This is a genomic window from Peribacillus sp. YIM B13482, from assembly GCF_042787975.1.
GTDB classification, from domain to species: Bacteria; Bacillota; Bacilli; order Bacillales; family DSM-1321; genus Peribacillus; species Peribacillus simplex_A.
Window position 1 is genome coordinate 57,516 of the sequence record NZ_JBHZPF010000005.1, and the last position, 57,671, is coordinate 115,186.

General features: G+C 38.1%; 46 protein-coding genes (2 of these 46 cut by a window edge). 34 read left to right on the forward strand and 12 right to left on the reverse strand.

Annotated features, from left to right (window positions below):
• Positions 1-203, forward strand: the final stretch of a protein-coding gene (locus ACFX4L_RS04850) for a glycosyl hydrolase family 18 protein (protein WP_377404074.1). 1,060 nt of this gene lie to the left of the window's left edge; the window shows 203 of its 1,263 coding nt (coding positions 1,061-1,263); the start codon falls outside the window, past its left edge; the stop codon is at positions 201-203.
• 935 nt (positions 204-1,138) lie between these two features.
• Here ACFX4L_RS04850 and ACFX4L_RS04855 read toward each other — a convergent pair.
• Positions 1,139-2,341 (reverse strand): MFS transporter, encoded by a 1,203-nt coding sequence (locus ACFX4L_RS04855; protein WP_289337473.1) that lies wholly within the window; start codon positions 2,339-2,341, stop codon positions 1,139-1,141.
• Between the two features lie 205 nt (positions 2,342-2,546).
• Here ACFX4L_RS04855 and ACFX4L_RS04860 point away from each other — a divergent pair, with 205 nt between their 5' ends.
• The 4 genes from ACFX4L_RS04860 to ACFX4L_RS04875 all read left to right on the forward strand — a co-directional run bounded on the left by ACFX4L_RS04860 (position 2,547) and on the right by ACFX4L_RS04875 (position 7,414).
• On the forward strand, positions 2,547-4,118 hold the full coding sequence (locus ACFX4L_RS04860) for an ABC transporter ATP-binding protein (RefSeq protein WP_377404077.1): 1,572 nt from the start codon (positions 2,547-2,549) through the stop codon (positions 4,116-4,118).
• A gap of 375 nt (positions 4,119-4,493) precedes the next feature.
• The gene (gene wecB, locus ACFX4L_RS04865; protein WP_377382862.1) at positions 4,494-5,585 is read left to right on the forward strand and encodes a non-hydrolyzing UDP-N-acetylglucosamine 2-epimerase; all 1,092 of its coding nucleotides are present in this window, start codon (positions 4,494-4,496) and stop codon (positions 5,583-5,585) included.
• Entirely contained in the window at positions 5,572-6,564 is a 993-nt protein-coding gene (locus ACFX4L_RS04870) for a polysaccharide biosynthesis protein (RefSeq protein WP_377382860.1), read from the forward strand. The genes wecB and ACFX4L_RS04870 overlap by 14 nt, the downstream gene beginning before the upstream one ends.
• Before the next feature lies 1 nt (position 6,565).
• Entirely contained in the window at positions 6,566-7,414 is an 849-nt protein-coding gene (locus ACFX4L_RS04875) for a dTDP-4-dehydrorhamnose reductase family protein (protein WP_377382858.1), read from the forward strand.
• 653 nt (positions 7,415-8,067) lie between these two features.
• Here ACFX4L_RS04875 and ACFX4L_RS04880 read toward each other — a convergent pair.
• The 4 genes from ACFX4L_RS04880 to ACFX4L_RS04895 form a co-directional block, all read right to left on the reverse strand.
• The gene (locus ACFX4L_RS04880; protein ID WP_377382857.1) at positions 8,068-8,700 is read right to left on the reverse strand and encodes a DUF1796 family putative cysteine peptidase; all 633 of its coding nucleotides are present in this window, start codon (positions 8,698-8,700) and stop codon (positions 8,068-8,070) included.
• 289 nt (positions 8,701-8,989) lie between these two features.
• A complete protein-coding gene (locus tag ACFX4L_RS04885) occupies positions 8,990-9,907 on the reverse strand; it encodes an NAD-dependent epimerase/dehydratase family protein (protein ID WP_289337479.1) in 918 nt (305 codons plus the stop codon).
• Between the two features lie 145 nt (positions 9,908-10,052).
• The gene (locus tag ACFX4L_RS04890; protein WP_377404080.1) at positions 10,053-11,282 is read right to left on the reverse strand and encodes a glycosyltransferase family 4 protein; all 1,230 of its coding nucleotides are present in this window, start codon (positions 11,280-11,282) and stop codon (positions 10,053-10,055) included.
• A gap of 396 nt (positions 11,283-11,678) precedes the next feature.
• Positions 11,679-12,119 (reverse strand): hypothetical protein, encoded by a 441-nt coding sequence (locus tag ACFX4L_RS04895; RefSeq protein WP_377382853.1) that lies wholly within the window; start codon positions 12,117-12,119, stop codon positions 11,679-11,681.
• A 430-nt stretch (positions 12,120-12,549) separates the two neighbouring features.
• Here ACFX4L_RS04895 and ACFX4L_RS04900 point away from each other — a divergent pair, with 430 nt between their 5' ends.
• Genes ACFX4L_RS04900 through ACFX4L_RS04910 form a run of 3 tightly spaced genes read left to right on the forward strand, consistent with a single transcriptional unit; the run spans position 12,550 to position 14,996 of the window.
• A complete protein-coding gene (locus ACFX4L_RS04900; protein ID WP_377382851.1) occupies positions 12,550-13,458 on the forward strand; it encodes an NAD-dependent epimerase/dehydratase family protein in 909 nt (302 codons plus the stop codon).
• Positions 13,459-13,518: 60 nt separating this feature from the next.
• Positions 13,519-14,232 carry a glycosyltransferase family 2 protein gene (locus ACFX4L_RS04905; RefSeq protein ID WP_377404083.1) on the forward strand — a complete coding sequence of 238 codons (714 nt, stop codon included), beginning with the start codon at positions 13,519-13,521 and terminating at the stop codon, positions 14,230-14,232.
• A 38-nt stretch (positions 14,233-14,270) separates the two neighbouring features.
• Entirely contained in the window at positions 14,271-14,996 is a 726-nt protein-coding gene (locus ACFX4L_RS04910; RefSeq protein ID WP_289337483.1) for a sulfotransferase family 2 domain-containing protein, read from the forward strand.
• A 70-nt stretch (positions 14,997-15,066) separates the two neighbouring features.
• On the opposite strand, the gene ACFX4L_RS04915 is transcribed toward ACFX4L_RS04910, so the two are convergent.
• On the reverse strand, positions 15,067-16,143 hold the full coding sequence (locus ACFX4L_RS04915; RefSeq protein ID WP_377382847.1) for a glycosyltransferase family 4 protein: 1,077 nt from the start codon (positions 16,141-16,143) through the stop codon (positions 15,067-15,069).
• Between the two features lie 300 nt (positions 16,144-16,443).
• Here ACFX4L_RS04915 and ACFX4L_RS04920 point away from each other — a divergent pair, with 300 nt between their 5' ends.
• The 6 genes from ACFX4L_RS04920 to ACFX4L_RS04945 all read left to right on the forward strand — a co-directional run bounded on the left by ACFX4L_RS04920 (position 16,444) and on the right by ACFX4L_RS04945 (position 22,460).
• Entirely contained in the window at positions 16,444-17,160 is a 717-nt protein-coding gene (locus tag ACFX4L_RS04920) for a glycosyltransferase family 2 protein (RefSeq protein WP_377382845.1), read from the forward strand.
• Positions 17,161-17,485: 325 nt separating this feature from the next.
• Positions 17,486-18,358 (forward strand): sulfite exporter TauE/SafE family protein, encoded by an 873-nt coding sequence (locus ACFX4L_RS04925; RefSeq protein WP_377382844.1) that lies wholly within the window; start codon positions 17,486-17,488, stop codon positions 18,356-18,358.
• 12 nt (positions 18,359-18,370) lie between these two features.
• Positions 18,371-18,967, forward strand: coding sequence for an adenylyl-sulfate kinase (gene cysC, locus ACFX4L_RS04930; protein ID WP_377382842.1), 597 nt, complete (start codon positions 18,371-18,373; stop codon positions 18,965-18,967).
• 69 nt (positions 18,968-19,036) lie between these two features.
• Positions 19,037-20,215 (forward strand): sulfate adenylyltransferase, encoded by a 1,179-nt coding sequence (gene sat, locus ACFX4L_RS04935; protein ID WP_377382840.1) that lies wholly within the window; start codon positions 19,037-19,039, stop codon positions 20,213-20,215.
• 262 nt (positions 20,216-20,477) lie between these two features.
• A complete protein-coding gene (locus tag ACFX4L_RS04940; RefSeq protein ID WP_377382838.1) occupies positions 20,478-21,464 on the forward strand; it encodes an NAD(P)-dependent alcohol dehydrogenase in 987 nt (328 codons plus the stop codon).
• Positions 21,465-21,926: 462 nt separating this feature from the next.
• On the forward strand, positions 21,927-22,460 hold the full coding sequence (locus tag ACFX4L_RS04945) for a GNAT family N-acetyltransferase (RefSeq protein WP_377382836.1): 534 nt from the start codon (positions 21,927-21,929) through the stop codon (positions 22,458-22,460).
• 338 nt (positions 22,461-22,798) lie between these two features.
• Here the strand turns inward: ACFX4L_RS04945 and ACFX4L_RS04950 are convergent, their stop codons facing one another.
• Positions 22,799-23,716, reverse strand: a complete 918-nt coding sequence (locus tag ACFX4L_RS04950) for a DMT family transporter (RefSeq protein WP_377382834.1) — start codon at positions 23,714-23,716, stop codon at positions 22,799-22,801.
• 1,572 nt (positions 23,717-25,288) lie between these two features.
• On the opposite strand from ACFX4L_RS04950, the gene ACFX4L_RS04955 reads away from it, so the two are divergent.
• Positions 25,289-25,993 carry a TerC family protein gene (locus ACFX4L_RS04955; RefSeq protein WP_377382832.1) on the forward strand — a complete coding sequence of 235 codons (705 nt, stop codon included), beginning with the start codon at positions 25,289-25,291 and terminating at the stop codon, positions 25,991-25,993.
• A 261-nt stretch (positions 25,994-26,254) separates the two neighbouring features.
• Here ACFX4L_RS04955 and ACFX4L_RS04960 read toward each other — a convergent pair whose 3' ends face one another.
• Positions 26,255-27,736, reverse strand: a complete 1,482-nt coding sequence (locus tag ACFX4L_RS04960; RefSeq protein WP_377404086.1) for an aldehyde dehydrogenase family protein — start codon at positions 27,734-27,736, stop codon at positions 26,255-26,257.
• A 518-nt stretch (positions 27,737-28,254) separates the two neighbouring features.
• On the opposite strand from ACFX4L_RS04960, the gene ACFX4L_RS04965 reads away from it, so the two are divergent.
• From ACFX4L_RS04965 to ACFX4L_RS05005, 9 genes are all read left to right on the forward strand, one after another.
• The gene (locus tag ACFX4L_RS04965) at positions 28,255-30,081 is read left to right on the forward strand and encodes a sigma-54-dependent Fis family transcriptional regulator (protein ID WP_377382829.1); all 1,827 of its coding nucleotides are present in this window, start codon (positions 28,255-28,257) and stop codon (positions 30,079-30,081) included.
• Positions 30,082-30,308: 227 nt separating this feature from the next.
• Positions 30,309-31,439 (forward strand): histidine kinase N-terminal domain-containing protein, encoded by a 1,131-nt coding sequence (locus tag ACFX4L_RS04970; protein WP_377382828.1) that lies wholly within the window; start codon positions 30,309-30,311, stop codon positions 31,437-31,439.
• Between the two features lie 837 nt (positions 31,440-32,276).
• Positions 32,277-33,686 carry an amino acid permease gene (locus ACFX4L_RS04975; protein WP_377382826.1) on the forward strand — a complete coding sequence of 470 codons (1,410 nt, stop codon included), beginning with the start codon at positions 32,277-32,279 and terminating at the stop codon, positions 33,684-33,686.
• Positions 33,687-33,887: 201 nt separating this feature from the next.
• The gene (locus ACFX4L_RS04980; RefSeq protein ID WP_377382824.1) at positions 33,888-34,244 is read left to right on the forward strand and encodes a reverse transcriptase domain-containing protein; all 357 of its coding nucleotides are present in this window, start codon (positions 33,888-33,890) and stop codon (positions 34,242-34,244) included.
• Between the two features lie 773 nt (positions 34,245-35,017).
• Positions 35,018-35,776: a hypothetical protein gene (locus ACFX4L_RS04985; protein WP_155727324.1), complete on the forward strand. Its 759-nt coding sequence runs from the start codon at positions 35,018-35,020 to the stop codon at positions 35,774-35,776.
• Between the two features lie 265 nt (positions 35,777-36,041).
• A complete protein-coding gene (locus ACFX4L_RS04990; protein WP_377382822.1) occupies positions 36,042-37,022 on the forward strand; it encodes a cation diffusion facilitator family transporter in 981 nt (326 codons plus the stop codon).
• Positions 37,023-37,295: 273 nt separating this feature from the next.
• Positions 37,296-38,039, forward strand: coding sequence for a Cof-type HAD-IIB family hydrolase (locus ACFX4L_RS04995; RefSeq protein WP_377382820.1), 744 nt, complete (start codon positions 37,296-37,298; stop codon positions 38,037-38,039).
• Between the two features lie 206 nt (positions 38,040-38,245).
• Entirely contained in the window at positions 38,246-39,244 is a 999-nt protein-coding gene (locus ACFX4L_RS05000; protein WP_284470593.1) for an NAD(P)H-dependent flavin oxidoreductase, read from the forward strand.
• Positions 39,245-39,661: 417 nt separating this feature from the next.
• Positions 39,662-42,055 carry a YhgE/Pip family protein gene (locus ACFX4L_RS05005; RefSeq protein WP_377382818.1) on the forward strand — a complete coding sequence of 798 codons (2,394 nt, stop codon included), beginning with the start codon at positions 39,662-39,664 and terminating at the stop codon, positions 42,053-42,055.
• Between the two features lie 198 nt (positions 42,056-42,253).
• Here ACFX4L_RS05005 and ACFX4L_RS05010 read toward each other — a convergent pair whose 3' ends face one another.
• The 3 genes from ACFX4L_RS05010 to ACFX4L_RS05020 form a co-directional block, all read right to left on the reverse strand.
• Positions 42,254-42,853, reverse strand: a complete 600-nt coding sequence (locus ACFX4L_RS05010; protein WP_377382816.1) for an exonuclease domain-containing protein — start codon at positions 42,851-42,853, stop codon at positions 42,254-42,256.
• Between the two features lie 332 nt (positions 42,854-43,185).
• Positions 43,186-44,067, reverse strand: coding sequence for a tetratricopeptide repeat protein (locus ACFX4L_RS05015; protein ID WP_061463427.1), 882 nt, complete (start codon positions 44,065-44,067; stop codon positions 43,186-43,188).
• Between the two features lie 341 nt (positions 44,068-44,408).
• On the reverse strand, positions 44,409-45,035 hold the full coding sequence (locus tag ACFX4L_RS05020; RefSeq protein WP_284470596.1) for a CAP domain-containing protein: 627 nt from the start codon (positions 45,033-45,035) through the stop codon (positions 44,409-44,411).
• Positions 45,036-46,120: 1,085 nt separating this feature from the next.
• On the opposite strand from ACFX4L_RS05020, the gene ACFX4L_RS05025 reads away from it, so the two are divergent.
• From ACFX4L_RS05025 to ACFX4L_RS05060, 8 genes are all read left to right on the forward strand, one after another.
• Positions 46,121-46,681 (forward strand): GNAT family N-acetyltransferase, encoded by a 561-nt coding sequence (locus ACFX4L_RS05025; RefSeq protein WP_284470597.1) that lies wholly within the window; start codon positions 46,121-46,123, stop codon positions 46,679-46,681.
• A gap of 172 nt (positions 46,682-46,853) precedes the next feature.
• Positions 46,854-47,288, forward strand: coding sequence for a DMT family transporter (locus tag ACFX4L_RS05030; RefSeq protein WP_377382813.1), 435 nt, complete (start codon positions 46,854-46,856; stop codon positions 47,286-47,288).
• 702 nt (positions 47,289-47,990) lie between these two features.
• Complete coding sequence (locus tag ACFX4L_RS05035) at positions 47,991-49,625, forward strand: peptide ABC transporter substrate-binding protein (RefSeq protein WP_284470598.1); 1,635 nt, start codon at positions 47,991-47,993, stop codon at positions 49,623-49,625.
• Between the two features lie 133 nt (positions 49,626-49,758).
• Positions 49,759-50,688: an ABC transporter permease gene (locus tag ACFX4L_RS05040; protein WP_053346403.1), complete on the forward strand. Its 930-nt coding sequence runs from the start codon at positions 49,759-49,761 to the stop codon at positions 50,686-50,688.
• Positions 50,688-51,617, forward strand: a complete 930-nt coding sequence (locus ACFX4L_RS05045; protein WP_061463423.1) for an ABC transporter permease — start codon at positions 50,688-50,690, stop codon at positions 51,615-51,617. The genes ACFX4L_RS05040 and ACFX4L_RS05045 overlap by 1 nt, the downstream gene beginning before the upstream one ends.
• Before the next feature lie 49 nt (positions 51,618-51,666).
• A complete protein-coding gene (locus tag ACFX4L_RS05050; RefSeq protein ID WP_061463422.1) occupies positions 51,667-52,680 on the forward strand; it encodes an ABC transporter ATP-binding protein in 1,014 nt (337 codons plus the stop codon).
• Positions 52,681-52,693: 13 nt separating this feature from the next.
• Positions 52,694-53,686, forward strand: coding sequence for an ABC transporter ATP-binding protein (locus tag ACFX4L_RS05055; protein WP_061463421.1), 993 nt, complete (start codon positions 52,694-52,696; stop codon positions 53,684-53,686).
• A gap of 213 nt (positions 53,687-53,899) precedes the next feature.
• Positions 53,900-54,754 (forward strand): crotonase/enoyl-CoA hydratase family protein, encoded by an 855-nt coding sequence (locus ACFX4L_RS05060; protein ID WP_377386988.1) that lies wholly within the window; start codon positions 53,900-53,902, stop codon positions 54,752-54,754.
• Positions 54,755-54,966: 212 nt separating this feature from the next.
• On the opposite strand, the gene ACFX4L_RS05065 is transcribed toward ACFX4L_RS05060, so the two are convergent.
• The gene (locus ACFX4L_RS05065; protein ID WP_029714163.1) at positions 54,967-55,167 is read right to left on the reverse strand and encodes a cold-shock protein; all 201 of its coding nucleotides are present in this window, start codon (positions 55,165-55,167) and stop codon (positions 54,967-54,969) included.
• 1,026 nt (positions 55,168-56,193) lie between these two features.
• Here ACFX4L_RS05065 and ACFX4L_RS05070 point away from each other — a divergent pair.
• Positions 56,194-56,745, forward strand: coding sequence for a GNAT family N-acetyltransferase (locus ACFX4L_RS05070; protein WP_377386995.1), 552 nt, complete (start codon positions 56,194-56,196; stop codon positions 56,743-56,745).
• Between the two features lie 234 nt (positions 56,746-56,979).
• Positions 56,980-57,671, forward strand: the beginning of a protein-coding gene (locus tag ACFX4L_RS05075) for a CoA-acylating methylmalonate-semialdehyde dehydrogenase (RefSeq protein WP_284470600.1). The gene runs 766 nt beyond the window's last position; only the first 692 of its 1,458 coding nucleotides appear in the window; the start codon lies at positions 56,980-56,982; its stop codon lies beyond the right edge, outside the window.

A 57,671-nucleotide genomic window follows, 5' to 3' on the forward strand; every position in this document is an offset into this window, starting at 1 on the left:
ATACTTCCGCGGCATCACCTACCTATTCTTATAGAAGAGAGAATTCGAAACATGTCGTTTGGTTAGAAGATATTCGTTCGATAAGCGCTAAATATGCATTGATTGATGCATATGAACTGATAGGGGCTACTTATTGGCAGATTGGTTTGCAATTCCCTCAGAATTGGGCGTTTATGGAACAGAATATCTTGATAATAAAATAAAACGAATTTGGGAAAAGAGGAGGTGAATTTACTTTTTTGTCTGTTTGTTTGTGCGACTTTCATCAGGACCAAGGCAATCACACCGAGATTTTAAAGTGAGTCTATCGTGTTCGTGGCCTTCTAATCGCTAAAAAGAAAGGGAGCCATGGAAAATGAACGGCACCTCCAATTGTTAGATGTTGTCTAACAATTGGAGGTGCCATTTTTTTGACTAAATCTACGATAGACGAAAAAATACATGCAGTTTTAGCGTAACTGGAAGGGGAAAAATCCTATAAATCCATTGCATAAGAAAGAAATGTGGTTTATCCCCTCTGAAAGGATGGGTCGCTCGCTATCTTGAACATGTGATGGAAGGACTTGCTGCATCCTATACAAATTACACTCTGCCCTTTAAACTAGAGGTACTTAAATATATAAATGAATATGAGACATCGATCAGCGAGACCGTTGTACACTATAACCTTCCTTCGATTCTACAGGAAGGATGTATAGACGCCCTTAAATTTTTTTAAAAAAGGGCGTCTATCCATGAAAAAAAGAAACCAAGAAAACACCGCCATCTAAAGGCTCTCAAGAAGCACTTCTTGCCGAATGATAATACTTACGTACAGAGAATGACCATTTAAAAAAGTTGAATGCCTTAGTTCAAGAAAAGAAAACCCTACAAAGAAAGACAAAGCGAAAGTAGTCCATGAACTAAGGAAACAAATTGATTTAAATCTGCTTCAATCCATTTCTAACATGGCACGGGCAAACGCCTTCGGTCGTGAGGATAAATACACAGAAATTAAATCCCTGCCCTCAAGGCTGTCTAATTAAATAAAGTGTCAACTTTTTGGGTTTACTTCAAAAACCAAGGCTCCTTTTTCTTTAACGGTGAATCGAAAGGAATGAAGGATCGGCTAGGCATATTAGATCTAGACAGTGGTTGATCACGTTTCTTTCCCATGTAAGTCCTTCCTTTTAAAAATCGCATAAAGAAAGGCGAGGAAAATCATGGTGGAAGAAAATCGGAACGTTGTTTCGACACTATATGTTTCTGTTATATAGCCTAACAGCAAGACAGAACCGGCAAATGTAAGATTGATGACCGCTCCCCAAACTGCATAAATTTTCGCAAGCGTCTTTTCCGAAGCATGGTCTTGGAATAGCTTGGTGTAAATCACTTCCCGGATTTGTTCAGGGAGACCATACAAACATGCCAGCAGCAATGCGAATGCTGGAATACTGGTAGATCCAAAAAGCAGGATCAGCATTGCACTGAGAAATAGTCCGAAAATGATGAAGAATCCTATATGTTTTTCTAGTAACTTGGCAAAACGGATGACAATCAATCCACTGAAAATCATGCCGATAAAGTAGCTTGTGTTAATGTATCCCCACCACTCCTCACCTAATTGCAAGTTCTCATCAACATATACATAAATAACGGCAGCTACCCAAACGCTTGAAGCTAACGTTGTGATAAAATCAATGGAAATGAGTGTACGGATAGTTGGGAGATGGCGAATCGCTATCCATCCGGATTTAATCGAATCCCGGTTTGACGGACGAACGGTGTTCGTTGTTTGTTCTGAGACTTCAATTTTTACTGTATAGAGGGTTGAAACGGCAAACAGTATGACCGTAAGCCAGATAATGATACTGCTGTTGGTACTTATTAATAAGACGGAACCGAGAGGCCATCCTGCTACAAAGATGGTCTGGGTGATCATATTCAAGAAACCATTCGCCTTCATCCATTCTTCTTTTGGCACTAATTGAGGAACCAAAGCTGCGCTAACCGGGGCAGCGACTCCATCCAATAATGAAATCATGGCAATGAAGAATATGACGGCAACAGCAAAACCATGATTGAAATTTGTTATATAGATTCCTAAGACAACGAGTAAGATAGTCTTCCACCATTGAGATTGTACAAGTATTCCTTTTAAAGGAAACCTGTCGATGACAAGGGGGGCAAGCAGACTACTGATAAACCGAAAAATCGTTGTAGTGAAAGGGAGCAGACTCAAATAAAAGGCCGATCCCGTTAAGGTATATAATAGTGAAATCAACCCGACTACATAAAATATATCCCCTAGATTTGCAAACGCCTGACTGATCCAAAGGCATCGAAACGATTTGTTTTTCATGAGTACCATCCTTTTACGAGAATAAAGTCCATTGATAATTAGAATGGTTTTTTATTTACACTGGATTCACTCCTTCATTTAATAGATTGAAAGAGCCGGGTTGGGTGATTTTACCATAATATGAATATATAGGTTCTGAAATGCTTGCTGATTATTGAATATAGAATTATACTCCTTAATATATGTTAAAAAGGAGAAAAATTTGATGATTCGACGCTTTGCTACATATTACCTGCCACATAAGCGGTTATTCATTATTGACTTCTTCAGTGCAGTGGTCGTTGCGGTACTTGAACTTGCATTTCCGCTCGCAGTTCAGTGGTTTATCGATACACTGCTGCCTGGCGATGATTGGTCTGCAATTGTTTCAGTAAGTGCCGGTTTGTTCCTTCTCTATATCATGAGCCGTATAACCAATGATCTGTTCGATATTGGTGAACTTGCTCACCATGGTCCCGAAGATTTATTCATCGCCTTCATGACTTTTATAGGTGCATTTTGGATTATGCTGACAATCAATGTGAAACTGGCACTCATATCTGTATGTATATTACCGTTCCTCGTTTTATTGATTGTCATTAGTAATTTAAAGATGAATAAAGCCTGGAGAAAAATGTATACCGAAGTTGCTGATGTAAATGCCCGCGTAGAAGATAGCGTCTCAGGAGTGAGGGTTGTCCAATCTTTTACTAATGAAACATATGAAATGAATAGATTTTCTACTAATAATCGCAGATTCCGTAAAGCGAAACTTCTTGGATATAAGGTAATGTCCTTTAGCTTATCAGGCATTTACATGATGACGAGGTTTATGACCCTTGCCGTGTTGGTAATGGGAGCTTGGCTAACTTTTCATGGGCAGCTCTCTTATGGTGAACTGGTTGCATTCGTCTTATATGTAAACGTATTATTTAAGCCAATCGACAAAATCAGTGCGTTGATGGAACTCTATCCAAAAGGGATGGCCGGCTTTAAGCGTTTTACGGAACTTCTTGATGTCGCACCTGATGTCGTGGATAAAAAGGATGCAATAGCGGTTTCTTCCCTTTTGGGGAATATTTCCTTTAATGACGTTTCTTTCAACTATGAAGACAAAAAATCCGTTTTAAAAGGTATTGATCTTACTATTAAAGCGGGTGATACTATCGCTTTTGTCGGGCCATCTGGAGCAGGTAAAACTACAATATGTTCATTAATCCCACGATTTTATGATGTAAATGCCGGTTCGATTACCATTGATGGAATTGATATTCGTGAGATGCTGAAAAAGTCATTGCGGTCACAAATTGGCATTGTCCAGCAAGATGTTTTCCTATTTACAGGAACTGTTAAAGAAAACATTGCGTACGGAATGCTAAATGCATCAGATGAACAAATTATGGAAGCAGCAAGGAAGGCCCATTTAGAGACTTTCATTGAAGGACTTCCAAAAGGCTATGTGACTCAAATAGGTGAACGTGGTTTGAAATTATCGGGGGGACAGAAACAACGAATTGCAATAGCAAGGATGTTTTTGAAGAATCCGCCAATATTAATTCTCGATGAGGCAACCTCTGCACTCGATACTGAGACGGAACGAATAATTCAGGAGGCCCTTACTGAACTTGCCGAAAACAGAACTACGTTAATCATCGCACACCGATTGGCAACCATTCGTAATGCTGACAAAATCGTAGTTGTTACTGAAGAAGGAATTGTTGAAGAAGGCGGTCATGATGACTTACTTAAACAGGGGGGCATTTTTTCCAATCTGCATCAATTACAATACCAAAAATGATAAAAAGCTATATGTCCTTACGAGGATATATAGCTTTTTTAATAGAATGGAATGGAGTTCAATCAATCATGATTTCGATAAAACACAATATTAAATTGATATTACAAAAGGAATCCAACAAATTACAGCTCCCTTTTAATGAAGAAATCGAAAAATGGTAGAAACTTTGCCATTATTTAAATTTTCCCAAAAAAGAAAAATAGGAATTCGGTTTAGTCTTTTAACACTCTAGGTTGCGAGGGGGTGTTTAGTCGGTTAGACGTTCAAATTAAGGCGAAATCTAATAGGTCCGCCTATATCAATAGGATTGGCTGTGCATACAATAAAGGGTAGACGGAGAGGCCATAAACCAGAAAAGAGTAAGGAGTGAAAATCGTGAAAGTAATGACCATTTTAGGGACCCGACCTGAAATCATCAGATTAAGTCTTATTATAAAGAAGTTGGATCAGTATGCCGATTCACATATTCTAGTGCACACTGGACAAAATTTCACTACATCCTTAAGCGAAATATTCTTCCAGCAGTTACAGGTAAGGAAACCTGATTATGTCTTGCTGAGTCAACAGAAATCCCTCGGCGAACAGTTAGCGGCCATTTTTAAGAATTTAGAGACCATCCTATTAAATGAAAAACCAGACAAAGTATTAGTGTTGGGGGATACGAACTCCGGGCTCAGCTCCATCTTAGCAGAAAGACTGGGCATCCCGGTCATTCATATGGAAGCGGGTAACCGTTGCTTTGACCTGGAAGTGCCTGAAGAGAAAAATCGCCGGATCATTGATGCTGTTTCAAGCTTGAATTTACCTTATACACCTCAAAGTAAAGTGAATCTTTTGAATGAGGGTATTCCCAGTAAAAGAATCTTTTTATCGGGGAACCCCATTTTCGAAGTTTTGAACCATTACAACAATGAGATTGAGCAAAGTGTAATTTTGGACAAATTGAATCTGAATAAGGAGGATTATTTCCTCGTAACCGCCCATCGTGCCGAAAATGTTGACTATGAAGATCGATTGATCGAAATTATGAAGGGCATTAATATGGTCGCCGAAACCTATCAAAAAAGAATCATATGCAGTTTACATCCCCGGACAAAATCCCGCATAGAACTCAGCCCCAAATTAGAAGTGCACCCATTAATTGAATTCCATGAGCCATTTGGTTTCTTTGACTTCGTAAAGCTTGAAAAAAATGCTTTTTGTGTGCTGACCGATAGTGGCACCGTTCAAGAGGAATGCTGCTTGTTCCATGTACCGACCGTGACGATACGAAAAACAACGGAAAGGCCAGAAACCATTGAGTCGGGCAGCAATATGTTATCGGGAATTAACGCTAAACAAATCGTCAATTGCGTAAAGATTATGGTTAACCAGCAAAAAAACTGGACAATTCCAGAAGGCTACGACCATAAAAATGTTTCGGATAAAGTGCTTAAAATAATATTGGGAGGCCATGAAATTGATTAAGAATCGAAAAATCTTGGTAACAGGCGGTACAGGCTCATGGGGATATGAATTGGTAAGGCAGCTACTGGATTTTGAACCGAGTGAAATACGGATTTTTTCAAGGAATGAGTCTAATCAATTCACAATGAAACAAGAGTTTGATAACAATCCGAAATTGCATTTCATTATCGGAGACATAAAAGAGAAGGATGCGTTATTGGAAGCATGCCAAGGCGTTGATTATATCTTTCATTTGGCCGCATTAAAGCATGTTCCTGTATGTGAAGATCAACCCATAGAAGCATTAAAGACGAACGTAATTGGTACACAGAATGTTATAGAAGCAGCTATAAGCTGTAATGTGCATTCAGTTGTGAACATTTCTACAGACAAGGCTTCGAATCCATCCAATTTTTATGGTTTATCAAAAGCAATGGCCGAAAGGTTGATCATTCACGCTAATACATTAAACACAAAAACTAGATTTGTATGTATCCGCGGCGGAAATGTTTTGGGAACGAACGGAAGTGTCATCCACGTATTCAAAAAGCAAATCAAAGAAAAGGGAAAAATAGGTATCACGGATTTAAATATGACAAGGTTTTTTTTAACCATTGAAGAAGCGATTAAATTGGTATTTAAGGCAACCTTTGAAAGCATTGGCGGAGAAATATTCGTGATGAAAATGCCATCCTGTAAAATTATTGACCTCGCTGAAGTTTTAATACAAGCGTCCAATAAAGGAAATGTTGATGTGGAAGTCCTAGGTATCCGTCCTGGTGAAAAACTCCATGAGATCTTACTTTCAGAATATGAAAGCACGACGGCAATTACCTATGATGAAGAATATTATGTAATACTGCCAGCCATTCACATAGAGGGCATAAAGGAACATTACTCTAAATACCAGTCTGTTAGTTTAGAAGATTATAACTCTGGCACAGGACTAATGGGTAAAGCCCAGATTAAGGAAATGTTAAAGAAAGGTGGCTTCATTTAACATGAAGGTACTAGTCCTTGGTGGACAAGGAATGGCAGGCCATGTAATAAAAGATTATTTCACAGGGGACCCCAGATATCAGGTAACCTATACGTCAAGGGATCCGAATGATAAAAAGGGCTTATATCTGGATGTAACCGATTTAACGAGTCTAGAAGAAATTATGGATAAAGTAAAACCCGACATTACGATCAATTGTATTGGGATATTAAATGATCATGCAAGTGATAATACGAAACTCGCTTTTCAGGTTAATAGTGTGTTTCCCCATCAACTTGTCAAATTGAGCGAACGCAATAATGGGAAATTGATTCATATCAGTACAGATTGTGTATTTTCAGGTAGAAAAGGAGATTATACCGAGAACGATTTCCCTGATAGTACCACGATTTATGGTCAGTCTAAACACTTAGGAGAAATTATTAGCGAAAAACATTTGACGATACGGACCTCCATAATTGGCCCAGAACTAAAAAATGATGGAATTGGTTTATTCCTTTGGTTCATGAAACAAAAAGGTGAAATAAAAGGGTATGAAAAAGTGCTTTGGAATGGTGTAACAACACTTGAATTGGCTAGAGCGATAGACACGATGATCCAGAAGAATATTACTGGGTTATATCATTTAGGCTCGGAGGAAAAAGTCTCAAAGTTATCCTTATTGAAATTGATTGCAGAAGTCTTTGAGAAAAATGATGTAGAAATTATCCCGGATTCAAATATAGTTCTGGATCGCACCATAAAGAATGGTCGGTCCGATTTTAAATACCAAGTTCCAACCTATGAAAAGATGTTAGCAGATTTAAAAGATTGGATAAGAAAGCAAGAAACAAACAGACAAAATGGTTAATGTAAGTATTAACCACTTTTTAGTGCCTGAAAGGCTTAAACGGAAGAACCGAATGATTAAATAAATAATGTAGAGAATCTATTTATTTTGTCATAAGGTGATTTCTTTGAGGATATCTGAAAAAAAACAATATTAAATATTAATGGTCAAGAAAGAAAATATGCTTATGACCATTAGTATATTACATATATTAGTGATCAAATGCTAAAAAAATTACTTTAGGATGAAGTAAATGAAAGTTGTATGTAGAGTTAGGCGGGGACGTAAAAATATAGGTCTCAAAGATAAAACGAATATAAGAAGGAAAATTCGTTCTACCACGGGCGATATCTAGACTTTTAATAAATAGTTCGATTAGTTTCATTCCAATCTAAATAAAATTTTTGGTTTATGGGTGGAACAATAGAAAAAACCGCCTCCTAGTAAAGAAACGGCTTAAAACATATCTTGCTTTACTTTGTTTTTCAATCGTTACTAGAAGGGGATCTTAGTTAGAATAGAGTATTTAGGATTCTGAATTATAACCTGTCCAAACTTATTGTATGGGTACTATAACGTGATGGACAATCTTTCTTATCCATGAAAGGTTCTATGAAACCAATAATGAAATGTTGGTTCTTATTTTTATTTTATCTAAGCTGTGGTGTCATAAACTAAATATTGATGCTAATGCCACTCAGTATCGTTTTCCAATGATGATCATTCGAGTTCCAAATATCATGGTTAGGAAGTTCAATAACACAGACTTTCTCTAGGGGCCAATCGTTTTCAACAATGCCGTTTACATTCGTATGTTTGATAACGAGGATCCGAAAGTCATGCTTCACCAATCCGGATAAAATGGACTCGAGTTCCTTAACATCTTCGAATGAACCCTCCGTTCTTACAAAAAGGATTTTTTGACTCGTTGACATTTTTTCTAGGAATCTTTGAATTCTTCTGTCATATTTCTCTTTGACCTCAGGATAACCGCCTAAATGGGTCAGCGAATTCTTATCTGTTTTAAAGTCATGATTGAAGCCTATATTGTAATGCTCGTCTAATACGTAAAGGTCCAACTGCGAAAGGTATTTTATTGGTTTTAAATGACTGGGATCCAAGAAATCGGAAAACTGATTTTGCAGAAGAAGGTTCACTTTAGGTAAAGTGGGAGAACCCACCCAATCCAGCACTCCTGCATATGGTCTTAAATTGTTTTTTCTCAGCTGAATGGAGGCCAAACAAAGATCTCCCAAACTAAAGAAAGCATCGTAACTTCCGCTAATATCTTTTAAACTTAAACTCATTTTTTCATCTCCTTTTATGTTACAGGTTTCTTCCGAATTGTTTTATTTTCGGTAGAAAAGGAATGGAAGGATGTGGTTTTCTGCTAGAGTCGTGATGAAAAAAACCTTTATCCTTCTTCATCCCGGTTACTATATTAAATGTAGTAGCGATGTAATGTGAGACGGCAAAAATCAAAACACTATTGAAACTAAACAATTTTTATCGAATCACATGTAAATTAGTAAGGAAAGGTTAAGGATAATAGCATTATCCCGCCTCTTAAGTTAATAGGCTAAATTGAAACTGAAACTATTTCATACATGAAAATGTATAGGTTTCTGATAACCCATTAAAAATATCAGTCTTTGGATACCAATTCAGCGATTGCCGTGCTTTCCTGTTGTCAAGGCAGCTGTGTTTGATATCTCCAGTTCTTCCGGCTGAATGGACTGTATTCACTTTGGAGCCATGAATTTGTGTTAGCATTTTCAATAGTTGATTTACTGATGTTTTCTGTGCCGTGCTTACCTGGATCGTTTCTTGATTACCTCGATCCACCGAAGCGATGTTGGCATGTACTATATCTTTCACATATATAAAATCACGAGTTTGTTCGCCATCACCGTGAATGCTTAATGGCATCCCTTTTTTGAGTTTTTCTAAAAAGACTGCGACGACTCCGCCTTCTCCTTTTGCTGTTTGTCTGGGCCCATAAACGTTCCCATAACGGAGAATCGTATACGGGAGCCCATAAAGCTGATGAAATAATCGGATATATGCTTCGGCAGTCAGTTTTGATAATCCATAATAAGAAATCGGTCCTGTCAGATCATCCTCGGAAATCAAGTCTTTCTGTAAATTACCATAAACACCTGATGTAGAGGAAAAGATCAGTTTACTTACAGAAGAAGATTCATGACAGGCCTTAAGAATATTTATTGTTCCATTGATATTCACATCGGCATCATATTGGGGTTCAAGAATGGAACGACTCACATCCGCCTGTGCAGCCAAATGGAAAACGACATCTGGCTTTTCCCTCACAATGATTTGCCCAGCTACCTCGCTGCATATATCTACAGTATGGATGATGGCATTGGGATGTACATATTCTGTGTGTCCGGAAATCATGTTATCCAATACATGGACCTCGGCACCATTTAAGATAAGTTCTTCAACGAGATGGGAACCAATGAACCCAGCCCCTCCTGTCACGATAGCCTTCATACATCATACTCCTTTTATATGTTTTCAGTATTGTATGTTATACGGCCACTACTCGCTTAAACAGGTACCTAGCTTTATCTAAAAAAGAAAGGGAAAAGAAAAGATGCTGACGCAATCGGAGTGGTCAGCACCTTCTTAGTTGTCATTATTTATTCTTCCTTTTGGTAATTGCGCTTTCATATACACCTAGCACATTTTGAACACCTTTATCCAGAGACCAGTGATTGAGTCCCCATTTTTTGGCATTTTCTCCAAGGTTTTTCATATAGGGCTCATGCTCTAATAAATAATCTATATGGATGGTTAACATTTTTTCATCCCCTACAGGTGTTAATACACCTGTAATTCCATGTTCAATGATTTCAGGTACTCCTCCCACATCACTGGCGATTACAGCCTTTCCAGTAATTTGTGCTTCTATTACTGACAAAGGCTGGTTTTCCATCAAGGTTGGAAGAACGAAGATATCCGAAATGGATAACAAATAAGGAATATCATCCCGTCTCCCCAAGAAGATCACGTCAGTTTCCAAGCCCATGGCCTTGCTTTTAATTTTCAACTCCATTTCCTGGGGACCGTCCCCAACTATCCAACAAACCCAATCATTTCTGATTTCCTTTAATTGCATAAGTGCCCCTATTAAATGATGCACTCCTTTAAACTCATTCAATCGACCCGTATAAATAATCACTTTCCTATCGGCTGGACGTTTAATATCGGATTTTTCTTCCACTCGCTTCAGGAATGATTCGGTATCATATCCATAATGAAAAACACTAAGTTGTTCATCTGGAACTTTAAATTCATCCGTTAAAATATTTCTCATCCATTCATTGGCTACAATCGTATTATCAGCAGAAGTCGCACCATCATATTCAAATTGATTAAAATAATATTGCCCTTTTTTTACGCTGCTTTTATTTTCCGTTTTGGAGGTGTAATACGCGCTCTTAAGTTCGTGAGCAACACAACCATGGAGGGTGGCGACTAGAGCAGTTTTTTCGGATCTTATTCTGTTAATGCAGACGGTTGAAAATATATCTTGTGTATGAATGACATCATATTGTTCCAAACCTAAATGTTTTGCTCCTAACTGGAAAAAGTTACACCTTGTTTCATAATAATGGATCACTGGATCGCTATGAATGGGTGAATTATGTTGGTCCATCAATATCGAGATTTCTTCTGGCAGCAGTGCATCCCTATATATCCTGCGATTTTCATTGATAATGTGAACATAGTTATGGGCCTCACCATAGCTTAGTAAATCTACCTCATGTCCTAGAGATTCGAGCTTTTTTTTTAATTGTTGCATATAGTTCCAAACACCACCCACATGTGGTGCTACCCAAAAAGTGGCAAGCAGGATTTTCATGAATATTTCTCCCATCTCTTAGTACTTAGAAACTAATGATTTCATATTCGTTTTTATATAAGTATTCAGAAGATAAACTTGTGTTATAGATGGGTGTCATTATGAACAATTTTTCTGAAACCACTTTTAAAAAAATTAAAAAAAGAACTAACAATGAGTGACTGCTCTGCCATTCGATGTTAGTTCTGCAAGTTACAATATTTTTTTGAACAAAGCCTTTTTTTGCGCTTCCCAAGGGATTGAAATAATAAATTATTAAAACTAAAAATGATACAAAAAAACAAGCGAGCAAAACTGTTACACACTTGCTATAAAGTGGTTTGATATTACTCTATACATAAAAGGGTTCTAGGGTAAGACATCTTTTATGAGTTTAGTATTCCTCACTATTTATTACTAGCTGGAATATGCAGCTGCGTTAAGGCTTTCGGGGCCAGTCCGAGTTGGTGCGATTACTATTCCTCCTGGTATGCTAACGAACGCTTGATACACTAAAAATCCAGGGTTAGGTGGTGCATAGTCACAACCGGTTACAGTTATTATTCTTCTAGCAGCAACTTCTAATACACCGATAGCCGGTGAGGTTTCTACTGCTGAATAGACAAGGACCCGTCCAGGTCCTACACCTCTATAAATTTGGATGGTAATAGGTACGGCGACAGTTGCTATAGAGCTAATGGCGGTGGTTGCAGTGAATTGAATACGAAGATTCGGTCCAGCATTCGCTGTGTTAAGACCAAGTGTTGCAAAAAGTGCGGGCGTTGAGGAAAGCGGAATGGAAATTCCTCCACTAAAACTAATGTTTTGCGAAACTTGAGCGTCTAAAAATGTTCCCAATATATATCACCTCTTTTCTAAATGGTATATTCCAGTATATAAATAAGATTATATATTCGTGTGGACAAGTTACCTTTTCTAAAAAAATATTCTTTTAGAATTTCAAGAAAACAAAGATGTTAAATTCATCTTTATAATTAATGTTCCATTCGAAATGAAACGTTTGAGGTTCAGGAGTAATATTGAAAAACATAAGTTTTTGTCCATTTGTTCTTAAAATGGAGAGAGTAACCTATAGCAAATGAAGGATAAAGGCATAATGTAATAAGGAGTCTGTGTGAGCAATGAAATAGGTCTCATTAATCATGACTCTAAATGATGATTACTAAAATATAAATTATGAGTTTAATAAGGATTTCGAAAATAAACGAGACCATTAAGTTGGTAAAAGTGTGAATATTAACATCAATAGTGATTGGATGAGAAATCGATGAATCAACAAGGAAAATTAATAATCACAGGGGCTAATGGGTTTACAGGTCGGCATGCATGCGCACACTTCCTGAAATCAGGATTTGATATTACGGCGGTTTCAAGAAAAAAGCTGAATATCGAAGGTAAGATAACTGCAGAATGTTGTAATCTGACAAATGGAAACGATGTAAACAACCTCATCAAAAGGACCAAACCTCAGTACCTTCTCCATTTAGCTGGACAAAACCACGTTGGAGAATCATGGTTGGAACCCGTTTCAACTTTGGAGGCAAACACCATGTCCACTGCATATTTAATCGATGCCATTCGTAAACAAAGTCCAGCTTGTAAAATCGTGATAGTCGGCTCAGCTCTTCAAATTGATCCCATTTCCATTTCCTCTATTCCCCATCCTTATAGTTTAAGTAAAACACTTCAAGTACTTATAGCAAAATCATGGGCCGTTTTATATAACATGGATATCATCATTGCAAAACCATCCAATCTAATTGGACCTGGACTATCCAATGGGGTTTGTTCCATTTTCGCAAAAAAAATTGCAGAGATGGAAAAGATGGGAATGGAAAAGGTCCTTGAGGTCGATAATCCGAATGTTCAACGTGATTTCCTGGATGTAAGAGATGCAGTGAGAGCTTATGACCTTCTTTTGAGAAGGGGACAGTCTGGAGAAACATACGATGTTGTTTCAGGTACTAATCGTTCTTTAGAAGACATCATTGAAGGCTATAGGACGGTAACAACAGGTGAAATTAAGGTGAACTCCCAACGAAATGATTTAATCGAAAATAAAATGGCAATCAATCCTATTAAGCTCGTGAATTTGGGTTGGAAGCCAAGTATCCCACTTGAATTATCTTTAATGGACATTCTTGCCTTTCATCGCGAATTAAAGGAAAAGTGCTGAAATCAAATGGATGCAGTTAGAAAAATACTTTATATAAAATGTTTCTCAGGAGGGAAGGCAATGGAGCCGAAAGTATCAATCATTATTCCATTTTATAATTGTCCCTATATAGATCAAGCCATTCAAAGTGCGCTTGATCAAACCTATAAGAATATAGAGGTAATTGTCGTAGATGACGGTTCGACAATTTTTACTGAAAAAATCGAGCCGTTCTTGGAGAAGGTCCGTTACTTAAGAAAAGAGAACGGGGGAACTGCGACAGCTTTGAATCATGGGATAAGTGCTGCTACGGGAGAATATGTCGCTTGGTTAAGCTCGGATGATTATTTCTTGTCAGAAAAGGTGTCTTTGCAAATTTCGTTTATGCTCGAACATAACGCAGATGTGAGTTTTACGAATTTTGATTGTATTGATAAAAATGATGATGTCACTCTTCCTTGGACCGGAGAACGCTTTTCCGATATTGAAAACGGGGTGTACCATGCTTTTTTACTTCGTAATGCCGTGAATGGCTGTACAGTGGTTTTGAAGAAAGATGTATTCGATGTGGTTGGTTATTTCAATCCATATCATCGTTATACACATGATTATGAAATGTGGCTTCGTATATTGGTAAATGGTTTTAAAATGTATTATTTGGATGAAGTCTTAACAAAGTTCAGGATACATGAAGAATCGGGTACAAGCAGATTCCAACCTGAAATGTTAAAAGACATTATCACGATTGAAAGCCATTACCGGCCGATTCTTAAAAAAAATTTAAAGAATTTATAAGCAAACTTTTTTAATAACAAGAAATGGAGGAAATCATTATGTCTGAAGAACTTCTCGATATATTTATGCATGTCCCCAAAACAGGGGGAACGACCTTAAGTGAAATCTTGAGAAAACAATATGAAGTTAATGAAATATTCGATCATGATTCTTACGAATATAAGATTAAAAAAGTTGATCAATTAGAGGAAGAGGAAAAGAAAAAAATCAAAGCTGTAGCGGGGCATTACTATTATGGAATACATCAGCATTTTTCAAAACCCTCCAATTACTTTACGATGTTACGTGATCCAGTAGACCGTGTTATATCCTTATATTTCTTTTTGAAAAATCAACCAGGATATGAGAGAGTTAGAGAAATGACCCTAGAGGAATTTGTATTAAGGGATCCCGAAGCCCAAAATTTACAAACCATGTTAGTAAGTGGTGATCCAGATTATCCAGATATTAAAAAAGCCAAAGAAAATCTAAAGACATTTTCAGTGGTTGGTGTCACTGAGTTGTTCAATGAAACACTTTTTTGCCTAAAAAAGGAATATGCATGGGGAGATATCCATTACACTAGAAAAAATATTACAAAAAACCGTTTGGCAAAAGAGGAAGTGCCATCGGACATAATAAATTTGATTAAAAAATATAACGCAATGGATATGGAACTCTATAATCTTGCTAAGGAACTTCTTTATAAAAAACTTAAATCACTTACGGTAGATGAGCAAAAGCAATTAGAAAAGTTCAAACTAGAACAGAGCGCCTTAAACTAGGTTCCTAGGTGGACTATTCCCTATAAAATAAGAAACAGCCGGAATGAAAAATTCCGGCTGTTTCTTATCACTATGGGTTTATTCCTAAGGATTCCAGCATTTTGATGAAATTTTGAGCGTACAAATCAGGACTAAAATGGGTTTTGACGTGTTCTAGGGCATTTGACCGTATACTTTCCCTTATGGTCTGGTTATCCATTAATTCCTTTGCCTCTTTAATTGCATTATCAATGTTTCCTAAAGAGTAAAACTTTCCTGTTTGATTATGAATGATTGAGCTTCTTACACCGTCGGAATCCGTCGTCAGCACAGGGCATCTACAACTCATTGCTTCAAGAAGTGCGTAAGGGGCTCCTTCCACTTTTGAAGTAGAACATAAAAAGCCTCCGGAATCGCCAATTTCAGAGAAAAAACCGGCCATTTCGGAATTAGGGACATTTGAGTGCAGAGTGAGATTGGGACTTAAATTTAATCGATTTATTAATTTATTGAATTTAATTCTTTCTTTAGGGTCACTTAACGTGGGATCTTCGAACATAAGCAATTGTATATTCGGATTATAATTGTTAATTAGTTGATAACCTATCTTGAGAAATTCGCTCCAATTTTTATTATCTTCGACCCTTCCTATCCAGGCCACTTTTCTAAAGCCATCTAATGGTGAAGGTTTGTAAGAGAATTGACTTGTATCAAAACAATTATTAAAACTGAACTTTGGAAACGAAGGGTAAAGTTCATCCATTAATTGCATGATGTGAGGAGTCTTTGGGTTAAGGAATCCGTCGGCATGGGAATTGACAAGTGGGATTGCATTTGTTAGTGCCTCTCTTGCAACTTTTTTCGGTCCGTATCCCTGAATTTCTATAATCATCTTTCCTTTATAACCCATAGACCTGAATCTAGGTAAAGTTTTGAAGTCTGAAACGACAACAACCGCGGAATAATCTCCATCTTCCAATACTTTTTTGATTTCAGCATCATCGTTGGTAATAAATGTTGGGGCACTGTGGTCATTCAAGAAATTCCTTCTATTTTCATAATAAAGAAAATGAGCATCGATACCGTATTTTTTCAGAGCGGCAAATCGTTGTCGATTTAATGTCTCCACTCCACCACTTGGAACATAAAAAACAAACAATATATTCATTTTTCCCCTCCTCATTAATAATGGAGCAACAGGTCTCATATTTAGGCTCGACCCTACTTATCAAGGAAACAGTTACAATAGATCCTTCCATTTTGAATGGATGTGACAAATAGCCATGTAATATACGTATGACTAACTATTCGGATTTATAGCCGTTTTAATTTGTGATGACTTCATCGGGAATAGTACATTTCTTACTAGGTGTGAATAAATATAAGAATGAAAATGAATCATTATTTATAAACAGATAGTCCGGATGTTCATGAAATAAATGGTGATTATTTGAAAGGCGGTTCATAAATGTCTAAAGTGTCGATTGTTGTTCCATTTTATAATTGTCCATATATCGATAAAGCTTTGGAGAGTTTGGTCAATCAAACCTACAAAAATATTGAAATTATCGTAGTCAATGACGGCTCTACATTATATTCAGAAAAAATCGATCCGTTTCTAGATAAAATCATTTACATTAAAAAGGAAAATGGCGGGACGGCCAGTGCCTTGAATACCGGCATCGAAAAAGCAACAGGTGATTATTTATGCTGGCTTAGTTCTGATGACATCTTTTACCCAGAAAAAACGGAAGTCCAGTTGGATCTAATGAAAAGGAAGAATGCCTATTTTAGTTATACCAGTTATTACTGCATGGATGATGATGGAGAGATCATTTCTCCCATAATAGGGATATACCCGTCTAATCAACTTGAACTTTTTAAAGCAATGATCAGAGGAAACATTATTAACGGCTGCTCGGTCATGATTCACAGGAAGGTTTTCGAGCTCATCGGAGTTTTTGATGAAACGCTTCAATACACACATGATTATGATTTATGGTTGCGTATCTTGCAAAACTTCAAATTTCACTTTGTGCCTCAACCCCTATTACTTTATAGGATTCATACAGAAATGGGCTCTAAAAAACATGAAGGTAGCATCAAATTGGAAAATAGGCTTGTGGTTAATCGACATCATGCCAAAATGAAGCAATTATTGGTAAATGAACTTAGGAAACAATAGATGAACATGATGGATAGTGAAGGTCCTTGTTTATAAAACAGGGGCTTCTTAAGCTTGGATATCATCACCAGACCTCGAGAGTGCCCAAATTAATTTTCCAACTTCCTCTTAAGTCAATTAACATACATAAAGCTCTTTGCATATCTTATAGAAATCATTCATTTTTCCTTAATAATAGGGGATTGTCGCCATTTGGAAAAAGCTTTTGTTAGCAAGACTTAATACTGATAATCGACATTGGACGAGCGTAATTCATTGGTAAGTTACAGAAACTTGGCAACATGTAGGTTATAAAAATAAGGGAATGCTCATGTAGGAGGAGAAAATGAGAAAGCTCATTATATTCGCGTTTATCGGATTTCTGGCTCAGCTGATCGATGGGTCATTAGGTATGGCATATGGGGTTACATCCACATCATTGTTGCTGACATTCGGAATCGCACCGGCAGTGGCCTCGGCATCCGTTCATTTGGCAGAAGTCGTGACAACTGCGGCATCAGGCATTTCTCATTTGAAATTCGGAAATGTGGACCGTCAAGCCCTTTTCAAATTAATCATCCCAGGATCTGTTGGGGCATTTGCAGGAGCGTGTTTTTTAAGTAATTTACCAGGAGATGTGATAAAACCATACATTTCAATATTTTTGCTGTTTCTTGGCGTGTATGTACTTTTTCGCTTTTTAAAAACGTCTCAGAAAATAAATGAAAAGAAATCAATTAATCTATCCAGAAAAAAATCGATAGCATTAGGATTGATAGCCGGTTTCGCAGATGCAACCGGTGGGGGAGGTTGGGGTCCCATCACAACTCCTGTCCTATTATCCCAAGAAGGTGTTCCTGCCAGAAAAGTTGTTGGTACCGTTGACACAAGCGAGTTTGCTATTGCTGTTTCCGCAACCTTAGGGTTCCTCATTGCATTAGGTTGGCAGGAAGTCAACTGGTTTTGGGTAATCTCCCTGATGGTAGGCGGGATTATTGCTGCCCCGATTGCTGCATGGATCGTTACGAAATTGCCATCTTATTTATTGGGCGTCCTTGTTGGGGGTTTTATCATCTTGACGAATGCCCGGACGTTGATTGCCACTTGGACCAACCATGATCATTGGACACCCTATATATATATGATTATTTTAATTGCGTGGGCAGGTTCTTTAGTCTTTGTCATCAGGAACAACAAAAAGGGGTCCCATAAAGAATAAAGGGGAGATAGTGTGAGTCAACAAGAGAATATCCATCAACATCCTTTTTCCATTACGAAAGAGCTAAGGCAAACTCTGCACGGACATAAAAGCTATATTCTTTGGTTTACAGGGTTATCAGGGTCGGGTAAGTCTACCATCGCAAATATGGTTGAAGGAAGACTGTATGCGATGGGAATTTCGACATATATTTTAGATGGAGATAATCTACGCAATGGATTGAATGAAGACCTTGGTTTCAGCTCGGATGACCGTAAAGAGAATATAAGGAGAATCGGTGAAGTCTCCAAAATTTTTGTGGATAGCGGAATCGTTGTGTTGGCCACTTTCATTTCGCCTTATGCCAGTGACAGGGAGAAAGTAAGAAAAAAGGTACAACAAGATGAGTTTATTGAAATTTATGTAAAGTGTCCCATCGAAGCCTGCGAAAAACGGGATCCAAAAGGATTGTACAAAAAAGCTAGAAATGGGGAAATCACTCACTTCACAGGCGTTTCGGATCCTTATGAAGAACCTGGAAATCCAGATATTCTTATAGAAACCAATCATTACACCATTGAAGAATGCGTGCAGCAGGTCATGAAATATTTAAAGGATAATGGTCTTTAACATGTACATGTCCGAATTTGAAAAAGGAGAATATGAAACAAACCAAATCTAATGATTGAGGGGTTATAAATGCAGGCACAAAGGAACATTATCGATCCACATGGCGGGATATTGATTCAACGTGAATTATCAGGAACTGACCGTCAAGAGTACTTGGAAAAGTGTAAATCCTTATCGTCCCTGAGCATCTCGAAATGGAATGTTTCCGATCTGGAAATGATTTCAAACGGCGGATTCAGCCCGCTTGTGGGATTCATGGGAAAAGAGGATTACCGGAGCGTCATCAAAGATATGCATCTGGCAAATGGTTTACCATGGACGATACCGATCACTCTTCCTGTCACGAAGGAGGAGGCAAGTCGGCTGAACATTGGGGATGAAGTTGCTTTATACAGTGATGAAGGGGAACTTATTGGTATCATTCAGGTGGAAGAGAAGTTTGAATACGATAAACGGGAGGAAGCCGAACTCGTATATAAAACAGCAGATCCCAACCATCCTGGGGTTAAAAAGCTGTTTGGACAAGGGGATATATATGTCGCAGGACCTATTTATTTAATAAATGGGGCATCACATGAGCCATTCGAAAAATTTCATTTGAACCCTTCCGAAACGAGAAAGATATTCAAGGATTTAGGTTGGAATACTGTGGTTGGGTTTCAAACGAGGAACCCTGTACACCGGGCCCATGAATACCTGCAAAAAACAGCTTTGGAAACTGTTGATGGACTATTATTGCATCCTCTTGTCGGTGAAACGAAAAAAGATGATATACCTGCCGATGTTCGAATGGAAAGTTATCAAGCTTTACTAAAAGGATACTACCCATTGGATAGGGTCTTGCTTGCCATATACCCAGCGGCAATGCGCTATGCAGGGCCAAGGGAAGCAGTATTTCATGCAATTGCTCGTAAGAATTATGGGTGCACACATTTTATTGTCGGCCGAGATCATGCAGGTGTAGGCGACTATTACGGCACATATGATGCCCAAGAAATCTTTAACCAGTTTGACCCTCTGAAAATAGGGATAAAACCCCTGTTCTTTGAACATAGCTTTTTCTGCAAAAAATGCTTGAACATGGCTTCCATGAAAACCTGTCCCCATAAAGATGAAGACAGGTTTATATTAAGTGGGACCAAAGTCAGGGAAATGCTTCGGAAGGGACTTATCCCGCCACTTGAATTTACGCGTCCTGAGGTGGCTGAGGTACTTATTAGAGGCATGAAGAGAAATGAAGGTGAGTAAGCTATTGTAAACGCCTTTAGAGATTATTCAACAGTTACTCGCTTCTTGGATAGGATCCGGAATAAGGCAATGAAAGTGCAAAGCATAACATTCAAGAATCCTGTTAACATCATTCCTATAAAAATGGCTCTCACTTTAGTTTGGATTGCCAAAATTTAGGGTTTGGGTTATTCTTTATTAAAATAACGGAGCAGGATGGTTTAAGAACAGTTTTTGACGATTCGTAGATATTAAGTGAATATATCGAATTGGAGGAGGGTAAATGAAAGCAATTGTATACACAAAGTACGGTCCCCCCCACGTTCTTCAACTAAAAGAGGTAGAAAAACCTACTCCTAAAGATAATGAAATACTGGTAAAAGTAAAAGCGACAACGGTAACAATGGGGGATATTCGGTCACGTAGCTTTAAAGTTCCTCTCTCTGTTTGGCTGCCTGCTCGGGTCATAATTGGTTTAAGACGTCCAAAAAAATCCATATTAGGCTTGGAGTTATCTGGGGAAGTTGAGTCAGTAGGTAAGGATGTCAAGCTGTTTAAAGCAGGTGACCATGTATTTGCAGCTTCCCAAGTGGGTTTTGGTGCTTATGCCGAGTATAAGTGTCTGCCTGAAGACGGATCAGTAGCCATTAAGCCCAATAATTTATCATTTGAGGAATCCGCAGCCATTCCAATAGGGGCACGTACAGCATTGTTTTATCTTAGAAAAGCTAACATAGAGAGTGGTCAAAAGGTTCTTGTTTATGGTGCTTCAGGAAGTGTCGGAAGTTATGCAGTTCAGATTGCCAAGTATCTCGGAGCAAGAGTTACAGGGGTTTGCAGTACCACAAATTTAGAATTGGTAAAATCTCTGGGAGCCGATAAAGTAATCGACTACACTAAAGAAGATTTATCCAGAATGGATGAGACCTATGATGTTATATTTGAAGCGGTAGATAAGAGTTCGTTTTCAGCTTGTATGAAATTGCTGAAAAAGGACGGAACTTATCTAAATGTCACTGTACCGTTACCAGGTGTTCGAATGCTATGGACTAAATTGACAAGCGGCAAGAAGCTAATATTGAGTCGGAATTCACCTGAAACCCCCGAAGCTCTAAACTTACTTAAAGAACTTGTTGAAGCGGGGAAGTTAAAAGTGGTCATTGACAGATATTATGCGTTTGAAGAGATAGTTGAAGCCCATAGATATGTCGAGAAAGGACACAAGAAGGGAAATGTCGTAATAACTGTGGAACATAACAGCAAATCCTAATTAGGGCAGAGGATATTCAATTAATGTATTCATTGAATGTCTATATATCATGTAATCTGTTTATGGATTGGGAAACTATGATATCAAGCCCTTATAAAGCTAAAGTTTGCGTTCTTTTTATAGGGTTAGCCGGATTTTTATACTGGTTGACCTTTTTTTGAATGGAAGTCTGATATATCAGTAGCTAGGGTAGTACGTGCGGGTGTTGCGCTACAAATTTATGGAGGCCTAAAGGTAGTTGATCAAAATTAATGGGACATAAAAAAATGGGGATGCACAAAAATTCATGCATATCTAAGTAGGGCAATGCGAAGGGACGTGTATCGAAAGTAATTTCAAGGGCCTGGGGCGGTTATTTATATAAATGTTCATAAACAAATAAAGATGGTTTTTCTCAAGGATTTATCCAAGTTTAAACTAATTTGAATGGCTAAGAGGAATCTAGTTTTAAGGAGTGGAGAAATGTTTCCTATATTAAGAACTGAACGGTTGGTCTTGAGAGAATTGGTCGAAGGTGATGCATGGGATATATTAAAATGTTTTTCCAATCCAGATGTATTACGGTATTATGGTCAAACTCCATTAACAAATACAGATCAGGTGAAGCAAATTATTAGGAATTTTTCAAAGAATTTCGATGAAAAACGTGGGATTAAATGGGGAATTGAATTGAAAGGGAAGGATGGCATCATTGGAACAATTGGATTTCAAGAGTGGTCTCATGAACATAAGAGAGCAGAACTGAGCTATGCACTTTTCCCAAGTGATTGGGGTAACGGTTATGCAACAGAAGCTGCCAGTGAGGTGATTTCTTATGGTTTTAAAGAGATTGACCTAACGCGTATTGGAGCAATTGTTTTTATTGAAAATAAAGCATCCAATAAGTTGTTGACAAATTTAGGTTTCAAAAAAGAAGGGATATTGAGAAATTATATGTACCAAAATGATGTTTCATTTGATACTAATCTATACTCTTTAATAACAGTAAAACCTTAATGAAATAACAAATTCCTATTTAAACTAAAGTTTCTCTTGTATACAGCTATTGTGAAACAGAGAAAATCCTTCATTCCGGATTATATTCCAACGGATATGAATGAAGCTCTAATTAATGAGGCTGAAATAATATTAAAGATTGATTATTATCTGTAGATGGAGGATGGTTTGGCAGGTACCATAGTGAAATACCTTAAAGTACCAGCATTTAAGAAGCTAAGACACTACAATTCATGTTTTAATAGAAATAGTAGTAGTATCTTAGCATCTCTTATTTTTTTCGATGATCCACTATAGTATTAGTGTATAAAGATATGGAATCAGGTAATGCTGTTGCGCTAGGCAGATATACCTTTATTTTTCCTTTGAAGAATCCAAATTTCCATTGCCCCGGAGCCAAGCAATACACCTGAAACAATGAAGATCAGACCAATGAAATGTGCAGGCACAATGGCTTCATTAAGAAAAAATGCTGCCCCTAACAGAGAGAATAAGGTGTTTAAGTTAAGAAATATGGATGATTCGGCTGCGCCTACCTGACCAATTGCATAATTATAGCTCATGTGTCCAAGGGCAGTGGCCAAAATAGCTGAGAAAAAGAACGCTCCCCAGGTGGAAGGCGGTGCAGTTGCCAGGGAAGATAAGCCATCAGGTTCCTTCCATAAGCTAATGGCAAATAGAATGAAAGACCCGATCAGCATCATGTAGCCGGTTAATAATCGTGGGTCCATTGTTTTTGAGGCTTTATTTATGAGTATGAAACTTAACGCCTGTGAAAGAATGGATAGCAAAATATCCACATCCCCCAGATTAATAGCATGAATTCCTCCACTTCCTGCCATGACGGTAAAACTCACACCTAGCGCACCGCAAATAAAGCCAAGAAGCCTGATTAAAGTGGGCTTTTTTCGAAAGAATATCATAGTCAAGATGACAGTCAAAATAGGTCCCATGCCCAAAATCAGCCCAGCATTCGACGCGGAAGTTTTCGTTAATCCCTCAGCTAAAAAATAATGATGAAAAACGACACTCAAAAGTGCTCCACCAAAAACGTAAAAAAGTTCACTTTTTTTAGGAAGACGTATTAGTCCAAGAATGATAAGGATAAGAATTACTACAAGGGAAGCTGTAAAAATTCTCAAAGAAGTTATTGTTATTGGCTGTGTATTCGCAACTAAAATTTTAATAACTGAAACGTTTAATCCCCATGTGATCATAATTCCGGAAAGTAAGATGTAAATTTTCACATAGCTCATTCAAAACAACCTTTCAAACTTATTTAACAATACATTATACAACTTTCTCCAAATTAATAGCAAAGAGTAAAATTTGAAATAAAAGTCCTAAGATGAAAAATCAGAAACCGCTAATCAATTTAAAGTCCCTTCCGTTTTCCGTAATATGGTTTTCATCGTTGGTTAGCTTAAAGATGTCTCGGAAAAAGGTGAAATAAAAATAAAATCAAGACAAAGCATATGATGAGGCTAGAAAGATTTATGTACTAGATGTTGCTAATGAGGATAAATCTGTAACATTCAATATCGCTGAAGCTAAGACACAAATACCAAATGGTACTAAGGTTACTAAGGTCTATATTTTATGAGGTATCACTAAGCGGTTCTGTTATGCTATCTAGTGCAGAAGTTGAATTTACAGCAAAGAATAGTGCTTATGTGGATTATGTCATTAGAACCCAAAATAAAGAGTCCGAGGCAATAAGCAAAGAGCGGTACCTAAAATGAAACAGATAAAAGATATTGGATAAATAATAATGTGTACCAGCCACTTCTATAAGCACTAAGGGAGTGGCCTTTTTTAGTTAATTTGTATGCAAGGTTAAATAAACTACCTAAATTTTCCTTTTTATAATGGTAAAAACTCATATCACTTATGATAGTATAGAGGCCAAATCCTTAAAGCAATATTTTTGGACAGAAATTAGAGTTCAGCATGCAAAAACGGTCCAGCAACAATAAAGTCGTTTAGTTTTGAAGTTTCATACTCGCATAATACCGTTATAAATTTAGTTCAAATATAAAATAAGATATTTAATTTCACTCGTCATAAAGTGATAAACCCAATAATAATGATAATAAAGTTGTAAGAATTGGACTGTAAACCCTTGAGGTTACTATGAACAAAATTGTCCTAGGCGAATACTGTGGCAACACAGGCGAAATTGCAGGCCTGACTGTATCAGACGAGGTTTTTCGGGCCAGATTCGATTTTATAAGGTTCAAGAAGTGAAGGGAATTATATAGGTAAAAGCTTTGGTTCGCTATGTGATGGGAGAAATTTTACTTAGACAATTGATAGAGGCCACCTTAAGTAATCAATATCTATGGGGGAAGGATTTGAGCGATATCACGAACCTAGGAAACGAATTATGTCGATATTTGGAAGGGGTGATGGACTGAAATTATAGTTGTTGGGTAGGTAAAGTTGATGAATAACCTTCCAATCTCTTATATTATAGCCCGTCAGCGGTGAATGTTTGCACTTGAAAGATCAGTAAAAGTGAAATGAACATATGTTTTCCAAAATGAATGTGCACTAACATTCCTTATTTTTTACTTTATTTTATTTGTATTTTTGGTATAATTGATTAGTGATAAATTTTATTGGTAGTTTCCTAATGGAAAGATATCAAAAGAATTACATATACTTTATTCCCGTGAAGGGGAGTAGCGTCAGGTATAACCTGAAATAAAGTCGTCATTACGTGGGAATTCCACCGGCTTTATTGGCCTAATTCATTTAGTGCTTAGCGAGACCTTTGCCATTTATGGCAGAGGTCTCTTTATTTTTGTATAAAGGAGGAAAATGTATTGGATTTTTTATCAGGTGAATTTATTTCAGGACTTTTAGCGATCATTATGATAGATTTGGTTCTTGCTGGTGATAATGCGATCCTTATTGGATTGGCTGCAAGAAAGCTTCCAAAAGATCAGCAAAAAAAGGTGATAATATGGGGAGCAGTCGGGGCAATCGTGATAAGGATCATTGCAACGCTGCTGGTTGTCGTAATCTTAAAGGTGCCTGGACTGCATTTAATAGGGGGATTACTTCTGGTATGGATCGCTTATAAGCTCCTTATCGATGAAGAAGAACACGATTTGAAGCCTGCAGACTCCATGTGGGCTGCCATAAAAACCATTATTATTGCAGATGCTTTGATGGGATTGGATAATGTCCTAGCGGTTGCAGGAGCTTCTCATGGTAACTTCACTTTAGTGGTAATCGGTTTACTTGTATCCATTCCAGTAGTGATGTATGGAAGCACTTTGATCTTGAAACTGATTGAACGCTTCCAATTCATCATAATAATTGGTGCGGGAATTCTAGGCTGGACAGCTTCTAAAATGATTGTAGCTGAACCGTTCATGCACGACTACTTTGTAAATCCCTTCATCAAATATGGATTTGAAGCAATTGTCGTGATTGGAATCCTGGTTGCTGGGACTTCAAGACAGCAAAAGATAGAAAAAGAGAAAGCAAACAGCGATAAAATGCAAATTGAACGTAATGGATAATGGGGACCAAGAGACCTTTCGTAAATGAAAGGTCTCATCTTTTTGTCTAAGCCCGAATTGATATAAGTTACCAAAACAAGGAAAGGGTGTACCAAAGTCAGGACTTTGGTACACCCTTTTGCAACTATTTAAGGAAACGATGATATGCTCTTTTGTCTTAATCCATGAAAAGAATATGATTAATCTTAAAAATTCCAGCTGCATTCAGATTACTATATCTATCTGGGTCAATTGATCCCTGTTTTATATAGTGCGTATTTATTAGTTTAAGTTAATCCATACACTTTTAACTTCCGTATAATTATCCAATGCATAACTGCCCATTTCCCGACCGATTCCACTTTGTTTATAACCACCAAATGGAGATGCTGCATCAAAGGCGTTATAGCAGTTTACCCATACTGTACCTGCTTTTAATTCATTAGCCACATAATGGGCTTTTTTTACATCTTGTGTCCATAAACCAGCAGCCAATCCGTATTCAGAGTTATTTGCACGGTTTATCACATCGTCCAAATCGTCAAAAGGCATGGCAGCTACAACAGGACCGAAAATTTCTTCTTTAGCGATTGTCATATCATCTTCAACACCAGCAAATATTGTAGGTGCTACAAAATAACCCTCTCCTTGTCCGTAATTGCCCCCTGTAACCACTTCAGCTCCTTCAGACTTCCCTTTTTCGATATAACTGCCCACTCTTTCCAATTGTTCACTGGATACCAAAGGCCCTATCTGGGTAGATGGATCAAGACCGGCCCCTTGTTTAATATTTTTTGCGTGGGACACTAAGTCAGCTACTACGTTATCATAGGATTTCTTCTGAATATACAGGCGGGAACCGGCACAGCAAACTTGTCCTTGATTAAACATGATGCCCATTAAAGCACCAGGAATGGCTTTACTCATATCTGCATCCGGTAAAATGATATTAGGTGATTTCCCGCCTAATTCCAACGAGATTTTTTTCACGGTACCCGATGCTTGGCGCATGATCATTTTCCCTACTGAGGTTGAACCTGTAAACGCAATTTTATCGACATCAGGATGGTCTACAAGCGGTGACCCTGCTGTCTCACCAAATCCAGGTATCACATTAAGTACGCCAGGAGGAAAACCTGCTTCAAGCGCCAATTGCCCTAAATATAATGCTGAAAGCGGCGTTTGCTCCGCTGGTTTTAAAACGATCGTACATCCGGTTGCAAGGGCTGCACCTAATTTCCATGCGGCCATAAGTAGAGGGAAATTCCAAGGGATGATCTGTCCTACCACTCCAACTGCTTCATGACGGGTATAATTAAAGTAATTCCCTGCAACAGGTATTGTTTGACCTACTATTTTAGTGGTCCATCCAGCGTAATAACGAAAGTGATCGATTGCAAGTGGGACGTCTGCATTTGTGGTTTCGCCAATTGGCTTACCATTATCCAGGGTATCTAATTGTGCTAACGCCTCTTTATGATCCTCCATAAGATCCGCTAATTTATAAATGAGGCGACTGCGTTCTGATGCACTCATTTTTTTCCAAGGACCGTTGTCGAAAGCCTTACGGGCTGATTGGACGGCTTTATCTACATCTTCTGGTCCTGCTTCACTCACAATGGCCAGAACCTTGCCGTTTGAAGGATCGAGGGTCTTAAAGGTTTTTCCTGAAGCAGCTTCCACCAATTCCCCATTAATCAAAAGCTTTTTAGTGCCTTTTAAGAAATCTTGCACTCGCGGATTAAGTTTAATAGTTTGTTCCATGTATAATACCCCTTTTCAAAGTAAAGTTCGATCATGTAAATCTGTTTGGACATGGCGTTCCCTAAGTATAAGGATCAGGCATATGTTTATGTCTTCAATTTATCTTTGGCTATCTGTGGCATGCATGAATTTCTTTAGTCATTGGAATCTAAGGTTCTCGATTTTTTGGAATTCTTTCCCTCCTCATCAAAAAGGAATAAATTTCTCGTCTTGTAATTATGCAAGTCATATGCCAATAACAAAAAAACAATGAAATCAATCGAAGTGGAGCGAAGGAAGGCATATAACTGTTCCAAAATGGAAAAGTTATGTGTTCCATTTTGGAACAAAAAAGTATAATATTTGGTATAACTCAGTTTTCACTTTGGTTAATATCTGAATTTTCTGTTATGATTAAATTATATGGATGAACCTTTAATGCTCTGAAACTGAAGAGAGCTTATAGTGACCTTAATGAAAAATTGAATCAAAATAACCGTTGCCGTTTATTGGATTTTACATATGGGAGGACTTATTCAATGTCTGTTAATATTAACGCAGGTAAAGAAACCATTCCGGCATTTATTCAAGAATCATGGAAGCGGTGCCATTCAAAAGGACTTCAGCCAAGCATGATGGATAAGGAAGATATGCTTGGCGAATTTGAGTTGGCTGAATATCACGATCAATACGCAGAACTCCTGTACCATTCTTCCCCCCTTTTAGAAGAAGTTTATAGTTCGATCAATGGCATGGAGTCGATTTTATTACTTGCTGCTCCTGAAGGATATATCATTGAAACAGTTGGCGATCCAGCTTTCATACGGCATGCAGATAATGTTTCCCTCAGAAAAGGGGCCAATTGGCTAGAGGAATCAAAAGGGACAAATGCAATCGGAACGGCCATAGTAGAGAAAAAACCTGTATTGATTCACGGCAATCAACACTTTCATCAGGATAACCATTTCCTTACTTGTGCCGCTTCCCCCATTTATCACCCTGATGGGCATCTACTAGGTGTTTTGAACTTAAGCAGTCATCAACAGAATTATCATCCTTTTTCCATTAGTTTAGTTCAGAGGGTGGCTGATAGTATCAAACAGGCACTCCAATTGTCCCATACTCAGAAAAGGGAGAAAAACCTTTATTTTATATATGATCAATACCCTGATCCTCTAATTACCATTGATAAAGAGGGCAAAGTTACAAATCTCAATATTGCGGCGTCAAATATTATTGGCACATTGAAAAAACCCATATCGAATATAATATCAGGATTAGACCCACTTGTTTTAGGAAAAAGGATTTCAATAAAAGACCAGGAATTCGCAGTTCAAACCCTTGGTGAAAACATAGAACATCAATCCTCCGTGATCCTACGGTTAAAAAAACAAAAATTAAATGATGGTTTAACTAATCGATATCAATTTACCGATATGATCAGTAATGATCCACAAATGAATCAAACCATATCCATTGCTAAAAGAGCTGCAATGCTTGATATCAGCCTGCTAATTACAGGAGAAAGTGGAACGGGAAAAGAGCTGTTCGCTCAATCCATTCATGGGGTTAGCTTAAGAAGTGATAAACCGTTCATCGCGATCAACTGCAGCGCAATACCCGAAAACTTATTGGAAAGTGAGTTATTCGGGTATGAAAAGGGTGCCTATACTGGCGCAAAAAGCGGCGGACATAAGGGGAAATTCGAAGCTGCTGATGGCGGAACCCTATTTTTGGATGAAATCGGGGACATGCCGCTTTCAGCTCAAGCGACTCTGCTTCGCGTGCTTCAGGAACGATGTGTGACGCGTGTCGGCGGACATGCTTCCATTCCAATCAATGTAAGGATCATCGCCGCCACCAACAAAGACTTACAAAAAGAAATGGAAGCGGGAGAATTCCGTGCCGATCTATTTTTCCGACTGTGTGGATTATCTTTAAAACTTCCAAATTTAAGGAGTCGTAAAGATTTATTACTGTTAGCAGAATATATTTTAGCTGAAATACCTTATAAGAATGAATATACCGAACTAACGGACGATGCTAAATCATTCATTTTGGAATATTCTTGGCCAGGAAATTTCCGCGAATTACAAAACGTGCTCGGGCAGGCAGTATTCCTAGCTGATAATGGCCCGATTACAAGGGGCATGCTTAGGGCACTTTGCCCTGTTTCAACTACACTGGAAGAAAGGGCAGATGCCGATCGGGGACCAAGAAACTTTCAAGAACATGAAACCCAACTTATTAGAAAAGCGTTGGAAAGAACAAATGGAAATATTAGTACCGCCGCAAAACAACTTGACATCGGCCGAAATACACTTTATAGAAAAATGAAAAAATATGGAATCGCCTTTCAAAAGTAAGAGTTTCATAGGATATAAAAAGCGGGAATGAAGCGGTTTCCTTTTATTGCCATTTCTGATCCCCGCCTGATTTGTTGGTTCTTTGTTATCGCAAGCACTACCAAAACAAGCTACATTTCAACCTCAAAAACAATAATTTATGAAGTGCAGAAAATCAAAATCTCATATAGAATGATGTTATTGATATAGTATCTAAAATTCCGCAAGGGGATGTGGTGGTCAAAAGTATGGAATTGTCATTTGAACATATGAAGTATAAAAATGTATTGATTCAATATCTGGAAGAAAATGAATCTTTGTTTTTAAATGAATGGAACAAGACCATTAAAATCGATGAAATAGACCCCTACAAAGAAAGAATTAAAGAAAATGGATATGGCATGTACTCGCTGGTCATCCAAACGTTTAAGGAGGAATTGTTTGAAGATGTGTTGATTAAATTAGCTTACCAGGTTGCGAAAGAACGCCTTGAAGCTAATATCAACATCGGGGATTTTCTTTATAATATTAATTTAGGGCGAAATATCATAATCAGGAATGTTTTTGGTGCCAATATCCCCATTTATTATATGCAGAAATTCATTAATGATATCAATTTGCACTTTGATACGTTCAGTTATCATGCCGTAACGAGATATACGAATCTTACAAATGAAGTGATTGAGGAAAAAAAGTCTTATATCAGTGAAAACCATAAAGATAAATTAGCGGTACTGGGACAGATATCATCAAGCTTTGTACATGAGTTCCGAAACCCGCTTACAGCTATCATGGGGTTCAATAAATTATTGAAGAGGGAGAATCCAGGCTTAAAGTATTTGGATATCATTGATTATGAATTAAATCAGTTGAATTTCAGGATAACCCAATTCCTGCACACCTCTAAATCTGATTTTAATGAGGAACAACGAGAAGAAATTTCCGTGTTAAAGTTAATTGAAGAAATACAAGAACTGACATACGCGAATATTGTGGATGCCAGCGTAAACGTGGAATTAGATATTTATCCAAACTTAGTCATGACAGCGAACAAGGATGGGTTGAAACAAGTGTTCTTGAATCTTTTTATAAATTCCATTGATGCATTAAAGGATAAGGAACACCCTAGAATTTTGAAGATAGACTCTTTAATTGAGGCGAATGAGAAAATAATTCGAATTTCTAATAATGGACCGGCCATTGCCAGTGAATTGATCGAATCAATTTTTGAGCCCTTTGTCACAACAAAAGAGTTAGGAACGGGAATTGGATTATATGTATGTAAAAAGATCATTGAAAGGAATGATGGGTATATGAATTGTGTCTCTAATGAAAATTTAACCACATTCAGCATCCATTTCCCCAATGTTCAGAACTGAATTTATTAGGGGTTAATACATATCATATAGTGACTTTACATACAGCATTATATACATACCGATATTTTCGACGCTTGTACATAGATCTTTGATTAATAGCGGAAGGGCATTCCGGGTTTGCCGGTATATTACATAAAATCATTCTCAGTGAAATAAATCTATTTGGAAGATGCCAAGAAATCATAATTTGGATTTTAGCATCTTTTTTTTATCCCTGTTATTTTTCAGTATATATGTGTGTCGAATTTTAAAAGAAAACAATTAAATTGTCATTTTTTAATTCGATTGTGAATCAAAAAGGGTCAATAATTAATATGTGAATCGAAAATTGAATTTATGATTCAGTATCGAATCGTTTTAAATTTATAAAAGCGTTAAACCCTACTAAAATGACTATCCTTTTTTTGGCATGGATATTGCTTTTATTTATATAAGTATAAAATTTTAGTGAGAAAGGGTGCCTTTATAAAAAAAAGAAGAGATAGGAAGGAATAATAGAGCTGGCTAACTATATTTTTACATAAAAGGACTTCACTCAACAAAAAGCAAAAAGTGCAAAATCACCCAGGAACATTATACTTTCCGTGTATTTCGTTGAGGGGCTGATGGTAGTAAAGAAGGAGTATAAAATATAAAAAGAAAGCGGATACAGTTAATAGAGTATATGCTGTGCAATATACATATATCGATTGTGAATTTGGCCTTATTAAAACTAATGATGAAACGGGATAAGACTGTAACATTTTTTGAATGAGAGATTTCTACTAGGGTACCCATGGGCAGTGGTTTACTGCTTACAAAACGGTAAATAGACAGTATTAAAGGAAGGTGACGATAGTGGCACTTCAAACAAATGAATTGAAACATGGTCTCAAGACCAGGCATGTCACAATGATTTCTATTGGCGGGGTAATTGGGGCAGGACTATTTATCGGAAGCGGAACAATAATAGATTCAGCAGGACCTGGTGCTATTTTATCGTATATAATCGCAGGATTGATGATAGTGCTTATAATGCGCATGCTGGGTGAAATGGCTGTAGTAAATCCTGATAGTGGATCCTTTTCAACATATGCGCATCAAGCATTTGGTCCCTGGGCCGGATACACGATCGGCTGGTTATACTGGTTCAACTGGGTTATCATCATTGCTATTGAAACTACGTTATTGGGTACTATGATTCATGATTGGTTTCCTGGTATACCTATGTGGGCTGCTAGTCTATCTTTCCCTATATTAATGACGATTACTAATATCTATTCAGTAAAAGCTTACGGGGAATTTGAATACTGGCTAGCTTTCATGAAAGTGGCTGCCATTGTAATATTCCTCTTCCTGGGTGCCGCCATGATTTTTGGATTTGTTCCGGGATTTGATTCACCAGGCCTTTCAAACATTACTGGGGATGGAGGATTTTTTCCAAAAGGTTTTCTGCCTGTCCTCCTTAGTGTGATATTCATTACTTTCTCTTTATCGGGAAGTGAGGTAGCTGCCATTGCTGCAGGAGAGTCTGAAAACCCTGAAAAAAATATTATTATAGCCATAAACAGTGTTGTATGGCGTCTCCTTCTTTTCTTTGTTGGTTCAGTGACCGTGTTGGTTCTCGTAATCCCCCAGGGGGCTGAAGATTTACTAAAAACCCCCTATGCCACCGTATTTGATATGGCAGGTCTCCCAGCAGCGGGTCAAGTCATGAATATCGTAATCTTCACTTCATTGCTTTCTGTTTTGAATTCAGGGTTATATACAAGCTCTCGTATGTTATATTCTTTATCAAAAAAAGGTGATGCACCGAAAATCCTTTCTCGTGTGAATAAGAGGGGAATCCCGATTTGGGCGTTAATGGCAAGTGTTTTCTTTGCTTATGTGTGCACGACATTTAAATTTGTATCTCCTGATAAATTGTTTGCTTTTCTCGCAAACAGCTCTGGAGGAGTCACTATGATCATGTATATCTTTATCGCCTTTTCTCATCTATATTTACGGAAAAAGACGGAAAAAGAAAATCCCGGAACACTCAAAGTGAAAATGTGGCTATTCCCTTATTTAACCTACGCGACTATTGCCGTATTATTTATTATATTTGTTGCTCAGGCGTTTATTGATTCCATGAGATTGCAATTCTTTCTTACAACCCTTCTCACGATTCTAGTAATTGGGTCATACTTTCTGTTTTATCATAAGAAAAAGGTAATAACTCCTGAACAAGAAGCAACACTAAAAAAAATTCACGTTAAGGAAGGGTAACGGATGTAGTCGATTTTGTGTAATTATAGAAAGAAAAGATTGACTATTCTAATAAAATGCTGCTCTTAGTGGGCAGCTTTTTGTGCGACGGGCAGTCGTAAGGGATGCTGACACTGTCAGCGTCCCTCATTTTTTCTTTATTCGACAGAGACGTCATTTCGATGAATCGACTGGAAAAAGAAGGAAGAAATTGAATCCCAGATGGTGAAAGTCCATTCCCAAGGAGGGGTCATTTCTCCGTTACTTGCCAACGTGTATCTAATGAAATGGATTGGGAATGGGATTTGCATGGAATACGCTTTGTTCGTTATGCGGATGACTTTCTACTTTTTGCCAAATCAGAAGCATATCAAAGAAGCAGCCTATATCACAAAAGAAAAGCTAAAAGAACTAGGGTTAGAAGTTTCAAAGGAAAAGACGAAAGTCATCAACTTTCAAAAGGATAACCTTGATTTTCTGGGATTTACGTTTCATCACTGGAGAGAAGGAAGGAAAGACAAAAAGTCGGTTTTTCATGTGACGCCAAAGAAAGAACCTATAAAGGATTTTCGACTATAGATTAAGAAAAAAACGAGGAAAACGTTCACTCTAAGTAAAGATGAGTGGATAGATCGTGTGAATCCAATCATAAGAGGAAAGGGCAACTACTATGTGACAGTGGTTGAAGCCATAAAAGCAAATACAGAATTAGGAAGCCCCAACCATTGTCTACCGAGATGGGTTCATAGAACACTGTCTGACATAGATGGATATACAAGGAAGAGATTGAGGGTGGCCTTTATCCATAAACATCCGTCACAAAGGAAAGAGTTAAAGATGCGTAATTTATGGAACAACTCGTTCTTCTTGAAGATTCAATTGATTCCTTCTTACTGGCTTTACTTAAATAAAGTCTATGGATACACAAAAGAGCAATACCTAAATGAGATGATAAGTAAATCTAAACGTAAAGTGCAAAATGAAATTAAGCGAATAAAAGTAAAAGGTGAGAAATATTATACTCCTCACCGACTCCAAAAGTTGCAAAATGCCTGGAACGCATCCTCTTGATAAACACTTATAACATATGGGTAAGCCGTATGCCTTAATAGGGCACGTACGGTTTGATAAGGGGAAAGACACGAGAGTGGTTTCCCTACTTTATTGATAGGTCCAAAAGGATGGTAATTATACCGAAGAAAAACTTGTTGGAAATTTGGATATAAACGGTTTTCTATCACTTCATTTCTGGCTGATTTTTAGTGCAGACGGTGATTATGATACTCATTCATTTGCAACTTTGAAATCCTTTGCTAGAATATAATCTATAGAAAAGATTAGGAGTGGTTACTGTGGCTGAAACTCCAGCTGAAGATTTGATTCATTATATCGCACCAAAAGGAGAGTATATCCCTTTTTTAGATGATACGGACTATATCGCTAAAGGATTGGAATGGAAATTATTCACTGCCCGTTCGGTAAAAAGGGAACTATTATATAAAAGCGGTAGCTTTCAAGGAAAAGTCAAATTAGCAGGGTATGAACAATATGGCAACGGTCTAGACACGGTAGTCGTTGAATTTGAAAATGGTAAGCTTAGTTGCATTCACCCTTCCTATTTAAAGGAAATGCAAAGTTCCAGTTTCGGAAAAGAGTTGTTGAGTGGACCGGTTTCCGAGACATCCGCAGTACCAAGTGAAAAGGAACAGGTAATAGATGCTCCAATAACGGAAACTTCCGATCAGCTAAGTGAAGAACCAAAAAAGGCAAAAACCAAAAGTAAAAGGACCACAGCAAAACCTAAATTGGAGTTACCTGGAGAAAAAGTTCATTTCACCGCAACCGTCAAGGAGTTCACGGCGAAAATGAACCATTTCACTGGTGAAGAAGATGAAGTCATACTCTTGGAGAATGTCAAAGTGACAACGGAACCTGAACTTACAATCGGTGATGCATGGTGTGGATATAGCAAGACATTAAAAAAAGCTGAGCTCGAAGAAGGGGACGAAATCGAATTTGATGGAAAAGTGGTCGATAAAAAATACAATAAAGAAATACGATATAAAGTAAATAATCCATCCAAGTTAGTGAAAAAGGGGATGGACGCTTAAAATGCATGAAGTTATACAAAAAAGGGAGTAAGCCGCTGCTGACTCCCTTTTTTGTATGCATATCTCATTGCATTAATCAGTTTCAAATAGGTTTTTGTGATCTGGAATATATTCGTGTGTGGTAGGTACAACATGTAAACACCAAAGTAATGCCAGATCATTCTCCATTCGTATCGTTCGGGGTTTTTCCCTTTTGTGGTTTCATATATTCCAGTGTTGGGGATAATACATTAAGATAATTATAAAGATAAGGGGGGGCTTTTATTTGAAAGAGTTATTTCAGTTATTAAAACAAGGAAATAAATCGGCGTTCATTGCTGCCTGTGTGAATAGTATCGTCGCAGTACTTAAGGGGATTGCTTATTTCATGACAGGGAATGTCGCTATGTTTGCTGAAACATTACATACTTTGGGTGATGCTGCGAATCAGTTTTTCGTCTTCATTGGTTCAGCACTAAGTAAAAAGTCACCAACTGATCGATTCCCCGATGGCTTTGGGCGTTTAGTAAACCTCGTATTATTAGGTGCGGTATTGGTTGTCGGGATCATGTCTTATGAAACGATTAAAGAAGGGTTTCATCACATATTCCACCCTGTAGAATCAACTGGAATCATTATTAATTTGTCCATCCTTTCCTTAGCGGTTGTGTTGGAATCATATGTTTTATTTAAAGCTATGAAAGAAGTGTTACATGAGACTGGAATTGAAGCAAAAGGAGTAGCCGTCATCTTTAAGAGTTTTAATGGTTTAAAACGGGCAAAACCAGCTACGAAATTAGTATTCATGGAAGATATGGTGGCAACTGGGGGTGGGGTGCTTGCGATAATTGCCATTTTATTAGCAAACTTTACGCCCTTCATTCAAGCGGAAGGTGTTGCTTCTGTCATGATTGGTCTCGGTATGTTCTATGTAGTTGGAAGGGTGTTCCTTGACAATGCTGCGGGTGCTCTTGGGGAAGCGGATATAGAAATGCGTCAAAAGATTGGAACTTTGGTCATGGATGACCCAGATGTAAGAGATATACAGAAACTGGCAGTATTAAAAGAAGGGGAAGACTTTCATGTAGAACTTGAAGTGGAACTTGATCCCAATATTTCAATTGCCCAGGCTGATGACATTAAAGACCGGCTGTTTGATGAGATATTCAAGGAAAGAGGAGTAACGGATGTCATTATAGAATTTGATGAAAATGATGGTGTCCCAAAATGGGAAGGTCAGATTGAAAAGGAAAAGGAAAGGGAGTAGCAGGTGATTGACTGGTAAAATATAAAGTGTTCGGATTAGGATATATATGATTGATTAGTATCAGTGGAACCTGATGAAAAAGGTCACAAAAATTTTTGTGACCTTTTTCAGATCCAAAAACATCAAGGTCTGATATCTCATTTGAAAATGGAGAAAGCATAACCTTCCTTCATAGGAATCTCTGTTCAATTCTTCACGTTCTTTCCTTACGTAAGCAAAATAAGCTATCATGGACTTAGATACATAAAGAAGGATTAAGGAAGGGTGAATGAGATGAAGAAACCAGATATTAAATTAGTTGCACTTGACATGGATGGCACGCTTCTGAATATCGCGGGAGCGATTTCTGAAGAAAACCGGAAAGCGATTAAAGAAGCTGAAAATCAAGGGATTTTTGTTGTATTGAGCACAGGAAGATCCTATGCGACATGCAGTGATTTCGCAAAGTCAATGGAACTCCGCTCATACCTCATAACGGTAAACGGAAGTGAAATTTACGATAATCAAGGAAAACTGGTGGAAAGGAATACCGTTGATAGTGAGTCCATACAATGGATGTGGGAATTAAGCCAAAAACATGGCACACATTTTTGGGCAATAAGTTGCGATAAAATTTACAGGGCTGAAATGCCTGAAAAAATCCATGATTCGCAATGGCTTAAATTCGGTTTTGATACAAATGATGAAGCCACCCGCCAAATCATCATGGATGAATTGATATCAAAAGGAAACTTTGAAATAAGCAATTCAAGTCCAACGAATATTGAAGTGAATGCCATGGGCGTTAATAAAGCGAAAGCTATAGAGCTTGTTTGTTCATTGCTCGATATTACTATGGATAATGTTATGGCGGTAGGAGACAGCCTTAATGACCTTGCCATGATTTCTGAAGCAAAAGTGGGAGTTGCAATGGGAAATGCCCAAGAAATTGTGAAAGAAAAAGCAGATTGGGTTACAGCAACAAACGAAGAAGACGGTGTGGCCAAAGCCATTCGTAAATGGGTGCTTTCAAACTAAATCGAAACTGTATATGGGACGTTTTTGAACTGCCCCGTAAATGTTAGACACCAAACTAACATTTACGGGGTGTTTTTTATTGAAATGGCCTGAACGATATGAAAATTAGCTCCTGAATTAATTTCTTGAAAATTGTGTATTTTAGAAGTAAGATAATCTAGTAGTGTTATATTTTGGTAATGTATTAAAAGTGGGAGGTTTCATAGATGAGAAGAAGTTTGCCTGAACATTGGTGGAATCAATTATCTTTACCAGTTATCTCAGCACCCATGTTTTTAATATCTGGTCCTGAGTTAGTGAAAGAATGCTGTTTAAATGGGGTGATTGGCTCATTTCCAGCTCCGAATGCGCGGCCGATAGAGGTACTGGATCAATGGATGGGTGACATAAACGACACACTGATTGCTGCAAGGGTTAAAAAACCAGACAGCAAGATTGCTCCATGGGCAATGAATATGGTTGTCCACCGTACTTATAGCCGTCTTGAAGAAGAGCTGGAACTGGTCAAAAAGCATCAGCCTCCCGTCATCATTACTTCATTAGGTTCACCAAAACACGTAGTGGATGTCGTACATAGCTATGGTGGTTTGGTCTTTTCAGATGTAAGCAGTGTGGAATTTGCAAAAAAAGCTGCTGAGTCAGGTGTGGACGGATTGATCTTAGTTGCTTCTGGAGCCGGTGGTCATGCGGGTGAGATAAATAGTTTTGCTTTCGTTGACAGCGTAAGGACGTTCTGGGACGGAATCATTTTGCTTGCCGGGTCCATTAGTACTGGTCACAGTATCTTGGCAGCTCAGGCTGCGGGAGCAGATCTTGCTTATATGGGTACACGTTTTATCGTGGCAAAAGAGAGCAGGGCAAATGATGAATATCGTGAAATGCTTGTCGATTCTGATCATGATGACATCATCTTGACTGATGCATTTTCCGGCGTTAATTGTAATATGCTGAAACCGAGCATCAGAAAGGAAGGCATGGACCCAGATCAATTAGCAAAAAAAGATAAGGTCGATTTTGACAGCATGTCGAAGTCATCTGAGTCTAAAGCGTGGCGGGATATTTGGTCGGCAGGTCATGGTGTAGGGGCAATAAAAAAAATAGATACCGCTGCCGGCATCATCAAACAATTAGAAAGAGAATATCATGAATCTTTAGAGACATTGACCGGGCAGGCGGAAAAATTAAAAGGCATTATATCCAAATGATATGAAAGCGCTTCAATTAATTATGCAAATATAGTTTATTTTCACGTAAAAAAGGGTATCCATAATGGATGCTCTTTTTTGCATGATAACAGGGCTGATTTTTTCAGTTGATGATAAAAGTCTCTTCTCTTAAAAAAATACAATGTGAATAGAATATAAAATAGTAAATATAGGATGCGGGACAGTGAAAAAATATTGATAAAAGAATATATAAGTGTTATATTATTTTCGTGATAATGACCGAATGAACAAAATAGTCATTATTTGTTTTGAAAGTTATATATATTAATGGTGAAGATAAAATCATTAAATATATATTGCAGAAGCAAATGATTTAATTATGTATTCTTCAATCCATTTATCACTGAAATAGATAAATTAAACGGCATATTCGTCGTAAAGGAGGAATTGTTAGGCGTGTTAAAATCTTTTAAGGGTGAATTTTTAGCCATACTAAAACATCCTATGATACTCATTTCTATAATAGGGATCATAATGATCCCCTTATTATACAGCGGTACGTTTCTTTGGGCATTTTGGGATCCATATGGTAAGGTGGACCAATTGCCTGTTGCCATTGTCAATATGGATGAGGGAGCCGAGTTCAATGATTCGGAACTAACAATAGGAAAAGATTTAGTCAAAGAGTTAAAGGACAAAAAGGATTTCGATTGGCATTTCGTCAGTCAAAAAGAAGCCAATGAAGGTCTGGAAAATCAAGATTATTACATGAAAATAGAAATCCCGAAAAACTTTTCGAAAAATGCAACGACCTTACAGGAGGACAATCCGCAAAAACTTGATTTAATTTACACGTCTAATGAAGGGTTCAACTATATATCTACTAAAATAGGTGACGCAGCTTCAGAGAGAATCAAAGGGGAAGTTTCGTCTGCCGTTACGAAAACCTATGCGGAGTCAATGTTCGACAATTTGAACGAAGTGGCTGACGGACTCAAAAGTGCCAGTGATGGAGCTGGAGAATTGAAAGATGGAACAGATACAGTGAAGAACGGAACAAGCGAACTTGGTGATGGGATCAACTCAGCTAAAGAAGGTTCCAAAAAAGTGGATGAAGGGATTGATTCCGTTCATTCAGGCTCCGTGGAGATCCATGAAAACCTGGAAAAACTAGCTGAAAAATCATTAACCTTTTCGAATGGGGTCGGTTCGGCAGCTGCAGGATCAAAAGAGCTCAATCAAGGGTTACAACAGTTTAGCTCAGGTGTTGGACAAATGAAAGATGGCCAATCCGAGCTTTTGCAAGGGGCCAAGAAATCTGAAGCGGGAACCGGTGAATTGGCTTCTGGACTGCAACAGTCACTAGAGGGCTTCAATCAAATAGAAGAAAAGCTGCCCGCTTTGACAGCGGGGGCAAATGGCGTAGCTGCAGGTGCTGATCAGCTGTCAGGTGCATTATCTGAATGGAGTGCAGCATCGAGCGAAGCGAAAGCGGGGGCATCTGAAGTCTCAGCAGGTTTGGAAGAAGTTATTTCCGGATTGAAACAACAATCAGAAGCTACGGATGATCCAGCCGAGAAAGCGCGTTTGGATGGAGTGGTTGCTTCTCTATCCCGCATCAGTGAAGGTAGTAAAGGTGTTTCTGAAGGAGTGGGAAAACTATCAGCCAGTGCATCTGATATTGCAAAAGGCTCAAACAGTCTTAGTGATGGCGCAAATCAGGTAGGTGAAGGCACAAGTGCGCTAAGCGGTGGTTTTACTCAATTGAAGCAAGCTCAGGATAAACTTGCCAATGGAGCGAATGAACTGAAAAATGGTCAAGGTCAATTGGTGTCTGGATTGACAACTTTTGGCGCCAGTATAGATTCAGCACAGAGTGGGCTTGGACAGTTAACCAAAGGCAGCAATAACTTGGTGAGCGGCCTTGATCAGCTTGAAGATGGTTCAAAGCAATTATCAAGTGGAACCTCACAGCTTTCGGAAGGCTCGAAAGGTCTTGTTACAGGAACGGATAAGTTGAAAGAAGGTTCATCCAGCCTTACTAGTGGTATGGGAGAACTGGCTAATGGGGCTATTAAGTTACAAGATGGAATCGCTAAACTTTCAGATGGATCTGAAGAATTGCATGACGAATTGAAGGATGGGGCAAACGAAGCTGGCAACATAAAATCCAATGAAGAAGTATATGACATGTTTGCAAGCCCAGTTAAACTGGATAAATTGCCAATTAATAATGTACCGAATTATGGCACTAGTTTTGCACCATATTTAATTTCATTGAGTTTATTTATCGGGGCAATCGTCCTGACAATCATTTTCCCGTTAAGAGATCCTGCTGTTAAGCCTTCAAGTGGATTTAGCTGGTTTATTAGTAAATACAGCGTCATGGCTGTCATAGGAATCTGTCAAGCCATATTGGTTGACTCGATTTTAATTTTAGGACTTGGAATTCATGTTACGAGCCTGCCGCTATTTTTTGCAGTAAGCATTCTTGCTAGCTGCACATTCATGGCTATCATTCAGTTCCTAGGTTCAGCCTTTGATAATCCTGGCCGGTTCATAGCATTATTAATTTTGATTCTTCAACTGACCAGCAGTGGCGGAACATTCCCAAATGAATTGGTTCCTGGCTTCCTGCAAGGATTCACACCATTCTTACCGATGACTTATTCTATTAATGCTTTTCGGGCAGTCATCTCAACAGGAGATTATAGCTTCATGTGGCATAATCTTAGCATATTGGCCATATTCCTTGTTGTAGCATTAATATTATCACTCATTTACTTTATTTACCGGTATAAAAGATTGAATGGTGCATTAGATGAAAAACAGAACGAGGCAACTGTATAACAATGAAAAAACAGCGACCCATGATGGTCGCTGTTTTTTCATTAATATCCTATTTGCCAAGCGCTTCCAAGAAAGGCGTGAAAAAAGCCCCCGTTAATCACACTCGTAAATATACTGCTGCTCCCATGGAAAGGGAAATATGTAAAAAACGTTTAAAGTGACAAAACCATGTTAATCACTTGTATATGTTGTTAACAGCTATACCCTTGTCTTTTGAGAAGCAGGTGCATATTTCTTCATCGGATTTTTAGCAATGACATCTCTTAAATAAGGAAGACCTGAAGGACCCGGTTTCCTCATAAGTTCCATTAGGTAAGAAATATCGTCTAAAGCCCTGTGTGTTTGGAAATTGGTAATATTATGTGCCTGCAGTAATGTTAAGAGTTTACTATTCTCAAACCCATATTGCTTCCAAGGAACATTCCGCATCGTACAGAACCACTTTTGATCATTGATTTCCGGATACATTTGGTAGAGAAAACTTCTATCGAAAGAAGCATTATGTGCGAAAATCGAATCAGTGCGGGCAATGAAGGATTTAATTTTTTCATCGTGAAAACTTTTTCCTTCCACGGTGCTATATGGAATTCCATGAATCCTGTATGCTTGATCATAATTCATTCTTGCTTGATAGGAGAGAGGCTCCCTTAAAAATGATTCTTGATCAATAAGATTAATAATTTCCCCGGTTTCGCTGTTATAGGTAAACAGTATAAGGGCAAGCTCGATAATTTCATCAGAAGAGGGACGTAAACCAGTTGTTTCTACGTCTAGCACTAAACCTATTCTATTAGACAATTTTTTTTCCTCCAGTTGGGTTACATTCATCTATTATAGCTGACATAGGATAGCGATTGGAAGTGTGATGCATTGTTTTTAGGTCATTTTGAATGGCCCTTTCAGAATGACCTAAAAACAATTAGGCATTCCCAAAAATCACTTGGTAAGTGAAGGGATTTCAGAATGAAGTGAATGGTACATGCTGGTTGGGACGAGGATAACATTAAACCATATATGTTTTGGTAAAGACGAGGTTGTATAACATAGTTTAAAGAGATTTCCCTTCGAATCGAACTATTTTATAAAAGATAGAGATTCACAGCAATCTCTATCTTTTTATTAGTTGAAGTTCACAAGCATTGTAAAATGATTTCCAATTCATGGTCGACGATTTGTATAGTCTCTTCGTTTTTTTGAAGTCTTAAAATGCTCTTGGATTTATTTATATATTGCAGTCCTTCGTCAGGTTGCTGAAGATGAATCAGATTCTTACCAGTTAAAAGATGGAGTTCTGCATATAAATATAATGATTCTGTCGAATTGCAAATGTTGATCCCTTTAAGGGTATAATTTAGCGATTCTTGATAGTAATGAAGTTCAGACAAAGTCAGTGCTAATCCATGAATGATCTTCACGACAATTGTACCTTCTTGATTCACATGGGGAATATTCTCGATGAATTCCAGTGCTTCATTGAAGATGGTGATGGCCTCTTCATAATTTTTTGTTTTAAAATGGATAATTCCAATACTATTTAAAACTTCTATCTCCTGTTGATGAAAAATGACACGTTTACCCATTGTAATCTGAATGGCCTCATTCAATAAGTCTATAGCCTTTTGTTTGTCATTGTACAAATAAAAAAAAGATATACCTTCATGCCATTTCAAGAATTGATAAAAAGATATCGATTTTTCCGGTGCCGTTGCCATTTCTTTTTGGACTATTTCATAGATTGCTTCAAAATTACGTGTACGTTTATATTTGTTTATCAAAAGTTTAATGGTTTCTATGTAATTATATATTGGTTCATTTTTGGTAGTGAAGAAATACGGCAGGTCAACTTTAAGTTTATCCGCAAAAAGTGCCAATTCATCAATTGTTGGAGAAGTGATGCTCCTTTCATAATCTAACAGGGTATTAGGTTCACATATATCCTTTGCCAGTTCTTCTCTTGTAAGATTTTGTTTGATTCTTAACTCGTTGATAACAGAGCCAACCTCTATTTTCATTGCAATTGCCCCTTTATACCTATGTCTAGAATTCTATTTTAACATAATTTTATTTTTATCAGTAAAATAATTGAAAAATAGTATGATATAACTACTTTAAGTGTTTTTCCTGTATATCCGCCCAACAAAAAAATAATGACGTTCGGTTTTTTATTGAAGTTATCAAACTGCATGACATCTTTTCGATTTAAGTGAGAAAGGTCACTCTATCTTATTGACAGAGAATTAATATTAATATTCATGGTGAATATTAATTCATGATAACGGATGAGGGGAAGCCCTAGATTTGGAATTGGAAATAGGTTAAAAAAAGAGGCGGCAATCTGCCACCTCTTACGATCTCAATTCCCAATGAATTGCTGAGTCCAATAGTGGGTGTATTTCCCTCCTGTCGCATGCCCAATTCCAATATGGGTATAGTTCTTGTTCAGGATGTTTGCCTTGTGTCCAGGGCTGTTCATCCAAGATTTCATGACAGCATCCGCACTAGGTTGACCTGCTGCGATATTTTCCCCTGCGTATTTGTAGCCGATCCCAAAGGATTTCATCATATCGAAGGGCGATCCATAATTTGGGCTTGTATGATTGAAATAATTATTATCACGCATATCTTCAGATTTCATATTTGCAATGTTGGAAACGGCGGTATCCATTTCAAGGGAAGGGAGGCCCGATTTTGAACGTTCTTCGTTAACTAACCTAAGAACCTGCTGCTCAACTGACTGACCTTTTTCTTGATTAGTTGTGTGGATGGTTGAAGGAAGATTTATGATTTGTCCGATTTGAATTTGATTTGAATTGTTTATAGCACTGTTCGTCTTAAGTAATTCGGAAAGGCTGACTTCATATTCAGACGCAATTTTCGTTAGGGTATCCCCTTTTGCAACCACGTAAGTATTGGCTGCCTGAGCAACTGTTGGAGATAATAGGGATAGGGAAAGTGCTGATAAAAGGATGATTTTCTTCATTTTGTTTCCTCCTAGTAGAATATCTGGATTGGAAGTCTAGTATCCTATAAAAATTGTTGTATGTAAAATTAGGTCATGCCCATTCTTTATTGGAATGGGCAGAAGGTAGCGAATGGGAGTATGCATGATGAGGGTCCATATGACCTGAGAGTGGTTATAGTAAACCAAAATCATAGGGCCTTTTGATAGACGGGAAGAATTGTTTCATGTAAAAAAAGAATCATTTTTCGTTTGCGGGATATGTTTGTCAGGGTAAATAATATGGACATCAAAACGAAAAGCATTTAAATGGAAGTAATTATAATAATGTGGAAATGATAATAAATTGCCCTAATGGTTGAGCTTTATGGATTTTAAGGCCGGGAGGGTATTGGGAAGGATAGATATTAAGTATATAGGGGATATTTTCCTGTGAAATATTATCCTGAAAAAGAGATTTGAGACAAGTTTTCGTTTTCAAATCAAGATCACTGTTTGAGATGCCGAAATCAATCCTTATGTACATGCACATTGATTGAAAAGGCATTTTGAAAGGCGTATGCGAATATTCAAAAACGAAAAGATTTTATAAGAGAAGCAAACTCAGTCATTTACCACGGATATGATACTTGCACTGGCGATCATTTTTGCAAATGGGTGTGAAGCCAAGGGAGAAGTTAAGGATAAAATGCTGTTATTCTCAGTTATTTGCCATCACAACAAATCAAATGGCTTGAGGATAGGATGATTTGGGAAACGGCACGGACTTATTTATAAGCGAGAAAAAATGATGACGGGATTAAATAAGTGGCTTTAATGAATCGATTCGTTTTCTACGGCGGGACCCATGATGGTATACGGACAACAGGAGTTTTATCCTGATCAGCCTAAATCTTATTTCTTATTAGAATATGCGGAAACCCGGACGGCCTTCAGTATCATTCTTTAACAAATTCATTCGGGTTTTAATTATAAAGGACGGATTTAAGGACACGGCATTGTATGTAAAGGAAAGGAGTTTATCAAAAAGTATTGTTCTTTAAAACAGGTATCTCTTCTTCAGGAATAGAATTAAGTAGACAGTTGAATATACGGGGGGTTTCTCGATGGGGTTTAGGGAATTGGAAACAAAAAGGCTGCAGTTAATTGAAATAGGTCACAAGCATTCTGAGAGTCTGTTTGACATTTTGTCTAAAGATGAAGTGACCAAATATGATGGGATAGAAAGTTTAACACAAGTTGAAGATGCCCGCCGTTTAATCGACTCGTTTAAAAGTGCTTATATAAACAAACGGGGGATACGGTGGGGAGTTGTTGTGAAAGATTCAGGTGAATTCATTGGTACCGTAGGCCTGAATCAATTGAGCCTTGCCAACAAACGAGCTGAAATCGGGTATGAAATCCATCCTGAATATTGGAGAAAACACTTTACGTCCGAGGCTGTCAACGAAGTATTACGCTATTCATTTGGAGAATTGAAACTAAACAGAATGGCTGCATTAACTTTCAAGGATAATTTTGCATCCAGAAACCTCTTGAAGAAATTTGGTTTTAAAGAGGAAGGAAGTCTCAGAAGTTATATATTTCTTCGTAAACAATCGCATGATGCCCTAGTATTTTCCTTGTTAAGCACAGAGTATAGTCAGTTACCACAGCAAAGCGTTTAGGATTCATTTTCAAAAAAGTTGACAGAAGATAGCAGCTGGCCAATAGTGCCAGTTTTTTAAGTTAAAGAATGTTTCTCCACTTGTAGGGAAAATATACGTATTCTTCATGTTAAAATTAGAAAGCGGAGTCAGTTAATCAGTCCGGTTGGACATAAAAAGGAGGATAATCATTGTGAAGATATTATTTCCGTTGCTTGCGGTCCTAGGTGGCATCACCATTGCCATACAAGGGCAAATCAATGGTGGATTAGGGAAAAAAGTGGGGGTTATTGAAGCTTCTTTCATTTCGTTTGGCATCGGGACACTCGCTTTATTATTTATTGTTTTGTTCGCGGGAAATGGAAACATTTCCGCCATCGCGTCTGTACCAAAATGGCAATTGATAGGCGGACTTCTAGGGGCCATTTATGTCATTGTTATAATAGTGGTTACCCCTCAGATTGGAGTGGCTCCTGCCTTGGTTGGGGTTATCGCAGGCCAGATACTGATTGGGGCCCTCATTGACCATTTCGGTTTATTCGGCGGGGTTCGCATCCCATTGGATGCGAAAAAGGTTGCAGGAATATGTTTACTTTTCGTGTCATTATATTTATTTAATCATAAATGAGGAATGGTCATCATTATTCATTGGATTTACAGGGTACATATAGGTGAGAGACTGATGAATAACTTTATTCCTACATAGTTATTATCCGTTATTTGGGATTTTCTTGAAAAGACCTCAATGGAAAAAGTATTATCCTACTAAAATATATTATTTGATCAGGAATCGGTTTGCTAGGAAAGTGGTCTTAGCAACCGGACTAACTATAATTGTTAGAATATTTAGTAAAAAAAAGACAAGCGAAACTATATGAATACTGGTATAAAAGAGTTTGAAAAAACCACAAGATGTCGGTAGTCATTTTATATTAATTAGGTTTTCCATTCTTTTTACCTAATATCTAGATCGAATTGATTAGCAAATAATTACTATGTTGTGAAAAAGTACTCATTGGTTTATTGATTTTTCGGTTTATTCGTAATATACTTAAAATTCAACATCTTTAATTCGAGGTATAGTACCCTTAGCGAGGTTGGAAAGAGTGTGCTTTTTAACTTGTAAACTGCATTAATTGGTTTTTTTAGGAGATTCACAGATTTATGCAAACGGTTCGCTAGTTTTTTTCGGTGAATTCCTGCTATGAATGCTTCTAACTTTCCACGCTGATATTCAGAATGTACTATACCAACAATTAATAGGTGGTATAAGGATAATCCCTTCAATGGGAATATTCTAAGAAAGATTAAAGATGAGGGGGAATATTTTTTGAAAAAGTCTAAATTTTCAGTGCTTGCTCTTCTTATGGCCATCATGCTTATGCTTGCGGCATGCAACGGCGGTTCGAAGGAAACCTCGAATGAAAAAGAAGGCGGCTCGGGTGACTCATCCGGATCAAAAGTATTAAACGTAAACAACTCAAGTGAACCTGGTTCGCTTCACCCTGCCAATGCGCAAGGTACTCATGAATCATGGATCCTTGAACATACGTTTGAGGGACTGACTAAGAAAACAGAAGAGGGCAAAATCGTACCTGGTTCTGCTGAATCATGGGAAATCAGTGAGGATGGATTAACTTGGACATTCAAATTGAAAGATGGTTTGAAATGGTCAAATGGAGACCCGCTTACAGCTAATGACTTCGAATATGCTTGGAAATATGCCTTGAAACCAGAAACTGCTGCTGATTATGCTTACCAGCTTTATTATCTTAAAGGCGGAGAAGCCTACAACAGCAAGAAAGGTAAGGAAGAGGACGTAGGCGTTAAAGCGACAGACGATCATACATTAGTCGTTACTTTGGAACAGCCTACACCATATTTCCTTGACTTGACTTCCTTCTATACTTTCTATCCAATCGATAAAAAGGTACAGGAAGAAAATCCAAAATGGGCTTTGGATGCAAAGACACACGTATCGAATGGTCCATTCAAGTTGACGGAGTGGAAACATAAAGAAAGCCTGAAAATCGAAAAAAATGAAAATTACTACGATAAAGATAAAATCAAATTGGATGCGGTTAACTTTGCTCTAATTGAAGATGAAAATACAGCATGGCAAATGTATCAGAGTGGCGAATTGGATCTCGCTTATCCACTGCCAGTGGATATTCAAGGTCAAATGGTCAATTCTGATGATAAAGAATTCAAAATGGGCAAAGAACTTGCCGTTTACTATTACAACTTTAATACAGAAGTGAAACCTTTCAATAATGCTAAAGTAAGGAAAGCGCTTTCAATGGCTATCGAACGTAAAGAAATCACCGAAAATGTTGCTCAAGGCGGACAAAAGCCTGCATTCGGCGTAGTCCCTCCGGGTATTCCTGATGCATCTGGAGATTTCCAGGAAAATACAGGTGACCTATTTAAGGAAGATGTTACCGAAGCTAAAAAATTGTTAAAAGAAGGACTTGCTGAAGAAGGCATGAAAGAATTACCTGAGTTTTCAATTTTGTATAACACGTTAGATTCACACAAGAAAATTGCTGAAGCGGTTCAAGGAATGTGGCGTGATAACCTAGGTGTTAAAGTGACACTTGAAAATGCAGAATTCCAAGTTAAGCTTGATCGTGAAAAAGCTGGCGACTTCGAAATTTCCCGTGCCGGATGGGTTGGTGACTATGTTGACCCGATGACATTCATGCTTTGGGAAACGGACGGCGCCTATAATGATGCAGGTTGGTCCAACAAAGAATATGATAATTTATTAAAAGAAGCAAAATCTACAATGGATCCAAAAGAACGCATGGCTGCTTTGCATAAAGCAGAGAAAGTCATGATTGACGAAATGCCGATCCTTCCGGTTTACTTCTATACAAAACCATATATGGTTAAATCGAATGTTACTGGAGTTTTTGCTCCAATTAACGCTTATCCGAACTTTATTTACGCGGATAAAAAATAAGAGAAGGATAAAAGTGAAATGGGAGGTATGTCCGATTAAGGACATACCCCATTTTTCAATTGCGAATTTGAATATTTCATGAATTCATTTCCGTTTTCAACTCCTTAGAAAATCGATGATTGGGGTGATTACCATGTTGAGATATACATTAAACCGTTTTAAATGGGCGATTATTACTTTATGGGCGGTTATTACATTAACGTTCATCATAATGCATACGATTCCGGGAAATCCATTTGCTAAAGAAGGAGCAATGCCTCCTGCAGTTTATGAAAACCTTCAAGTCCACTATGGATTGGACAAGCCGTTGTTGACCCAGTATGGGAATTATTTATTGGAAGTCGTACAATTCGATTTTGGTCCATCATTGAAATCCTCATCCATTTCTGTGAATGATTACATTTTGAAGGGATTTCCAGTGTCGTTGCACTTAGGGGCACAAGCATTGGTGATTGCCATCTTTTTTGGGCTAATTTTGGGTGTAGTTGCTTCACTGAAAAGAAATAAATGGCCCGACTATTTATCAATGGTCATTGCCATCGTAGGGATCTCTGTTCCAAACTTTATCTTGGCGACTATTTTAATCAATTATTTCGCAATAAAGTGGCATATATTCCCAGTTGCTACATGGGCGACATGGCAGCATACCATTTTACCATCCATTGCCCTGTCAATGATGCCTCTTGCTTTCATCGCCAGATTGATGCGGACAAGCATGCTTGAAGTAATGGGGCAGGATTACATTTTGACTGCAAAGGCCAAAGGATTAAAACGGAGCGGTGTCATAATCAAACATGCTATTCGGAATGCATTATTGCCGATTATCACGATTCTAGGTATCCTGACGGCTAATATCGTTACAGGAAGCTTCATCATTGAACGTATTTTTGGTATTCCGGGCATGGGAGATATGTTCGTAAAGGGAATATCCAACCGAGACTACCCGGTCATTCTTGGTTCCACAATTGTGTATAGTGCAGTGCTTATCCTATTGATATTCATCGTTGATATAGCCTACACGTTGATTGATCCAAGAATTAAAGTGACGGGGGAGAAGAAATAATGGCAGATAAAGTGCATTTAACCGAAGATATGTTCCAACCCGCTGAAGGAAACTTTAAGGAAGCTGAAAAAATTGCCAGACCTACAGTTTCATATTGGTCTGACGTCTGGCGTCGTTTTAGAGAAAATAAATTGGCAATGACGGGATTCGTACTTATTATCCTCTTGGTCTTACTGGCGATTTTTGGTCCATATATTAACGGATATACTTATTATGGACAAGATTTCGAGAAAAAGAATCTTAGTCCAAATGCCGAGCATTGGTTTGGAACGGATTCTTCAGGAAGGGATTTATTCACGCGAGCTTGGTATGGTGCGAGGATATCGTTGTTCATTGGATTGATGGCTGCGCTGATTGACTTCTTGATTGGTGTCCTTTATGGCGGGATTTCAGCCATTCGTGGCGGACGCACAGATAATATCATGATGCGGTTTGCTGAAGTGATCTATGCAATCCCTTACCTATTGATGGTTATCTTAATGATGGTCGTATTAAAACCTGGTATTCTGCCGATCATCATTGCGATGTCGATTACAGGGTGGATTCCCATGGCACGACTAGTAAGGGGACAGGTTTTACAACTTAAAGAGAATGAATATATCCATGCAGCAACCATCTCTGGAGCCAATACGAGCTGGACTTTAAGAAAACACATGATTCCAAATACAATGGGACCGATCCTGGTCAATTTAACGTTGACTGTACCCACTGCGATTTTTGCCGAAGCTACACTAAGCTTTTTGGGTCTTGGAGTGCCAGCGCCTCAAGCAAGCTGGGGAACATTGACAAGTGATGCCCTGGGAAGCATTTTGGTAGGGAATTTCTATCAACTTTTAATCCCGGCAATATTGATTTCCCTAACCATGTTCGCGTTCAATGTGGCTGGTGACGGACTGCAGGATGCCCTGGATCCAAAACTTCGGAAATAATAGAGTCCTAACATAAAGATTTGATATTACTAGAATAGGAGGGACGATGATGGAGAACCTATTAGAAGTCAACGATTTACACATCACCTTCCATACTTATGCAGGAAAAGTGCAGGCAGTTCGCGGCGTGAACTTTGAAGTGAAAAAAGGGGAAGCCGTTGCCATTGTTGGAGAGTCCGGATGCGGTAAAAGTGTTACTGCGAAATCCATCATGAGATTATTGGAAACACCTCCAGCAGAGTATGGAAAAGGGTCTATAAACTTTGGCGGTAAAGATCTTATTAAAATGAGTGAAAAGGAAATGCAGAAGATTCGCGGAAATGAAATCAGCATGATTTTTCAGGATCCAATGACTTCGCTTAATCCAACGACAAAAATTGGCAGCCAAATCATGGAGGGTATTTTAAAGCATAATAAAAATATGTCCCGAAAAGATGCATACGAACGGGCGTTGGAGACGCTTAAACTGGTAGGTATTCCTCAGCCTGAAAAAAGGATGCAACAATATCCACATGAGTTTTCAGGTGGTATGCGCCAAAGGGCAATGATAGCAATGGCTTTAGCCTGTGAACCGAAATTGCTAATTGCGGATGAACCAACAACGGCATTGGATGTAACGATACAAGCGCAAATTTTGGAACTGATGAAAGATATCCAACGTAGAATGGATACTTCCATCATATTAATCACTCATGATTTAGGTGTGGTTGCGGAAACTTGTGAACGGGTAGTCGTCATGTATGCAGGCAAGGTTGTGGAGACGGGAACGGTAGGAGCTATATTTTCAAACCCACAGCATCCATATACAAGAGGCCTGCTTAAAACGGTGCCAAGGCTGGATATGGAAAAAACGGCTCCGTTGGTTCCCATTATCGGATCACCACCGGATTTATTGGATCCGCCAAAAGGATGCCCATTTTATCCAAGATGTGAATCCGCAATGAAAGTGTGCAAAGACCATGATCCGGAACTTGAAGTAGTGGAAGAGGGTCAGACAGCTGCATGCTGGCTGCACCACCCAATGGCAAAAGCAACACAGGTACAAGCACCGACTAATGTATAAAGGAGGAGAACCAATGGTTTCACTAAAAAATAAGTCAGTTAAAGAAAAGACAGTCAACGAAAATTCTCCTCTTGTTGAAATAAAGAATCTGAAGAAGTATTTTCCCGTTGGTTCTCAGACGCTGAAAGCGGTAGATGGTTTGGATCTCAAAATCTATCCGGGGGAAACTGTCGGTCTAGTTGGGGAAAGCGGTTGTGGTAAATCGACTGCAGGGCGTACAATCACAAGGCTATATGAACCGACAGATGGCGAAGTTCTTTTTCAGGGGAAAAATATTTTCGATTACAAACAGGGGGAAATGTCACAAATCCGCCGTGAAATACAAATGATTTTCCAAGATCCCTACGCATCCTTGAACCCAAGGATGAAGGTGGAGGAATTGATTGGGGAACCACTTGCCATACATGGGATATCAAAAGGTAAAGAGAGAAGAAAAAGGGTGGAAGACCTATTAAAGCTGGTTGGTTTAAGTCCGGAACATATCACTCGTTTTCCGCATGAATTCAGCGGTGGACAACGCCAGCGTATTGGAATTGCAAGGGCTTTGGCATTAAATCCTAAATTCATCGTTTGTGATGAACCGATTTCTGCCCTGGATGTTTCGATACAAGCTCAAGTGGTTAACTTATTAAAAGAGCTACAAAAAGAAATGGGCTTGACCTATTTATTCATCGCACATGATTTATCGATGGTCAAGTATATTTCAAATCGCATTTTAGTCATGTACCTTGGAAGGATGATGGAACTTTCGGATAGTGATTCTTTAACGAATGATCCGCTACATCCATACACGCAAGCCTTGCTTTCGGCAGTGCCGATTCCGGATCCCACTATTAAACGGGAAAGAATCGTACTTAAAGGCGATGTACCAAGTCCGATAAATCCGCCGAGCGGCTGTGTATTCCGGACTCGCTGCCCTAAAGCGATGGAGATATGCTCCAGTGCTGTACCTGAATGGAAAGAACAAAAACCGGGACATTTCGTAGCTTGTCATTTATATTGGTAAACAAAAAAACCAGTTGCGTTTGCGACTGGTCTTTTTTTACATATTTATTTAAAATATTTTTAGATATAAGCGATTATCTTGAAGAATAAATTATTTTATAGTATGTCAAAATAAATAACTAGGAATCTGAAAATAAAACATATAAAATGTAATTATATGTAAAAATAAATAATTGTTTCTTGTACCAATTTGTAAGAGAAGGAGGGACTGATATTGTATTCCACGATAACTAGTGAAATCGTCGATCGTGTCATGATAATTACTCTTAATCGTCCTGAAAGAATGAATGCTTTCAATGAAAAGATGTGTGAGGAGATGATTCTTGCTTTAGATGAAGCGGATGAAAGTGATGACGTACGAGCCGTTATTTTAACTGGCGCTGGGGATGCTTACTGTGCTGGAATGGATTTGGAGAAAGGTGCAGAAACCTTTATGGATCACACTCCTTTGGTTGAATACCGTGATGCAGGGGGGATGTTGTCATTACGGATTTTTGAGATGAAGAAACCCATGATAGCAGCCATTAATGGAGCGGCAGTTGGGATTGGGATAACAATGACTTTGCCTATGGACATTAGAATCGCTTCAACAGATGCAAAAATGGGTTTTGTATTTGCGAGGAGAGGGATAACGATGGAAGCATGCAGCGGTTGGTTCTTACCTAGGCTTGTCGGAATGGGCAAAGCTTCCGAATGGATTTTTACCGGCAGAATGATTTCTGCCAGTGAAGCATATGAGGGAAGATTGGTAAACAAGATCGTTGAGCCGGATGAATTGATGTCTGCGGCAATGGAAATTGCATCAGACATTGCGGAAAATACATCTTCCGTCTCGGTGACGTTATCCCGCCAGTTAATGTGGACCATGCTCGGTGCAAACCATCCTGTTGAATCGCATAAAATAGAATCGAAAATGATTCATTGGACCGGAAAACAAGCGGATGCACAAGAAGGGATCGAAGCCTTCCTTGAAAAAAGGAAAGCTGATTTCAAAATGAAAAGCAGCTCCGATATGCCCCCGTTTTATCCTTGGGGAACGGATCGAACATATGAAGTGGATAAGAAATGAATGGTAGGGTAAAAGCCTAGGGAAGTACGTGATAATTTTTACTTTTCGGATAAATTAGGGTTTCGTTTCTTAGTGTGTTATACTGTGTTTACCATTTACTAAACTTGTTTCATGTTCCCCTATTCCCTGTGAATAGGGGTTTTTTAATTATTGCGATTCAATCAAAAAAAACAGACTCTACAAGTAGAGTCCGTTATATATTGTATTTAAAATTATGCTTTTTGAACGTTAGTAGCTTGGGGTCCACGTTGACCTTGCTCAACTTCAAAAGTAACTTCTTGACCTTCGTCTAATGATTTGAATCCTTCGCTTTGGATAGCTGAGAAATGTACGAATACATCGTCTCCGTTTTCGCGTTCGATGAAGCCAAATCCTTTTTCTGCGTTAAACCATTTTACTTTACCTTGTTCCATTGTTGTTGCCTCCTAGTGTGAATCCACACATTGTGTTACTACCCTTGCTCAATCATTAGACGAAAAGTGTTTCACTTATCAATCTTCCCGAACAAAAATAATTCTTATTAAATATAACAGATATTGTCGGAATCTGCAAGTAAACAAAGCAAGATTATTTATAATGCTAGATGTTAAAAAATTATTAATGCCCTTTTTTGTAATCAAGTAAATTTGTTGAAGGGTTTTTTACCATTAAGATCGTTCATTAAATTCGGCATGAAAATATATCCTGAATAAGCCGTTGCTCGTAAAATTCCGTATTTTCGGATGTGTGCGGCGTAATGTCCCGCCAATATAATCGCACTTAGGAAGAAGGGATTCAATGGTTTTGTGTGAACATCTCATCGACAAATTCTTCTCATTTACCGGAATGGCGCATTCCTAATACGGTCATGGGAAAAGCCTTGGCAATTTTAGCGGTGTCTTTTCTGATTTTTGCAACACCGATGATTCCGATGGTCTATTCATGAATTTCCTGCTTATTTTTGCGTGATGCCAAGCCTTTTCCTGCTTTTGCTTAGTACATGTATTTATTTTTCTTGTTAAGGCAAGCATTACAAGAAAAATGGTTTCTAGAATGGGGGTAGGCATGGACGCCATTTGCAGTTGTAATCTGCACATTCTTTTTTTCTAAGTTTTCCAGGGGTAAAGCATCCACTACATGTCTGGAACCTTTTTATTTCGTTTGTGTCAATTGATTCAGACATTTCCTTTTTCCAGCCTGCGATCACTTCCGCATCGGTTATATGATCCTTCCAAATTTCCGGAGATCTTCAGGAGATCACAGTCTACTCGGGTACCAATTCTTTACCTCTCTGTAATAAAGGTCCATTCAAGGTTGGCTTATTATGAGTTTTCTTGGCATGATTCTCCCTCTGCCTATTTTTCTGAATTATACATAAGTTCAATGATATTTCAATTGGGAACAGTGATTGCTTTACAATCTTGCTATAATACAAATAATTAATGGAATGGGGTGTAATCATGAATGTGAAAGACATATATGGACAGCTGCCTACCATAGAATCAAAACGTTTAGTTATGAGGAAAGTCACCATGAATGATGCCGAAGACATGTTCGCTTATGCATCCAATAGTGATGTATCCCGCTTTGTCACATGGGAAGCCCATCGTTCCCTATGTGATACAAGGGATTTTATCCGATTTGCATTACAGAATTATGAGGATAAGAAAATCGCTCCATGGGGAATACAATACAAGGAAAGTGGTAAGTTGATTGGCACTATTGACTTTGTTTCATGGCAGGTTGATCATCATAGAGCTGAAATTGGATATGTGCTGGCACCAAAATACTGGGGGAATGGCTTGGTGACGGAGGCAGTCAAAAAGATAATCGAATTTGGCTTCGATAATATGAACCTTGTCCGAATACAAGCACGCTGCTTTGTAGGGAATTTGGGTTCGGAGCGAGTCATGCAAAAGGCTGGAATGTCTTTTGAGGGAATCATAAGGAAAGGGATGTTTGTTAAAGGAAAGCATGAGGACCTAAAGTTATACTCGATTATTAAATGTTGATTTGAAAGCCTGCTGATTAAAGGGAAAGAAATATTCTAAAAGGTTAAAAGCGGATTTTACATTAGTATTGAGTGGGGAAATTTCTTTTCCTGATTATTATGAATATAGGAAAATCGAAATCAAACAATATGTGCAAATATTGAATCAAAAACTATACAAAACGTCTAATGTAAAAAGCCCGTTTGAAAAATATAATAAAACTATGAAATCGTGTTGAAATGGAGGGTTTCTTTAATGACAGTTATCAATGATGTAGAAACGTTGAAAAATTATATCGGTGGCAAGTGGGTGAATTCCACAACATCGAAACATGAAGAAGTGCCTAATCCGGCAACAGGAGAAGCTTTGGCAATCGTACCCCTTTCCACAAAGGAAGATGTCGACCAGGCGGTGCAGGTTGCTAAAAAGGCGTATAAAGAATGGAAAAAGGTGGCCGTGCCAAAAAGAGCGCGCTTCTTATTCCGTTACCAGCAATTATTGATAGAACACTGGGATGAACTTGCAAAGCTGGTCACGATAGAAAATGGAAAAAGCTATACAGAAGCATATGGTGAGGTCCAACGTGGAATTGAATGCGTGGAATTCGCTGCAGGTGCGCCTACCTTGATGATGGGCAGTCAGCTTCCTGATATATCCCCTGGAATTGAATCTGGCATGTATCGTTATCCAATGGGTGTCGTTGCCGGGATTACGCCATTTAATTTCCCAATGATGGTTCCCTGTTGGATGTTCCCGCTTGCAATAGCCTGTGGAAATACGTTTATCTTAAAACCTTCAGAACGGACTCCGCTTTTAGCCAACCGCCTTGTAGAATTACTGACGGAAGCCGGCGTTCCGAATGGTGTTGTCAATATTGTCCATGGTGCCCATGATGTCGTGAATGGAATTTTGGAGCATGAAGACATTAAAGCGATATCATTTGTTGG

Excerpts from the sequence above, each read along its gene's own strand:
- ACFX4L_RS04855 (WP_289337473.1), bottom strand. The coding sequence starts at position 2,341 with ATGAAAAACAAATCGTTTCGATGCCTTTGGATCAGTCAGGCGTTTGCA.
- ACFX4L_RS04860 (WP_377404077.1), top strand. The coding sequence starts at position 2,547 with ATGATTCGACGCTTTGCTACATATTACCTGCCACATAAGCGGTTATTC.
- ACFX4L_RS04870 (WP_377382860.1), top strand. The coding sequence starts at position 5,572 with ATGAAATTGATTAAGAATCGAAAAATCTTGGTAACAGGCGGTACAGGC.
- ACFX4L_RS04875 (WP_377382858.1), top strand. The coding sequence starts at position 6,566 with ATGAAGGTACTAGTCCTTGGTGGACAAGGAATGGCAGGCCATGTAATA.
- ACFX4L_RS04880 (WP_377382857.1), bottom strand. The coding sequence starts at position 8,700 with ATGAGTTTAAGTTTAAAAGATATTAGCGGAAGTTACGATGCTTTCTTT.
- ACFX4L_RS04885 (WP_289337479.1), bottom strand. The coding sequence starts at position 9,907 with ATGAAGGCTATCGTGACAGGAGGGGCTGGGTTCATTGGTTCCCATCTC.
- ACFX4L_RS04890 (WP_377404080.1), bottom strand. The coding sequence starts at position 11,282 with ATGAAAATCCTGCTTGCCACTTTTTGGGTAGCACCACATGTGGGTGGT.
- ACFX4L_RS04900 (WP_377382851.1), top strand. The coding sequence starts at position 12,550 with ATGAATCAACAAGGAAAATTAATAATCACAGGGGCTAATGGGTTTACA.
- ACFX4L_RS04905 (WP_377404083.1), top strand. The coding sequence starts at position 13,519 with ATGGAGCCGAAAGTATCAATCATTATTCCATTTTATAATTGTCCCTAT.
- ACFX4L_RS04910 (WP_289337483.1), top strand. The coding sequence starts at position 14,271 with ATGTCTGAAGAACTTCTCGATATATTTATGCATGTCCCCAAAACAGGG.
- ACFX4L_RS04915 (WP_377382847.1), bottom strand. The coding sequence starts at position 16,143 with ATGAATATATTGTTTGTTTTTTATGTTCCAAGTGGTGGAGTGGAGACA.
- ACFX4L_RS04920 (WP_377382845.1), top strand. The coding sequence starts at position 16,444 with ATGTCTAAAGTGTCGATTGTTGTTCCATTTTATAATTGTCCATATATC.
- ACFX4L_RS04925 (WP_377382844.1), top strand. The coding sequence starts at position 17,486 with ATGAGAAAGCTCATTATATTCGCGTTTATCGGATTTCTGGCTCAGCTG.
- sat (WP_377382840.1), top strand. The coding sequence starts at position 19,037 with ATGCAGGCACAAAGGAACATTATCGATCCACATGGCGGGATATTGATT.
- ACFX4L_RS04940 (WP_377382838.1), top strand. The coding sequence starts at position 20,478 with ATGAAAGCAATTGTATACACAAAGTACGGTCCCCCCCACGTTCTTCAA.
- ACFX4L_RS04945 (WP_377382836.1), top strand. The coding sequence starts at position 21,927 with ATGTTTCCTATATTAAGAACTGAACGGTTGGTCTTGAGAGAATTGGTC.
- ACFX4L_RS04950 (WP_377382834.1), bottom strand. The coding sequence starts at position 23,716 with ATGAGCTATGTGAAAATTTACATCTTACTTTCCGGAATTATGATCACA.
- ACFX4L_RS04960 (WP_377404086.1), bottom strand. The coding sequence starts at position 27,736 with ATGGAACAAACTATTAAACTTAATCCGCGAGTGCAAGATTTCTTAAAA.
- ACFX4L_RS04965 (WP_377382829.1), top strand. The coding sequence starts at position 28,255 with ATGTCTGTTAATATTAACGCAGGTAAAGAAACCATTCCGGCATTTATT.
- ACFX4L_RS04970 (WP_377382828.1), top strand. The coding sequence starts at position 30,309 with ATGGAATTGTCATTTGAACATATGAAGTATAAAAATGTATTGATTCAA.
- ACFX4L_RS04980 (WP_377382824.1), top strand. The coding sequence starts at position 33,888 with ATGGTGAAAGTCCATTCCCAAGGAGGGGTCATTTCTCCGTTACTTGCC.
- ACFX4L_RS04995 (WP_377382820.1), top strand. The coding sequence starts at position 37,296 with ATGAAGAAACCAGATATTAAATTAGTTGCACTTGACATGGATGGCACG.
- ACFX4L_RS05000 (WP_284470593.1), top strand. The coding sequence starts at position 38,246 with ATGAGAAGAAGTTTGCCTGAACATTGGTGGAATCAATTATCTTTACCA.
- ACFX4L_RS05015 (WP_061463427.1), bottom strand. The coding sequence starts at position 44,067 with ATGAAAATAGAGGTTGGCTCTGTTATCAACGAGTTAAGAATCAAACAA.
- ACFX4L_RS05020 (WP_284470596.1), bottom strand. The coding sequence starts at position 45,035 with ATGAAGAAAATCATCCTTTTATCAGCACTTTCCCTATCCCTATTATCT.
- ACFX4L_RS05025 (WP_284470597.1), top strand. The coding sequence starts at position 46,121 with ATGGGGTTTAGGGAATTGGAAACAAAAAGGCTGCAGTTAATTGAAATA.
- ACFX4L_RS05040 (WP_053346403.1), top strand. The coding sequence starts at position 49,759 with ATGTTGAGATATACATTAAACCGTTTTAAATGGGCGATTATTACTTTA.
- ACFX4L_RS05045 (WP_061463423.1), top strand. The coding sequence starts at position 50,688 with ATGGCAGATAAAGTGCATTTAACCGAAGATATGTTCCAACCCGCTGAA.
- ACFX4L_RS05050 (WP_061463422.1), top strand. The coding sequence starts at position 51,667 with ATGGAGAACCTATTAGAAGTCAACGATTTACACATCACCTTCCATACT.
- ACFX4L_RS05055 (WP_061463421.1), top strand. The coding sequence starts at position 52,694 with ATGGTTTCACTAAAAAATAAGTCAGTTAAAGAAAAGACAGTCAACGAA.
- ACFX4L_RS05065 (WP_029714163.1), bottom strand. The coding sequence starts at position 55,167 with ATGGAACAAGGTAAAGTAAAATGGTTTAACGCAGAAAAAGGATTTGGC.
- ACFX4L_RS05070 (WP_377386995.1), top strand. The coding sequence starts at position 56,194 with ATGAATGTGAAAGACATATATGGACAGCTGCCTACCATAGAATCAAAA.